Here is a 57,671-nt window from a genome sequence, read left to right as displayed (position 1 = left end):
AGTGATTCTTGCTCAGTGGCAAAAAGAAGGTGCTGACAAAAAAACACAAAAAGAGTTGGAAGAGACGAAAAAAGCTTTGGAACGGACGAAAAAAGAAAATGAACAATTGCAGAAAGAGTGGCGCGTAGCCCAGGATGCATTGGAAAAAGCAGATCCTGCCTTTTTCAAAAAAGTTGATAAAAAAGAAGCAAAAGGTCATTTCTTGGCAGCTCTGAAGGCTGGAGGCGCTCAGTGTGCGAGCGGGGCCTGGCGTTACACAAAAATTGCGGGAGCTGTTGCTACCGTTGCTTCAGCAGCATTGGTCATGTTAGAAATTGGTTACGGACTTACTTACGGGCATCATTCTTCGTTTGAAAAAGCACTTAAGTACGTAGCTGCACGTTCCGTTGAAATTTGCTCTGTAGGAGGGGCTTTTGGGATTATTGGTGCTGCTAGTCAAGCAGCCAAAGATGCCTGCATGGCCCTGTACCAATATTTCTGTCCTGAACCCACAACGTGGAAGAAAGAGGAGAATGAAGAAGGTGGCCACTACATAAAAATGGCCGTAGGTACACCATTACTTACCTATCTTGCCAAGGAGCTTATAAACGTTTGGAGCAAGACACAAGGACGCAGAGGTATCACAATACACTCAACTATGAAAGAAGGGATTGTAGCATGTTCCTTTTTGGCTTTTGTAGGTGCAGTTGGAGAGGCGGTTGACGTATATTTAAAATATCGTGAACGACCTGCTCGAGGATAAAACGTTAACAAAACCCCCGGCTTTTGCTGGGGGGGTTGTTTTAGAAAATACCGACGTAATGCAAAAAAATAGCTGATTTTTCGATACAATTGGACATTTACTTGGTGCTGATTTAAACTAAAAATAGTTTGAAGTAATTTTTTGTTTTTTCCGAAAGGGTATGATTATGTCTTTTTCTACAGGATATGAACCAGTCATTCCTGCATCCATTCACTTTGGCCACTCAGACGCCAAAACATTCCCACGCGTGGAATTTTACAAGAAATCTTCTAAACGAAAATCTAAAGCAGCAGTTAAGTAGAAAACTGTTGCATCTCCCCATTTCCTACACTTTTTAATTTTTTGCGCTTAGGCGCACCGTGCAGCTTTTGTGCTGCAAACATGTTTAATTCGTTCAAGAGGTATTGTGCATTTTAACTAATGCATAGTTCTGCTTTAACGTAATTTTTTTTAAGGATAGCTATGTTTACTAATCATAGAAGGCCGGCATTTTGCCTGCTTATCAATGTTATGTTTGTATTTTGTTTAGTATTTTTTTCTTCGTGTAATCGTACTCAAAACGATAATCAAAAAACTAAAAACGAGCTTGTAGTTGGCATGCTGCCAGCCGATGCGCCGTTTATGTCAGTCAATGAGCTGGGTGCTTATGAAGGCTTTGATGTGGACGTTGCTGCCGGTATTGCTCAGCATTTGGGTCGTACGCTTGTAATCAAAGAAATGGCAGTGCCTGAATTGTGCATGGCTTTAGACCGTGGCAGAATTGATATGCTCATGTGTGGGTTTAGTATTACTCAAGAGCGGTTACAGCGCTTTGCCATGGTGCATTATCAAGGCGTTGGTGTAAACACGTTCCCGCTTGTTTTTTGGCAATCGGTGCCGACTGGTGTTGCTAGCATGCAAGATTTGCGTGGCAAAAATGCAACCGTTGGTGTGCTCGCCGGTACGTTGCAAGAAAACTTTGCGCGTCAGTTCGGTTTTATCAACGTTAAGTTGCTGAATGGCTATGCCGATATTGTTTTAGAATTGCAGTACGGCAAAATTACCGCAGCTTTTTTTGATGAAGCGTTTGAAGGCTTTGCAAGAAAGTTTAGTGATCTGCAGGCGGTGCATGTACCGCTTGGTAGCTTTGAATCAAAAGGCCATGGCATTGCTTTGCAAAAAAATAATACTGAACTGGTAGGTCTTGTTGAGCAAGCGGTGCAGCAGTTAAAAAATAATGGTGCAATTGCTCAGTTTGAACAAAAATGGTATTTAGTTGGGGAGGCATCATGAATAGTCACAGCATAGATATTTTGTTGCGCTATGCGCCGCAGCTGATAGATGGCTTTTTGGCAACTATTGAACTCTCGTGCTACGCAATTACCTGTGCGTTTGTGTTGGGCAGCTTGTGTGGTATCGCGCTGAGTAGGCATTTGCGGGTGCCATTTTTGGCACCGGTTCTTTCGGCCTACATTTTTGTAGTGCGTGGCGTGCCATTTTTTGTACAGTTGCTCATGGCATATTTTGTGATTCCCGATTTGTTTGGCATAGACATCTCGCCGTTTTGTGCGGCCGCACTGGCGCTGATTTTATGCTTGGCAGGTTACATTGCAGAAATTGTGCGTGCGGGCATTAACTCAATTCCGCGTGGGCAGTGGGAAGCGTGCTACGTGCTTGGTTATACCAGGCTGCAAGCGCTGCGCTTTGTAATTATGCCACAAATGCTTGCTAATGTTTGGCCAGCATTGTCTAACGAGATTACGTCAGGAATTCTTACGTCGTCAGTTGTGTCGCACATTGGCGTTCTTGAGTTGACAAAAGTTGGCAGCAATATTATTGCACGCGAAATGAATCCGATGTTGATTTATTCAGCTGTTGCCGGTTTGTACTTAATTTTGACAACTATTATTATTTTTGCTTCGCGCATGATTGAAAGGAGACTGCGTTATGATCACGGGGAATAATGTTTCTTTATCATTCTCAGCGGGACGCAAGTTGATTCTTGATAATGTTTCGTTTACCATTCGGCCACAAGCAATTACTGCTTTTTTTGGCAGAAGCGGTGCCGGCAAAACATCGCTATTGCGTTGTATGGCTGGCTTGGTAAAAAAATATGAGGGTACCATTTTAGTTGATGGGACTGATATTAACAAAATACCTGCATCTGTGCGTGTGCGGCATGTTGGTTTTGTGTTTCAACATTTTAACTTGTTTCCGCATATGACCGTTTTGCAAAATTGTATGCAGCCATTAAGGCTGGTTGCAACGGTATTTGAAGACGAAGCGTACACGCGTGCTCATGCTGCTCTTGAGCAGGTGGGCATGCTGGCATATGCCGACCGTTACCCAGCGCAACTTTCTGGTGGGCAGCAGCAGCGCGTGGCAATTGCGCGTGCGCTGTGTTTAAATCCGAGTGTCTTGTTGCTTGATGAACCAACGGCATCGCTTGACCCACAAACAACGACTGAGTTGCGCGAGCTTTTGATTTCGCTGCGTAATGTGGGCAAAGCAATTGTGGTGGTAAGTCATGATACTAATTTTTTGCATAACTTGTTTGATGTGGGTTATTTGCTTGATCATGGCAAAATTGTTGAATCGTATGATACAATAGCTAAAAATCCGAGCGAGACTACATCATTGATTAATAATTTTTTACAAGGATAGAGAAGGGGCTTTATGCCCCTTTTTTTAACGGAGTTGTTTTTATGAAACCGTACAAAAAAATAGCAGTTATTGGCTGCAGCGGGTCGGGCAAGACAACGCTGGCAACGGCACTTGGTGCCAGGTGGAATCTGCCAGTGCATCATCTTGATTTGTATTTTTGGTTGCCAAATTGGGTCGAGCGTGACTATCAAGATTTTAGAGCATTGCATCACGAGCTTTGCGCCAAGAGCGAATGGATCATTGATGGCAGCCAAGTGCGTACCATTGCTGATCGTGCATTGATTGCCGATTTAGTTATTTTTTTGGATGTGCCGCGTCGAATTTGTTTGTGGCGTATTATTAAGCGACGGTGGCAAAATCGGTGTGAGAGTCGTTTTGATTTACCTGAAGGGTGTCCAGAGCGATTAACACTCAAATTCCTTTTGTATGTTTGGCGTTACCCAAAAAGGTATAAGCCTGGTGTTATTGCAATTTTGGATGAAGTGAAAAAAACAAAGCCCGTGATTATTTTACACTCACATCAGGAGATAGCTGATTTTCTGGGGCGAGTATAGTCGTTAATTTTTTTAATAAGACCGAAACTTCGTGAGGGCGGTGCAAGACAATAACAGTCTTGTCGGCTCTTTTTTGTTCTGCAAGATTCTTTAGTACCATGGGCCGCCAGATACTTTTAAAATTGAAAATGTAGGCAAGAAAGTGGCGATTGAGTGAATCGCGGCAACCTGGTGCAAGATCTGGTCGTTGTTCGTTGCGAAAGTTGAGCCAGCGTACAAAAACGCGCCACCAGTAAATGTGGCGTGCAAAATCTAAAAAGATAATAATGTCAGCATGTTTGCAGCGCTCTGGCTGTGTTAGCGTTTGATTACCGTCAATGATCCAGCGCGGTTCTGAACACAGTTTTTGATGGACATTTTTGAATGTTTGATTATCAGAAGCCTGCCAGCCTGCTTGCCAGTAGTAGCGGTCCAAATGATGCACCGGCAGGTTGAGTAACACGCCAAGGTTGCGCGCAAGCGTGGTCTTGCCGGTTCCGCTGCATCCCAAAATTGCAATGCGCTGTGCATGCACAATACTTTGAATATTTTCGATTATCAAGAGCGTTACGCCACAAATATTTTAAGGTGATGGTAGTTTGAAACGCCGTAGGTCTCATCAGGGTGGCGGTGCACTGGTGCGCTGATGCGCAGCAATGAGCGTGTGTTTGCCAGATGTTTAATTTTATTTTTTATTGGATCGGTGGTTGCTGTTTCTTTAGTTTCTGTGTTGCTTTTCCAAAACATCAAGCGCTGCCACCATTTCTTTTTGGCGGGTGCTATTGTTTCTTGTTCGGTGGTTAATGGTTCGAGCAGGTAAATTTTGTCGTTGCTGCCATCAACATTAAAGTAGTAGCCAAAGTCGCCGTGCTTGATTGAGCCAACGGCTTCAAGGTGCGTAATGCCGCCAAATTTATAGTTAGCATTGTCGATGGTTGATTCATACAATGTTTCTATGTCGGCTAGTTTTAACGCATTGCCGCCGTGAAGATTGATGGTGAGTTGCTTTTGTTCAACATCAACATTTCTGCTTTCTATGCTTTTTAAATCTTTATGTTTTAATTGCGCAAATGCTTTTTGTAGTGATGTTACGCAGTAGGAACAGGTAACTTTATCAACTTTTATTGTTGTTTTAATAATTTCTGCGTTTAATAAATTTGCTGGTGTGCTAACAAAAAAGAGAGCTAAATACATTTTTTTGAACATAGTAAACCTAGTATCTCCATAAAACAATCTAATTCTTTTCACTGAAAAGTTATAACACGTTAGTGCCTTTTTGCAAGGTGGTTGTAGAGCAGTTTTCATTTGACATATCAATACATCTACGGTATTGCTTTTCAAGCATTTATTGTTTGCATTTGTTAAAGGAGATTTCTATGCACATTCAAGGTGCTTATGTTTATGAAGGTATAACCGTTGAACTTTACGATTTGTGGTTTGGTTCAGAGCCGCACGAAGACCAATCATTTTACGAACACTTTATTCGTCACGGTAACGGGCTTGCTTTAGAAGTAGGCTCAGGGACTGGGCGGTTGTTGTTGCCATACCTACGCAACAACCTTGAAGTGCATGGTGTTGAACCTTCAGCGCAGATGATGGGTGTGTGCCAAGAAAAAGCCGAGCAGTTTGGCTTGAAGCCAATTATTTATCAGCAATACATGCAATCGCTTAAAATTCCATATTCATATAAAACAATTTTTATTCCCTTGTGTACTTTTCAGTTGTTAGTGAGCAGACAAGAGGTGTTGGAAGCATTGCGTCGTTTTTATGTTCATTTGGAACAAGGTGGGCGCTTGCTGATCTCATTATTTATGCCAACATTGCAAATGCTAACGGCAGAGCAGGGTGTTTGGTCGGTACGCCGCGCAACAACACGTGTTGAAGATAATGCGCATGTGGTGCTTTCTGAAGCGATTCAGCGTAATCACTTTGAGCAGATAGAAACAAAATGGCTCAAGTACGAAGTGTATAAAAACAGTCAGTTGGCAGCAAGCTACGTAAAAACGATGCAGCTACGCTGGTACAGTTGGCATGAATTTAAGATGATAATAGAAAAGGTGGGCTTTCGTAACGTATTTATGTACGGTAACTACACCCACCATGAAGCTTGTGAAAAAAACGAAGTTATCGTTTTTTCAATGCAAAAATAGCTTAAATATTTTCGATTCGAACAACCGTAATTGGTTGACGATGGCCTTTTCTTACGCGGCCTTTAGTACGTCTTTTGAATTTGAAAATAACAATTTTCGGACCTTGGGTTTGTTTAACGATGCTTGCCTTGATGGTTGCACCTTCAACAAATGGTTGACCGAATTCAAATTTGTCGGCACCTTGTTTTCTGAACAAAACTTCAGAAAAACTTAATGCTGTTCCAGCTTCGCCTTCAATTTTTTCAATAGCGACGGTTTGTCCTGGAATTGCTTGGTATTGTTTGCCGCCTGTTTGAAAAATTGCGTATTTTTCGAAAACTGGCTTTGCTAATGCTTCACTCATGGTTTTTATGCCTTTCAGACTCGCAGCATATAAAAATAGCGCTTACTTATCGTACGATCAAAAATTTGCTTGTTTATGACTACTAATTCTAGCAAAGATGCTTGTTTTGTCCAGTCTAAGCTCACAAATTACCTCTTTAACTAAGAAAGGCTCTCTGAGCGAGAGCCCAAAGAGCCTTTCTTCCTAGGTCTAATTTCAGGTTTTATGCGCCAGCAAGCATCTTGAGTGGTGCAAGCTCAGGCATTTCCTTAATCAACATGTCGATAGCAATTCCTCTATTTTTGATGATGAGGTTGAATGTTTCATGTTGAAAGAACTCTATTAATTCGTTGATTTCGTGTGCTGTTAGGCTTGTTGCCAAAACTTCAATGGTAGTTTCATGAACGATATCTGCAGCTTTTTCTGGGTCAAGTGTTACGCCGTACGCTTCCAAAAGGTTCTGATATTGCAGTGATGCAAAGAAAAGACCTGTTTTAATCAAGGATTTTACGGTTTCATAGTTGGCTACAATGAGAAGCTTTTCAACAAGTTCTCTTTGAGCAACGCTGACATTTTCATGAGCTGGTTTAACCGTTGGGATCAAGTGGCTGTATTCTTGTTTCAATTGGTTTAAGTCTTGAGATACTGCTTCTGGCATTGTTTTGGACAATTTTTCAAATGTTTGTGTTCCAATTTTGCTTGCAACTGCTGGTAGCTTGGCAAGCAATGCTTGGTTTCTATTTCTGAAAGCCAAGCAGTAGCCAAGACTTGCTGGTTTATATTCTATCAAGCCTGCAAGTTGACATGCAGCTTGTATATTAACGCCAGTAAACTTACTACGCACTTTAGTGCTTGCTTCTTTTACAAAGTTTTTAATCTTTGAAGTAAGACTTTCATTAATTGCGTCTGATGCATGTGCCATGTTGCCACCAAGGACCAATGACATACATACGCCTAAGAAAACTAGTTTTAATTTTTTCATAATATTCACCATGATAAATACCTCCACTTATCATTTACACTGTTCTATTTCCACATTTCACGAGTATTACGAGAGCCAGGTGCTAAAAATCTTCCCTATTTCGTTCTCTAATTTGCAGCTTTTAAGTACAAATTCCTTACCATGTTCTGAATTCAAAAATTCTTGAAGCTTGTTGGCATCAAGTTTAAGATCGTTAACCAGCGTATGAACGTCTGGTGTTAAGCGCTTAACAAGGCCACTGGTGTTGATCCATTTAAGGATTGTGTGTAAGTCAGCCATAATTTCAAAGGCTGTTTTCAATAGATTTTGCGTAACGGCATGTTCAGGCAAAAGCTCTGGCTCCGGGCTTAATAAGTTAGCCATGGCTCCCATAGCCTTAGTTTGCATTTCTTGCTTAAATTTTATTACTTTTGTGGCTTCGCAGTTTTCTTGACTGAAGAAATTGCTTGCGTGCGCCAAAGATTCTTGTGAGTAGTTTTTCAAAAACTCTGCATAGCAATTTTTAAGTGATGCAAGTTTCTCTTGATCAATTGATGGTAGATCTTGAGACTTTTGTTTTGTCTGTAAAGCTTTTTGCGCAAGTTCTTCAAATTTGATTGCCTGAAAAAATTGGTTGTCGGCGACAACTGGTGACCACATGCTGGTCATAAAACTTACAAAAAACGCATATGCGTAGAGGTAAAAGCGTTTCATAAAGAATACCCCACCTACTATGAATAGTTACATTTACTTTAATAACAACACAGTTAACTATAAGTAGAAAAGCCCCCCACGACCCGAGCTCTAAAACTCTATAATCATAGAACTAGTATAGATTTTGGCGCTAGGACCGTCAAACGCCTAATCTCTATTCAAATATGCAAATATTGGGTCTAAAAAGTGACACAATTAACTGCTTTTTTAAAAAGGGGTTAAAATTCTTACCAAGCTGAAATATTTCTTAGGGTTATATTCATGATTTCAGGTTCGGGAAGGGGTACTTCAATGATTTTAGGGATATCGCTAAAAGCGGGGTTTTTGATGAGCGATTGCAGCACGGGCGCCCCAATAAGGCCCTCTCCGGGAATTGCATGGCGATCTTTTTGGCTGCCCATTGGTTCTAAAGAGTCATTAAAATGAATGAGCTTTAGATTGGTCAAACCAATGGTTTTTTCAAGAATATCGGTAAATTCGGCCTCTTTTTCAAGATTATAGCCAAATGAGAAGGCATGCGAAAAATCTAAACAAAAGGCCACTTTTTCAGGATAATCGAGAAATTCTTTAATTAAGACAAAGTCTTGGAAGTCACTGCCCAGGCATAGGTTGCCGTGAGCAGTATTTTCCAGCAAAATTTGAACGTTGGTTGTGTCCTTTAAAACAGCATTGAGTGTTGAGCAGAGCGTTTTTATACCTAAAAGCTTGTTTTCCTCTGGGCTTAACTCTGGTTGGTGCCAGGTTGCCGAGCCGGAATGTAAAACAATGTAAGGAATCTCAAGACGCTCTGCCAGGTTAATTTCCTGTTTTAAGAGCTTGCGTGAAACTTCTTGTGTTGATTTTTTGCCCGAAGCAGGGTTAATCCAGTATGAGCTGTGAACAAAAATGCCCGAAAAAAGCTCGCGTTTACGTTGAATAAACAGCTCCTGCTCTTCTTTGCTAAATTTTATATATTTTGAATCGCGGTGTGTTTGGGTAAGGAAAAATTGCGCATAAGCAACGTTGTACAGCAACGCATCGTCCAGTATCTGGTTGATGCTGTCTTTCAGGCGAATGTGTAAGCCCAGCTTGTTGTTATAAATCAATTCCTTCCTTCAACTTCTTCTTTTCAAAATAAGGCACAAGTGCTTCAAAAAAGTCCTGTTTAACCTTTTTAAGGCCATCTTTGGTTTCTGATTCAAAGCGTAAACAAATAACGTTTTGGGTATTGGATGCGCGAACTAAGCCCCACCCGTAAGCCATTTGGGCACGAATACCATCTATAGTTATTATAGCCGCATCAGCGCGTGCTGCAAAAATATTTTTTACATGCTCAACAATTATGCCTTTATCTTCTTCAGAAACACAGGGGATGCGAAACTCTGGCGAGCTAACTTTTACCGGAAACGAAGCAATGAGCGTTTCGAGTGTTTCTTTGCTTTCTTCCATAATTTCAAACAAACGCATGGCAGCATAAATCCCGTCATCATAGCCAAAATAGCGGTCGGCAAAGAAGAAGTGGCAGCTGAGTTCGCCCGCCAAAAGTGCCTTGTGCTTGATCATTTGTTCTTTAATAATTGAATGGCCAGACGGAGACATGACTGGGTTGGCGCCTAGCTTGGTCAAAACTTCGGTCAGGCTGCCTGAACTTTTGATATCAAAAACAACCGTTGCCTTGGGATTATTTTTTAATACTTTTTGTGCGTAGAGTGCCAAGAGCTGGTCGCCGGGCACCAAAAAGCCACTGCGCGTCATGGGCGCCATGCGGTCGCAGTCGCCATCAAGGCCGAGTCCAAACTTAAACCACGAGCTGCGGTCAAGCTCACCTTTTACCGAGAGCATATTTTTTTTAACGGTCGGGTCGGCTTCGTGGTGTGGGAAGGTGCCGTCAACTTCGGTAAATAGCAATTTTACATTGCCCCAGTTCATTTTTTCAACGAGTGTAGGGAATATAGTGCCAGCAGTTCCATTGCCGCAGTCAATAACCACATCAAGCTTGGCATTTTTTAAATGTGCAAATTTTTCGGTCAAATAATGTATGTACTCAGTGATAACGTTATAATCTTTGATAGAGCCTTTTTTATCGTTTGTATCTCTAAATGATTTTTCGTGATAAATCTTTTTTATTTCTTGAATTTCTTTGCCCCACACCGCCCACATTTTAACGCCGTTATATTCTTTTGGGTTGTGCGATGCGGTAACGCAAATGCCGCCTGGCGTGTTAAAAAAGTGGACAGCAAAATAAACAACGGGCGTTGGGACAATGCCAACGTCAATAACGTCAATGCCGTGGTCAATAAACGCTTTCATTAAATGTTTGGTGATGGGTAGTGAATGGGTGCGGCCGTCGCGCCCTACCACCATGGTGGTTAGGTGCGGATGCTTTTTTTTGAGAAAGGTTACTATCGCCTGGCCCAGGTCGTACGCTTGGTCAATGGGCAGTTCATCGCCAACAATGCCTCGAATGTCATATTCGCGAAAAATATTGTCGTTCATTACGTTCTCCTTTTTTCTTGCAAAGTGGGGCTTTGGCAGTACCTGGGGGCAATTGATGCAGGTACTATAGTACAATTTTGCAAGAAATAGAAGCAGGGGATCTTGTTGATTCTGGTTATTTTAGGCCTATTCAATCAAAAAAGTGGCACTTTTGTATGAAAAATAGGGGGTGATTGACAATTTTATTTTCTCTTTGTATATTAATTGTTAATAATAGGTGGCTTTTTTGCCACTTAAAACGGGAGGTTTTTATGATATTTAATCATATTTTAGCTAAATTGCGTACTTTTTTAGCGGTATTTTTGGCGGCAGTAACACTGCCTCTGGGTACCGTTTATTCGGCCGCCAGTTCTTCAAATGGCTATACCAGCACTGGTGTGATTGGTGATATGACCCAGCTGACAGTCTTGCAAGACTGGGATATAAAAGCTTTTTGCAAGGCTCGTGGCCTGGATATTGCAGAAATGTGGGATACTCACACTGATTTAGGGTCGGACGATTTTGAAGTACTTTTGAAAGCTTTACCAACAATTCAGGCTGCTATTAAAAAACTTTTTGCAGATTATGCAACATCAGACACGGTGCACGAGATACTTGAAATTTCAAAAATACGCGATTTTCTTCAAAAAATTTTGTTATTGAATTTTGGGACAAAAATTTACGACGAAGATGGTACAGAGCTTGATAAGCAGGTATGTTCGTTGCAAGGTAGGCACTTAGACCAAGAACTTATTGATAATGCCAAAGTTGTGATGGTTTTAAAAACATCAGCAACTGAGATAGTCAAAAAAATTGGTTTTATGCTGGCAACCTATTTTGAGCAAAGTTTTTTAAATCAGCGAAATCAAAACGAAGATGATTATATTTTTTCAGTGCCGCGCGTGCCGCTGGTGTTGGGCATGTGCCAAGATCATGTTGTTATAGCAAGTTTTCCTGTTATTAAACAAAGTTCGTTTAAGCCTTTTATTGCTGATTATTATCTTGAGCATGAGCTTTTAAAAGATGCAACATCGACGTTTGTTAGATTTATGTGTTTGTTGTTTGCAATTTGCTCAGTAGTTGTGCCGACAGTGGGAACAAAATTTCCTTCAATTGTTGATGAATTTTGTGCGAGCGAATATGCGCAACTTTTGGCTGATGAGCCATTTGCGGTTATCGGATTAGATTCAACAGCAACAGAACAGGAAGTAAGAAGTCAGTGTCGTAAACTGGCGCTTACTATGCATCCAGACAAGGGTGGCGATGCTGAGCAGTGGCTGCGCATTCAAGAGGCATGCGAAGAGATAAAGAGTAGTTTTGAGTTGAGTAAAGAAATTGATGAAGTAAAAACATTGACAGGCAAAGCACTGTTATAGTTAAGTATGAGAGGTTATGATCATGAACGGACGGAATAAAAAATTATTATTGTTGGTTTTAATAGAGCTGGTGCTAAGCAACACTATGTTTGCGGCAGCAAGTTCGTCAAGTTTAAGTTCAGTTACCGTGCCGGCACATTCGGCTTTTTATTCGCCAGGCAGCAGTTTTGTTGGTTGGCACAATAGCGCTGCTGTGTTCATGCCGAGCAGTTCATATGCATCTTCATCGTCAAGCTCGTCGACAATAAGTTTGCCTATCAATCATGTTAACCAGCGCCAACTGCGCAACCTGGCAGAAATACAGGGTTATGGTTATAAAACAGCTAACTTAATGATAATGCGAGACAATCTTGTAGAAAAAATTAATGAGATGCTTGCAAACCATCCAAAGTTTAGCGGCTTTGTGGTGCACATTCCTGAGTTCGTTGGTGTACCAACTACGAGTGTTCAAAGCTTTTTGAAAAAGAATGGCATTGATTTGCTCGAGCGCTGGGAAGAATTGGTTGATGACTTGAGTTTAAATGCTCGTACGCAAGCACTGGCAAACAAAACATTGCCGGAAGATTTTTTAGAAAATGCTGAAAAGCTGGCAAACGATATTGCATTGCTCAAGCCAACAACAATCGAATTATCAAAAGAAGTAAGAAAATTTTTAAAAGAAGCAAAAAGCAAAAACTGGAAGCTCATGTTTCGCAGCACGGGGAAAGAAGATAACCAAGAGTTTTCCAACGCTGGTGGTAACGAAAGTGAAGCAAACGTTGAGCCAACTGAAGAAGCGTTTGTTAAAGCGCTGTTGAGTGTTGTAGCATCGTACGTACGTCCAAAATCATTGCAACAACGTTGTGAGGCTGGCGATAAAACAATTTTTGACATGCCGTTTATTCCGTTGCTTGTGCAGCGCATGATTGGCGAGAAAGAAGTTATCCCAACCGGTTGCGTAGTGTACACGCAAGAGCCGGAAGCACGTTTGAATGGCGTAAGTGCCATGCAGTGTACCTTTGGCCACAACGCGGCGGTGGTAGACAATAAACTACCAACCGACGAATACCTTGTGCAAGGACAGAACGTTTTTGCAACAATAAAAATTAAACATGAGCGCTTGGTGCCAGCTCTTGAAGGGCTTGTTGAGCAAGCAAATCCTGAAGAAATACAAAAGGCACGCGCGCTAGAAAGTTTTGCTGCACAAGCAATTGGCTTTGTGTCGCAACAAATTCACGAAGCGTATGGCATGCCGATGGATTTGGAGTTGGCGTATGAACCAGATACAAAAACTATTGCGTTGGTTCAAGCGCGACCAATTGTGTATCCAGGAGTTAAACAAGTACCAAGTTATTTAAAAGATGCTTCTGCATTTTTGTCAGAAAAAAAATTATCAGGAACGACGGTTATTAACGCCGGTAATTACGTTCGCAGCATTCAAAACAAAGACCAAGTTTTAACAGCATCGCATTTGGACGGTGCGTTGGCAGCTTACAACAGCGGCGCAATCGACAAACAAAAAGTTAAGGTAGTTGTTGTTTCAGACCCCAAGGCGGGGCCGTACTCACATGCTGCAGCAATTTTTAGAGGAGCGGGCATTGCGGTTATGCACACGCCAGCGCTTGCAAAACTTGAATCGTTGCTGGGCGCTGAAGATGTTGCTTTGCTCGTTGACGTTCAGCGTGGTTTGATTGTTCAAGCAAAAGAAGCTGAGTTAAACGAAGGCTTCTTAAACTATCCGTTGCCATTACAAATGTCTGCGATTGATGCCGATGAAGCTTTTGTTGTGCTCGCGCAGGAATATTTTCCTGAAAAAACTAACCAAGATTTGATTGCGTTGTTGGCTGAAGGCCATCAAGAACACGCACAGCAAGCACTTGCAAGCATTGTGCAGCGCATACATGGAGCGCTGGCAGAAAAGCAAAGCCTGGCTGAGTGCCACAACAAACAATCAGCGTGCTCTGAGCAACGTGCGGCTCAACGAGCGTTAGAAAAGCTTGAAGTGTTGCAACAAAAAGTTCGCACTGCTGGTTCTATTTTAAATAAGCATCTGAGCCTGCCGGCGCGCGATATTCGCCGTCTCTTTCCGCTGCGCTTTCTTGAAGCACTGCTGTTTCAAGAACCAACGCCAGGCATTGTTGATGTTGATTCGTTTGAAAGCATTGCAAAAAACTTTGACCAAGAAATGAGCTTTGTGAATAACACGGTTGTGCCGCTGGTCAGTGCAGGCTCTGTTGATCAGGGCTTGTTGCAAGATGACAATATGTTTGCGTTGGCATTTTATGGTGCACGTGTGGCACTAACACCAGAGCTTGAAAACAAGTGGACGGTGTTTGTTGATCAAATAAGACAAAGTAAGAATGCTGAACAAATTAAAAATTTATCAATCATGGTCGAGCAGCTGCGCTCACTAAAAGCATTTTCAGCCTGGTTGCATCTTTTCTTTGAGCCAGCAGTTGCACAAGCTAGTACGCATGAAGTTTTTAACAATTTGTTTGAGATGTTTGAACAATCACGAGAGTTTGTTGAAACGTTACAAAGAAAACAAAATATGTTGTTTCAGATTAAAGATAGTGATTGGGAAGAGCCAAGCAACGTTGAAGGTCTTTTTGCTTATGTTCAAGAACATTTCTTTAATTACCTGATGGCAGACGATTTTGTAAATATCTTTGCATTGCAAGACGAAGCTGGCCGTTTTAAACAAGTGATGGCGCTCTCGTTTTTAGATACGTTTATAGATATTTTTGACAATCACTTTGTGAAGACTTTTAAAGGCAGTACCGGAAAGTATCACGATACAGCTGAACAAGTAAAAATGTTCAAAAAAATTGTTGCGCAGTACTTGGCTATGATGGAAAAATATCTTGGTTTGGCAGCTGGTAAAGGACATAATTTTTTGAAGGGTTTGTGGATTAAGGGGACTTATAGCTTTTATATGTTTTGTGTAAAGTATCGTTTTGGCCAATGTACTGATGGTGCTGATGAATTATTACCATCTAGTCGTTTCGATGTGGGGGCTTCATTATGGGGTACATTTGGTATGGCTGAAACAGTTATTGTTGTTCCAAGTAACTTAGAAGATTTTTTTACCCTATCACATCAAAATATTTTGTGGTCTTTTTATGTGCTGATGAACGGTGCAGGCGTTGATAGGGCTCAAAAACCATTATCGGTTGCAGTAATTGAAAATAGTTTGCATGAAATTGCAAGAAACTTTAATCCATTCAGAGCTCGTGAGTTTACGAATACTGGTGTTCATTTTAGTGACGCAGGTGTTCGTTATGCTTATCAAATAACATTGCGAGTTCACGGTGTAACTTTCACGATGGACTATGATAAAGCTCACAATAAAATTATTTTAGAAGGAAACTTTGTTGGTCACGATAGAGATTGGCTACGGATGGAAGATTTTACGGTGTTATTTGGGTTAGTGAACGGAATAAGTCATCAAATTGAATTTCAAAACAGGGGAGAACTTGGTGTTTCTTTTATTTTTGAAGTTGATCAAGATAATCAAAAGTATGTTGCTCAGTACGTTGAAAAAATGATACTAGGAACATTTCCTTACGGTAGGACGATTGTAAAAGATTATATCAAAGATCATTCAGATGAGGTAGCTGAAGTATTCATGCAGGCTTTTGCAGCAGGGCAGCAGGGTATAGAGAGTGGGGATCGGGATGTGCGAGATGTTTCATTGAGCTTATTTGAAAAGCTTGCTGGAAGACTTGATGCGGTATTAGAAACTGTGAGCATTAAAGATACTTTGGTCGCAACAATAAAAATTGGTCTCAAAAATCAAGACATTCGTTATGATGAAAGACAAAGGCTTATCGAACTTTTAGAAAGGCTTGAGCCGAGCATTTTGTAAGAGAGCAAACAAAAAAAGAGTGGCTGCAAAACAGCCACTCATAAATTTTCAATTAGAGTTGAGCGTCTTTAAGATTTTCTGTGTCAATTTTTCGTGTTTCCATCTCGGCTATCTTTTCTTGCACGTCTTGTGTGAAGCGGCGCACGGTGCCGGCAAGAAAATAGTTATATGCTTTGATAACCAAGTTTTTACCGATCTCAACCGTCATGGCTGTTAAATCTAAAAATTTCTCAAAAATGTGTTCTGCCATTCGGCGCCAGTACAGTTTTTCTTCAGGCTTTTTCTCATCTTCAGTTAACAACAAATACGCTTGAATAACCGGCACTGAGTCAAACCGTGCGCGCAGTTCTTTTATCAATTCTTTTAATTCTTTGTACATGGTGCTGTACGTAAGAATTTTTTTGTCTAATTCTTCAATCGATTTGTTAAGCCAGGCAATATCTTTGTTGACTTGGTCGCTTACCGGTCCTGATTGTTGGCCATTTTTGCTTTTTTCTTCGGCATTAGATTTTTTTTTTTGCTCCTCGATTGCGGAGGGCGAAAGCATCCAGTCTTTAACTTGTTTGAGCGAGCTGACCAGCCAGGCGGTAAACTTGGTTATGGTGGTGGCAATAGTGCCTGATTCTTTCGCTTTTTCCTTTGCTGGCTCTGCTGGCTGCTCTTTGGCAAGCTCGCCCAACGAAACATTGGGATATTGTGCTTGAAGCGTTTTAATAGTTTGGTCGATAAGCGCAATTTGAACCTTTATGGCTGTAATGTTGTCGTGAAATGTTTGCGCAAATGAGCTGTCAACAAATTCTCTGATAGTTTTAATATCGGCAATCAGTTGTTTAATTTTGGCCAAGTCTTCTTGAGCGCCTTTTTCTGAATCTTTTTGCAACACATTAAAACCAATATCTTTTGCTTCTGCCGCTTTTGCTTGTGCCTCGCCAAGTTTTGCATCAAGTTCGCGCAATTGCTTTTTGAGAGCGTCTTTGTTGGTTTGTATAGTTTTCATGCTGGTATCAATTTGGTTAAGCTCTTCTTTGTGGAATTTGAGCGCTTCTTTAACGGTGGTTGGTTTTGTTGGCCCAGTTGTTGCGGGTGCCATACCAGTTACTTCTGTTTTCTTTTCTTCTTCTTTTTTAGGCTCTTCTGCTGGTTTAGGTTCTTTTGTTGTTGTTTCTTTCATGCCAAGGTCTGCAGTGGCATCACTTGGTGTTTCCGCTGGTTGTTCTTCGCTGGCGTCTGCCGGCTGGGTTGTTTCTTCTGATGCGTCTGGCATTGTTTTTGTTTGGTCAGGTGCTTCTGTTGCGGGTGCTTCGGGCGTTTGAGCCGCTTCGGTTGATGCTTCTTGTGTTGCTGGAGTTTCTGTTGCTGGAGCTTCAGGAGTGGGAGTTTCCATTGTTGGTGGTGTTTCTTCCGGTGTTTCTTGAGCTGGCGGTGTTTCTGCAGGAGCTTCGGTTGTGTCTGGTGCTTGGTCAGAAGCCGGGGGCATGCTTGTAAGCCAAAGTGGTGTAATCATGATTACGAGGGCAAAGATTATATAACTTAGAAAACGTTTCATTTCTTTTCTCCTTTTTTTACTTCTTTGGTAGGTTGCTGAGCAATGACCGGCGCAAGTTTTTTTAAAGCGTTTTCCTCAACTTGCCCGGCAATAAAGCCATAACGCTGGAACAGGTCATCCAATTTATCAGTAAGTTCTTGAAACATTTTTTTATATTCTTCGGTTCGCTTATTCAGCGCTTGAGTATTTTCGTCAATTTGAGAGGTAAGTAATTCGGCCTCTTCCATAATTTTGTTTTTCGCACCCGACTCGTCGCTGGGAAGTTGCTTTGCTTGTTCAAGGTCAATAGTGTCGGGCCATGTTAATTGTGTTGTTTCAATTTCTGTTCCCTTTTCTTCAGTTTTTTCGCTCGATTCTTTCTCATCGCTTTTTTCTTTTTTATCTTCAGATTTTTCTTTGTCTGTAGTTTTTGATTCTTCTTTATCTTCGTCGTCTTCTTTTTTTTCTTTCTTTTTCTCTTCTTTTTTCTTTGAGGGCGCTGCCTTTTTTTGAGCGGGTTTAGGTTTGGGCGAGGTGCTTTTGGGTGGTTTTGGTGTGCTCTTAGTTGGTTTGGATACGCTTTTTGATGGCTTTGTTGTGCTGTGGCTTTTTGTTGTGGGGCTGTCTTTTTTTGTTTTCTTACTGTCTGTTTTTGAGTCTTCGCTGTCGTCGGTTGCTGGTGGCATACTTGCTAAAGGACCTTGAGTGTCTAAACACGCTATGACGAGAATGATGAGAATCGTTTTGATTATGTTCATTCTTTGCCCTTAATTCAGTTATGAAATTTTTTTAAATCAATAGTGTTGCTAAAATACTGTTTGGTTTTTAAGTTTTTTGTAGTACTTGAAGGTAAAAAGCCTATCCAAAAGACTATCAGGCTTGCAGGTACAAAATCAATTGTTTTATAGGATAATCGACCAGATCGTTGTTGTAGGGCTCTTTAGCAAATGCATGATTATGGTTTGTGTGGGCGGGAAGCAGGGCGTTTTTGGCTAGGCAGGTTGGGTTGAATGTGAAGGGGGTTGAAAAAAATATTTTTGATCAAAAAATGATTGCTTTTTTTCATGCTGTGATATAAAATTAACTCATAGCTTAGATAACCTCCATTTCCCCTGTCCATGACGTCCGTCTGGATGGGGGTTTTTTATTTAAAAGAAACAAATCAAATAACTTTCTAATTGTAAATTTATTCTGTTCCAATGAGTACAATTCATGCAAAAATTTAAAATTGTAGTAGCGTACGACGGCACTGACTTTCATGGTTGGCAAGTGCAGCCAAAAGATGTAACAGTTGTTTCATGTTTGCAAGATGTTTTTGCGCGTATTTTTAATAAAGAAATAAGTGTGTTGGGCACTTCGCGCACCGACGCTGGGGTGCATGCGCTTGGGCAGGTAGCAACTTTTTATACTGATCTTCCTATTTCTGAAGCGCAAATGTTGAAGGCGTGGAATGGGGGTTTGCCAAAAACTATTCATATTCGATCGCTTGTCAAAGTGAGTGACGACTTTAATCCCTTTGCCAACGTTAAGCAAAAAATCTATTATTATCACCTATTTTTAAAACGACCATTGCCGCACGTAGCCCGCTTTGGTTGGTTGTATGAATTTATGGACAGCGTTGATATTCAAAAGTTTGAGCAATGCCTCAAGATTTATCAGGGCACGCATGACTTTGCTTCATTTTGCAAACTTGAAGAAGAAAAATCGACGGTGCGCACGATTGACGAAATACGACTTGAAAAACTTGCTCATTGGTCCATGCTGCGTGTTGTAGTAAAGTCGCAAGGCTTTTTACGCTTTCAAATTAGACGAATGGTTGGATATGCCTTAGATGTTGCGCGACGGCCTCATTTGTCGGTAGACTATTTGCAAGAGGTGTTGGAGAGTAAAAACCCTCAACAAACGTTAGTCAAAGCGAGTGGGGCGGGTCTTTGTTTGCGAAAAGTGATATATCATGATGATAAGCACAGTCAGTGAATTTATTAAGCGATTGTTTACGTCGGTTCTTTTAGTTGGTTGTTTGGGAGGGGCTTACCTCCATTCGTTTTGGCTCTATGCCTTTGCGCTGCTAGCTGTTTTATTATTAGTTCTTTTTTTCGAATGGCCACGGCTTATTGATGCCGACAAATTCTGGTTTTGGCCGTTGACCGTTTTGTATCCCATTATGCCTTTTGTTTTGTTGATTATGCTTGCTTATGCCTACCGCGAGGCAGACCCGCTGTTGCCGCTTGTGCCAATTGCTCTTGCGTGGGCAGCCGATACCTTTGGTTATTTCGTGGGCAAATGTATGGGCAGGCACAAAGTATGTCCATCAATAAGTCCTGGGAAATCGTGGGAAGGCTTGCTGGGAAGTTTTGTTGGCGTCTGGGCCCTGTTGTTTGTAATGGTGCCACAGGTAAAAACGCTTGCTGGTTGGTTTGCAACGCTTCATTGGGCAGCTATGCCTGGTTTTGCGTTCACAACAACAGTAATAGCATTTTTGGGCGGTATATTTATTTCTTATTTCAAGCGTCGCAAAAATTTAAAAGATGCTGGTTCGTTACTGCCTGGGCATGGCGGTTTGCTGGATCGCTTTGATTCAGTTCTTTTTGTTACGCTCATGCTTTCAGCGTTGCTTATATTTTTGCGCTATTCTCAAGGGACGCTCGGCTCAATTTTTGATCACTTGCCTGAACATGTTTCTCAACAAGTGCAGCAGTTAAGTTCGTTGCCAAGTAGTCGTCCGGCTTCAGTTCCTGTTGAAGTTGATCCCGAAAAGAATCAGGTTGTGCGTCATGCGTTTGACGATGAATTTGATGATTGGCCTGGCTTGCGTGGTGCTGCTTTTGCGCAGCGTTATGAAAGTGAATCAGACGACGAGTGATCGCAAGCTTGCTTGGGTAAAAACGCCTGTGCGTACTCTTTGCGTGTTTTGCATGAAGGGTGAGTGCCGCCGTCGTCTGTCAGTGTCTGTTCGCGTCTCAATTGAGCGAGTGCAAAGTCGCTGAGTGCTCGCTGTCTATAAAGCCATGCGTGCCAGCTACTGTTTGGTTCTATTTTTTCAATTTCTTTGAGCACGAATTCAAATTCTTTTTCAAATTTGTTGAATTCTTCTTTAACATGGTTTTCAAGTTTGCTAATCATGTCAATAAAACCGTGAGGGTTATTAGTAATTCTTATAGCGTCGGTATCTGCTTCTTCTTCAAAAGTACGAGACAGTTTGAGCATGAGAAGTTGGACGGCAATAAAAGTAGCTATAAACGTTATTTTTGGTAGAAGGTTGCTTATTTTTTTTTCTGTTCCTTTGGGAGCACTAGTTTCAGATTCTTTTTTATTATTGATAAAAAGATAATACCATGCCAGTCCTGAACCAACTAAAATGCCCAGAGAGCAGCACAGTTGTTTGGGAATATGATTGTTTTTAACATGTGCTAGTTCGTGCGCCAGAACGCTTTGCAATTCCGTTTCAGACAAATCATTGAGTAATTTTTCACCGATGATCATTAAGGAAGCGTTTGGTGTTAGCGATGACGCACACGCATTAAAAAGTTTTTTATCGCGTGCAATAAAAATGGCAGGTTTGTTGATGCCCATTGCTTTGGCAAGGTTGCCAACAAGCTCATGAAGCTTTGGTGCTTGTGTAGCGCTTAAAAAAACAAGACCTTTGGGAAAAGCAGCGCTAATGAGTGGTCCTGGAAATAGTTTAAAGAATGCATAATTTGCTAGCTGATCTAGTGGATCTTGTATGGTATCAATAAATGACAGCGTGCGTACGTCAAGGAGTATTGATTGCAGAGAACTGTTTTTGAGGTTGTATTCTTTGTTAAAGTCTTCATTAAATTTTTTGAGGTCTGCAATTTCTTGTGCAATGGGATTGTTGGGACTATCCGTGCTTGCGCCAATAAACGATGATCCGAAAAAAGTTGTAAGAGAAAAAAGGCCGAGAATGAGCTGTTTTTTCATGATCGTTGGTTCCTTTATTGGGTTGTAAAAAGTTTGCGGTATCTTTGCACGGGGGCCATAAAATGTCAACACGACTGCAAAATTGCGGGAAGTAGCTATTATTTTTAAAAGTTATATTCTAAAAATGTTTCACTATTAAAGAAATTTATAATTAAAAAAGGGCAGCATAATGTATCCATGTTTAGCGCATTTGTACGGGCCGTTGTGGATTCGCAGTTATGGTTTAATGATAGCCATTGGCTTTTTAGTTTTTTTATTTCTTACCTATCGCCATCCATTACGCAAAAAAAACATTGATGGCGATACCTATCTTAACACTGTTTTTATAGGTCTGGTCAGTGGTGTTGCCGGTGGGCGGCTTCTTTTTGTATGGACTGCATGGGAGCAATTTTCTCATAACTGGATAGAAATTTTGTACCCCTGGGTTGGTGGCTTTGTGGTGTTGGGGAGTATTTTGGGCGTATTGCTGGTAGCTCCGTTGTATTTACTTGCTCATCGTGTCCGCATTTTGCCAGTACTTGATTTAGCCGGTTTGTATGCGGCGCTGATGCAGGCAATAGCGCGCTTTGGTTGTTTCTTTGCGGGCTGCTGTTACGGCATGCCAGTCAAAACCGCTTTGCCATGGGCTGTTACGTTTACCAATCCAGAAGGCTTTGCGCCGCTGTTGGTGCCGCTGCATCCAACACAGCTTTATATGAGCGCGGCTTCATTTGCTATTTTTATTTTTATACGGTTTGTTTTATATAATCCAAAGCTTAAAACAGGCGTTTTGTTTTTTAGTTATTTGAGCTTAGACAGTATAGCGCGCTTTGCCGTTGATTTTTGGCGAGGTGACCGTGACACGCTGGTTGATGTTATTGAAGTGCAGGGAAAATTACTGCAACTTTCTCAGGTGCAAATCTATGTTTTATATTTTTTTGTGATATCCTTGGTTGGCTTAATTTTGGTCAGTTTACAAAGAACCTCAAAAGAATAATTGTGAGTCTATGGCGCTTTTCAACTTCATCAAAAATTCATTGCCAATCATTGATGTTGTGGGCGACTATGTCCAGCTAAGACCGGCGGGAAGTTATTGGAAAGGCTCGTGTCCCTTTCACAGCGAGACTGATGCTTCGTTTACCGTGAGCCCGGCTAAACAAATTTTTTATTGTTTTGGCTGTCAGGCAACGGGAGATGTTATTGCGTTTATGGCGCGCCTGGAAAACATTTCTCAATTTGAAGCAGCAAAATATTTAGTTGACCGTCATAAGATAACCATTCCTGCCGAAGTGTTAGCTGCAAGTAGCACTACGCAAGAAACACAGGTTGTTGATTCCTACTTTCATTTGTGTGCCAGCATTGCCGAGTGGGCGCATCAACGGTTGGTAAACAATAAAACATCGCAAGAATATTTGCTCAACCGTGGTATAACCATAGAACAGATTAATTCTTTTACGTTGGGTTATTTTCCCAGTGGTGTTGCTGCTATTAATCAATTTACCAAAGATATGGCATCACAAAATATTTTGGTTAAAGATTTATTGGAATATGGTTTTTTGGGCGAGGGTAGAACCTGTTTGTATTCGCCTTTTGAAGAGCGCATTATTTTCCCCATCAAAGATCATATTGGCCGTTTTTGTGGTTTTGGTGGGCGCATTTTTAAGCCAAACGATGAACGACCAAAATATTACAACAGCCGCGAATCTGAAGGTTTTGCCAAAGGCAAGTTGCTCTTTGGTTTAGATCTGGCTAAAAAAGATATGCAAAAACAGGAGAGTGCCTTTCTTGTTGAAGGCTACATGGACTGTATTACCATGGTTGGGCATGGGTATGTCAATACCGTTGCCACGCTGGGTACTGCATGTACCTTGGATCACCTAAAACTTCTAGCGCGCTATGTAACGCGTATCTACTTTTTGTACGATGGCGATAAAGCTGGTAAAAAGGCCATGTTGCGTACTGCCCAGTTTTGTTGGGAAGCCAACCTAGACCTGCACGTTATTTTATTACCCGCCAACCAAGATCCCGCTTCATATTTAAGCGAGGGGGGTGATTTGGGAGTCCTGGTAAGCCAGGCTCAAGATATTTTTACCTTTTTTGTAAAAAGTGTGAGTGAAGACTTTGCCGCCCAGCCTCTGGCCACCAAGTTGAAGGTTGCTCACAGAATTACCGAGGTTATAGCGACTATTAACGACCCGTTTAAGCAAGATTTGCTCTTGCAGCAGGCCTCTCAGGCCATGTTCATGCCCTTTCAGTCTTTGCGTGATCTGATGAAGCAAAGGGGTGAAAAAGCGGCAATAAATGCAGAATTTAGGCATCATGAGGCAAAAAAGCAGGTAGTGGTAGTTGAGCAGCCCCAAGATTTGGACCAGCGGGAGATTTCTTTGCTGGAAGAAAAAATATTTAGTGGTATACTAAACAGTATTGGCAAAAACCCGCCATTGACGATAGATCCGCTCTTGTTGCCTTATTTTTCTCCTCGTATTAAACGTGTTTTAGAAAAATTTGAGCATTTTTCCAGTCAAAACGATGGAGCTGGCGACAAGGCATTTCTTGCATTTGTTGACACGCTTGATCCAAGTGATGTTGACTGGGTTACGCGCATCAGTATTTTATTTGATAAAGATATAGCGCGAGAGGTTTTTGACCAATTATTACTACGATTTTGTAAATACCATTGGAAGCAAATTGTACGAGATATTAAGCTGAATATTGTGATTGCAAAAGAACGTCAAGATTCTATAAAATTGAATGAGCTGCTCAATAAATTTCTTGTCTTAAAGCAGGGGATTAATGATAGGGGGTTGGTATAATGGCCAATAAAAATAAGCGTGGTACTGTGAAAAGCACAAAGAAAAAAGTTGTTTCTGGTAAAAAAGTTGTTGCAACAAAAAAGAAGCCTGAGAAAAAAAAGGTAGCCAAGGCGGTTGTTGGTAAATCTGCTGGCAAAAAAAAGTCAGTAAAAAAAATTGTTGTCAAGAAAACGGCACCTGCAAAAAAAGCTGTTTCGACAAAAAAAGCTCCTGCTATTATTAAGAAAACGGTTAAGGTTGTAGCATCAGCAAAAACCAAAGCTCCGGTAAAAAAAACCGTAGCAAAACCAGAGCCTAAACCTGTAACAAAAAAGCCTGTAGCGGTTAAATCAGTAGTAAAGCCGGAGCCAAAGCCGGTAGCTGCAAAAAAAACAAAAGCTGAACCAAAACCAGTGGCGCCTGTTGTTTCTAAAGTTCAGGCATTTAAAGAAGCGGCTAAAAATACGTTAAAAAAGATTTTTTCTACCCATAAAGCCAAACAAGATGTCAAGGCAAAGCAAGAGCTTGTTTCGCCTAAAAAAGCTCAGCCTGCTGTTGTATCAGCGGTTCCATCTGAACCAACGTTGGGTCTTAAAGGTGTAGAAAAGCAAGTTGAAGTGCTTATTGAAAAAGGCAGCAGCGAAGGTGTTTTGACCTATGAAGAGCTGATTGCATTCAGTAAAAAATATCATTTACAAGAAGAAGACGTTAACGAATTGTTGCGTGTTCTTGATAAAGAAAACATCGATTTAATTGCGCAAGAAGAGCTTGACGCTGATGGTGGTGACTTTGCTGGCCTGAATGGCGAAGAAGAGCGAGTTCCGTTTAAAGGCATGAAACCTGATATCGAATCGTCGCTTGATACTGTTGATGAAGACGAAGATATTGACGAAGATGAAGAAGATCTTGATATTCGCGAAATTGAAAAGCTCAAAGAACTTGTTGAGCCAAGTCAGCTTAATGATCCGGTCAAGCTGTATTTGAAAGAGATTGGTAAAATTCCTCTTTTGAATAAAAAAACTGAAAAAGTTATTGCTGAAAAAATTGCAAAAGGTAAGCGCGATTCTATTGATACCGTTTCACAATTTCCTTTTGTTTCCAAAGAAATTATTCATATGGAAGAGCGGATCACCAAAGATCCAATCTTTCTTAAAGACCTTATTCAGTTCTCAGATTTTGATGAAGACAATTCACCAAAATTTGAAGAAGAAAAGAATAAGCTTTTAAAAACTATTGCACAGTTACGCGCAATTGAAGACAACGAGCAAAAGATTTACCGTTCATATCGCGGCATGCTGGAAGATGAAGCAAAGAAGAAAGAGATGCTTGCAGCCGTTGAAGAGAACAAAAAGAAGATTATTGAAGTTGTCAAAAGCATTAAGCTTTCCAATAAACAAATTCGTAAGTTTGGTAAGCGCGTAGAAAAGATTGTTGCCAAAATTCAAGAACGTGTAACTGAGATTAAAGGTTGCGACGAGAAGCTTAAATTTTATAACAGCATCAAAGATAAAAACGAAGCTGACATTGCTCAAATTGTTGAATTTGAAAACAGAATTAGGGCTGCTAATAAAGTTATTAAAAAAACTGAAGCAGAAGCTGGTTTGCCTAAAGAAAAAGTTGAAAAGCTTTATAAGCAGTTTGTGGTTGCTCAGCGGAGCGACAAATATGCAAAAGACGACTTGGCGCGTGCTAACTTGCGTTTGGTTGTTAACATTGCTAAAAAATACATCAACCGTGGTCTGCATTTCCTTGATTTGATTCAGGAAGGGAACATTGGTTTGCTTAAGGCAGTAGAAAAGTTTGAGTTTGAGCGTGGTTTCAAATTCTCTACCTATGCAACGTGGTGGATCCGTCAGGCTATTACTCGTGCTATTGCCGACCAATCACGAACCATTCGTGTTCCTGTCCACATGGTTGAAACGTTGAGTAAGATTAACAAGATTACTCGCTCATATGTTCAAGAAGAAGGCCGTGAGCCGTCATATGCTGAGCTGGCAAAAGAGTTGAATCTTGATGAAAAAAAGATCAAGAATATCATCAAGATCTCCAAAGAACCTGTTTCGTTGGAAACGCCGGTTGGTGATAGTGATGATACGTACTTAAAAGATTTCATTGAAGATGAAAACGAATACACACCAGTTGATGCGGTAGTAAATGACGATCTTAAAGAACGCGTGCGTGAGATTCTTAAAACGCTGACCCCTCGTGAAGAGAAGGTCTTAAAAATGCGTTTTGGTATTGACGTTGCTTCTGAGCACACGCTTGAAGAAGTTGGTAAGGACTTTTCGGTTACGCGTGAGCGTATTCGTCAGATTGAGGTTAAGGCATTGCGTAAGCTTCGCCACCCGTCGCGCAGCAAGAAATTGCAAAGCTTTTTTGATAAAGAGTTTGATCTTGCCAATACCGATTCACTTGAATAAAAATCGTATCTAATCTTGAATAATTAATATCAGAGCCGTGAATGTCTTGACCTTCACGGCTCTTTTTTTGTAACCTCCGCCAGTGGTTGAATTTTATCACATGGTACCTGGGGAGGTTTTTTATGTTCAAAAAATTTCTGGGAGCTTTTATTGTTTGTGCTTTTACTTCTACAATTGGAGCCAATTTTAATGTGGTTACCGATAATCATGAATCTATTAATCAGCAACTACGAAGCGCGGCCATCAGGGGAAATCTTGAATATGTACAGGGATGTATTTATGCCGGAGCTAATGTTAACACAACTACGGTTGCTGGCTTTACTACTTCTGAGCGCGCTCTTTTTAAAGGTAAATGTCCCCATGGCTGGACGCCCTTGCACTATGCGGCTGCGTTTGGACACGCTGAAGTTATTGCTGCTTTGAGAGCTGCCGGTGCTAACATGAGTGCCCAAGCTGAAGAAGGAATAACGCCAGCTCATTTGGTTTCTTATTTAGGTGGTGAGAGTGCTATCAGATGTTTACAAGAGCTGAGTTTTAGCGGACATCACAGTGTTCTTAATGTACCAGATGGTGATGGGCTGGTGCCGCTTCATTTTGCTGCTTGTGAAGGCAACTACAAAGCTGCTGAATATTTTATTAATAGCGGCGTTTCTGTTGATGTTCAGGATAGGGAAGGCATGACGCCCCTTCATTGGGCGGTTATTTGTAGTAAATATTATTTGGTTGAGCTTCTTCTTGAGCGCGGCGCAGATAAAACTATTACAACGGTTATGAATAAAATTCCTTTTGACATGGCAAAGACATTAGAAATTCGTAAGCTTCTCGCGTTGGGTGCTGTTGGGTTGGCTGACGACTAATAACTTAAAAAATCAAAGAAGAGAGCCGGTGTTGTTTTGTGCAATATCGGCTCTCTTCTTTTTTTAACACTTTTTTTAATGATTTGTTAAGCTTGGCACGAGCGACCAAATGAAAAATTTTTATTAAGAAAGACTTTTGGCATGAACAAAAAATTTATAGGAATTTTCTTGATGGTGCTAGTAATGACAGTCAATGTTGCATTCGCTGCTTTACATAACGATGCGCCCATAAATCAAGAGCTACAGGCTGCGGCAATCGCCGGAGATCTTGCAGGGGTGCTTCACTGTGTTGAGACTGGTGCTGATCTAAAAACAACAACAGTACGGGGGTTGTATCGGCATATGGTGCGTAAACGACGAGGTTGGACTCCTTTGCACTGGGCAGCGGCAGGGGGGCATGCGCAGATTGTCAGGGAGTTGGTAATCAGAGGCGCCGATGTTTTGGCTCAAGATAGTGTTGGCAACATGCCAGTGCATATTGCCGTTTCAGCACCCTGCTTTGAGCACAACGAGAAGACATTTCTTGCCTGTTTACAGGAACTTAATTGCGTGACAAAAAATAAAAATAATCGGCATCGCGAAGCGTTTGTGCAGAATAAAATTAGTGGCCTTGTTGTCAATGCCCACGGCAGAGACAATGTTACGCCTTTGCATCTAGCAGCCGCCGATGGAAAGGTTGCAATGGTACGTTATCTTTTGCAAGAGGGGGCATCTGTTCATGCCTGCGACAATAACGGGTGGACGCCCTTGCATTCGGCCGCCATGGCCCTTAAAAAAGGTAAAGAAATTATTGAGTTGCTTGTGGCGCATGGTGCTGATAAAACAAAACAATCTTATACCGGTAGTACTGCCGCACAAATTGCTCTTAAAGCAGGAGCAAGAGACTTAGTTCCTTTGCTAGTACGGTCTTCAGTGCGGCTTGCCGAACAAGTCACAAAGCGACAGTGTTTACGTTAATGGTTGTTGGATAAGTATGAAAATTTTACACATAATCACCAGCTTAAAATTGGGTGGTGGGGAAACGATGCTCTATCGTTTTCTTGCACAATCAACTCAAGATACGCGTTATAAGCACGTGGTTGCCTACTTTTATCCAGGTCCGTTTGTGCAAGCGATTAAAGATCTTGGTGTGCCAGTGCACCACATTTCCGGATTATTTTTACGTTACGATTTTGTAGCGCTTTATCAAGTCATGCGTTTAATAAATTCTTTTAAACCCGATATTATTCATTCTTCGCTGTGGTCGGCAAACATTATTGCTCGGCTGCTGGCTTGGCACTACCAGCTGCCGCTTGTGTGCGACCTGCACGGTAATGCGGCGCACGAAGGTAGCTTGCGCAATGTGCTTGATCGTCTGACTGCCACCATTCCCAAAAAAATTGTTGCGGTGGCCGATGGTGTAAAAAAAGCGTATGAAAAAACTATTGTGGGTGCACTGCGCGCCCCACAAGCACAAGCGCGCGTTGCCGCGTCGCTGGCGGTTATAAAAAACGGGATAGATGTTTGTGCAATACGTGCCTATGCCCAGCAACAGTCGCTGGCACGAAGCGATTTTGGTTTGCATGAGCATGACTTTGTGGTTGGTTCAGTAGGCCGGCTTGATGCCATAAAGTCGTATGATGTTTTGGTAAAAGCGTTTGCGCTGTTGCTTAAAAATGTACAATCGGCAGGTCGGCCGGTAAAGTTATGCCTGGTGGGTGGTGGGCAGGACGAAGAAAAAATAAAAACGTTGGTACAGCAGCTTGGTATTGCCCAGCACATTGTGCTAGCAGGCCCGCGTAGCGACGGCGCTCGTTTTTACAAGCTCTTTGATTGCTTTGCGTTGTCTTCACAAAGTGAAGGGTTATCAATTGCCTTGCTTGAGGCAATGGCCTTTGGTTTGCCAGTAGTTTCAACCTGTGCGGGTACGCATGAAGTCTTGGTTGATGGCAGTAATGGCTTTTTAGTGCCGGTAAATGATGAGCAGGCTCTTGCAGCGGCGTTGTTGCGATTGTACTACAACCCAGCGCTGGCATATGCCATGGGCCTTGCAAACAGAACTTTGGTTGAGCAAGATTATACGTTAGAAAAAATGGTTACGAGTTATCATCAGCTGTACAACGAATTGGTGCAGGCGGCTAGCTAGCGCTTGGCATGCCCATGCCAGCAGGCTCTTCAGATGAATCTTCTGTTGCTGGTTCTGATGAATCTGGTTCTGTTTGAGCATCTTCGCTGGATGAGCCGGCTGTTGTTTCTGATTCTTCTGGAATATCTGTGGTTGTGGTTTCTAGGTCTGGGGCTTGTTCTTTCCGTTCAGATCCTTCGACAGGCTCAGGACGAACGGATGGACTTACTGGTTCTTTTTTAGAAGCCTGATCTGTAGGTTTTTGTTTACTCTGACCCGCCCTCCCTGAGCTCGTCGAAGGGCGAAGGGTCGATTCTTCAGTTTTCTTTTCATCAGATTTTTCTGATGTCCCAAACAGCGTTTCAATTGGATGCGTAATCATATAATAAAAGCGTGCAGACTTTGCAACAAACCAGTCATAGGCTCTGCCGTACCAGGTTGATTTTGGCTTGCGTTTGGTACGCTCTTTCTTGGTACTAGCTGCTTCTTTTTCTTGTGCCATTTTAACCGCCAACAGTTCATCAACTTTAATCTTTTCAATACGGCTGGTGCGGTCTTTAACAATAAAGCCTTCTTTTTCTAGCTCTTCAATGGCGTTTTTTGTTTTTTGCATTTGTGTTCTGATTGCGTTGGAAACTTTGTCAAAGTCTTGCAGTAGTTGAGTGTTTAGATAATTTTTGATTGTGTTAAGGCGCTCAAAGATATCATTTTTTATTTTATAATAATGTGCTTCGGCTTTTTTGTGATCAATGAACGTCCACAAATCTTCCATCATTTTGCGCGTTTGGGAGGCAATCTCTATTGAGTTTTTTATTTCGTCATCAACTTTTTTTAAGCGTTGCGTAATTGATTTGTCTAAATCTTCAATCGACTGCATATCAAGCTTTAGCTGCTTGAGCTGCTTTTTTTGTCGTGTAATATCTTCTTCAAGAAGTTGTATTTTTATTAACGAGTAGCGCTCTTTGACTCGTTCTTCGCCTTTGGTTTCTTCAAATTTGGCAAGTTCTTGTTTTTTCTTTTTCTTAAGATATTTTTCAAGGCTTGCAAAGAGCTCATTAAGCTTGCCTTGGTCGGTGCTGATTGAGCGATAAAAAGTATCAAGCTCATTATCTATGACATTATATTTTTCGTTGAATGATTTGCGTGCGCCTTGAATTTCAAGTAACAATTGGCGTACTTGTGTATTGACTTCGTGTGCTCGAATGAGCCAGTCTTTTTTCTTGAGCCAGTTGCCTTGTAGTCCTACGCTGTCGGCAGGTAATTCAACTGTTTCTGGGCCGCCACTTTCTTCGTCGTTGCCAGAACTTTCAGTAGAAGACTTTTCTTCACTCTCTTGATTTGATGGAGCTGTGGTATCAGTTGTCTCTGAATCTTCTGTTGACGAGGCTTCTGTTGCTTGTTCGGCAGAATCGTCTGTGCCACCTGCTGCATCAGCAGCCGGCGGCATTCCATAAACAACGTTGTTTTCTATTAACAAGAAAAAAAAGAGAAAAAATATTTTAGGAGAGTAAACCTTCATTACCTTCCCACGCAAACACCTTACAGTGTTCGAGATAAATCACGTAATTCTTTGAACAAGCTTTTTACCAATTCTTCAGCTTCACTAGAAGTATAGCTCCAAACAACGCCCTGGTCCACTTTCGTCAAAATTGAACGATCGCTCTTGATGTCTATAATATCAATGCGTACAACGTTCATGAGTGGGTGTATTATCGACGGAGCACGAACAACGCCAGCTCGGCCAAGAATACTGTAAGCTACATTTCCTTCGCCCATAAAACAGAGCATGACTTTCTTTTGCCATACCATGTTCATGTAACCAGTGTGCTCTTTATGAATACTAAGAAGCAAGCTTTCTTGTCCCTTGGGGTAAATGCATTGAATAGGCGTGGTATTTGGAACACCTTTTTCTGAAAAAGTGGCAAGTACCGCTACCGTATTTTCTTTTTTCAACATCTCTATGAGATCTTCAGGTAACTTAATACCCACGTGCTTAGCCATTTAGCCCCTCTAAACGTTACTTTTCATAAAACTGAATTTTAACTTGGTAAAGTCAATACAATAGGACGATTATTATAGCAAAAAAAAGAATAAATAGACAATTATTAAATCAGCTTCAAAATAATTTCATTTTCTAAGGCCATCCCCTTGAGTGTAAGTCTGATCTGGTCGTTGTTTTGTACTATTAAACCCTGCGATTTCAAGAGCTCAAGCGTGTCAAATATTCGTTGTTTTTTTTCTTTATCTAAACAGTATACCACACGATGCAAGCCCACCCCCTTGTTTTGGCGCAAGCCGAGCATCAGCATTTCTAATTTTTCCTGATCAGGCGTGAGTTTTTCGCAGGTAGATAAATTTTCAAAATTCTTATTGAAAACATTTGTCAAATAAGTTGTGAGATTTTTTTCATTCATAAAACGCTGAGTGCCGTCAAACGAACAGGCACCAATCCCAAAGCCTTGGTAGGGTAAACGCTCCCAGTAGGCCTGGTTGTGAATTGACGCATAGCCGGGCCGTGCAAAATTAGAAATCTCGTACTGTTCAAAACCTCCAGCGGTCAGCCGAGCAATAGTGTGCTCATGCTGTGCAATGATCTGCATGTCATCTTTTAGTTTCACATTCCCTTTTTTTACTTCAAAGTAGAGCGGGGTCTTTTCGTGAACCATCAAAAAATACACCGAGACGTGCTTTGCTTGGCTTTCCAGTGCGCAGGTAATACTTGCATCCCATGTTGAGTCAGAAACGCCTGGCAGGCCTAAAATGAAGTCCATTGAGAAGTTGTTAAAATATTTGGGAATCATGCGCAGGGCGTTGTGCACGTCGGCCGTGCGCTGGCGGCGGTTAAGTTTGAGCAAGACATTGTCGTCCAGCACCTGAACGCCCATGCTCAGGCGGTTAATGCCAAACGAGTCCCAGGCATCAAGCCGTTCTTCGCTGATATCGGCCGGATTGGCTTCCATGCTCAGTTCTTTAATGCCGCTAAAATTAAAATGCTTTTTAAGGGTGTCAAAGAGCTGGCTCATGTATTCCAGTGGGTACAAGCTGGGGGTGCCGCCACCAATAAAAATGGTAGTAATGTCTGGGTGGTACAGTGGGTTGGTGGCCACAAAGTGCTCAATCTCTTTGAGCAACGCATGATGGTAGGCTTCTTGAAAGTCCTGGTGTTGTTCAAATGCAACAAAGTCGCAGTAGTTGCACTTGGTGCTACAAAACGGCCAATGTATGTACAATGAAAAAAGTTTTTGCTCGTTGTTCATCATGCGTGCGTCCCTACCCCCGTAGTTTCGTCGGTAATTATTTTTTATTCGCGTTTTCTTGTGGCCTGGTTTCTTCAATCACGCGCAGCGCTGTTTTTAAATCTTTTTGTGCCTGCGTCTTGAGCATTTCTTGGTTGGCAAACTTTACCCACAACGAGCCTTCAAGCATTTTTTGCAGTTCGGTTAGCAACACATAATCAAATTTTTGTGTTGAAAGATATCCAATCAGTTCATCATCAGTTTTGTTAATGGTTTGCCAGCCATAACGCTTTTGAAAATACTGTTTCAAAATATCGGTCAATTGAAAGTAAACTTTTTTAAAGTCACTTTTCTTGATGCATTTATCAATTGAAATATTGGCAATTTCACGCAATGCCCACTCCCACGGTGAGATCTGTTTCTTTTTGCGCCGCAGGTAAATTATTAACAGAATGAGAGCTACCAGCAGCAGGCCGGCCACAATGCCTGATCCAATTTTGAACGGCGTTGTTTGCCAAACTGGCTGATAAACGTAATCGTAAATATCAAAAAAATCTGTTTTTGCTTCCATTAGATTTGTCTCCTAATTCTTTGGTGGAAAAACCTAATCAGTGGATTAATAAACGGTCTACCAATAATAAAATCTAAAAGGTCGATGTTATATTTGCTAAACATTTCTTTTTGTAGTCGCCATTCTTTGTTAATAAAAAGATTGAGCGGGCTTACTTCTTGGCGTTTTTTGCGTGTGTCGAGTGTGAAGATGGCACCCGTTTCAGGGTCGTGTACTTCCAAAAGCCCAATGTCAGGGAAGTTAGTTTCGCACGGGTCCTGAAAGCGCATGCCAATAAAATCATATTCAACGCTGGCAACTTTAAGCAGTTTTGAATAATCGTTGGCGTTGTTAATCCAGTCGGAAAGCATAAAAACAATAGCGTTGCGTTTTTTTGCATTAATTAAAAAGCGGAGCGCTTCGTTAAAATTGGTGCCGGTACCTTTTGGCTCAAGCGAAAAAATAGTTTCCAACAATGAGCCAACGTGCAGTGGCCCTCGACTGGGTGGTATCCATTTTTCAATGCGGTCTGAAAAAAAGAGAGCGCCAACCTTATCTTTGTTTTCTTCGGCAATAAAAGCGAGTGCTGTTGCAACTTGAGCAATGCTGTCTTTGCGCAGCTCTTCTTGCGAAGCGTAACGCGAAGAAGCTGACACATCAATGGCAATAATAACCGTGCGGTCGCGTTCTTCAATAAACTGCTTGACCATAATTTTGTTCATTTTGGCCGAGCTGTTCCAGTCGATAAACCTAATATCATCGCCCATTTGATAGTCGCGTAGCTGGTCAAACTCCAAGCCCGAGCCTTTAAAGGCCGACAAATAGTCGCCTGACAAGCTGCTTTGCATAACGCGCTTGGTATGTACTTTAATCTTACGAATTTTAGCTCTTATGGTACTGTTAATCATAAGTCAATCCTTATGGTTTTTACCACACGTTATCAATAAGTTTTTGCACATGCTCAGGGAGTTTAATGCTACCATCTTCTTGTTGATACGTTTCCATGAGCGCAACCATCAGTCGTGGCAATGCCAGTGACGATGCGTTCAATGTGTGTACCAGTGTTGGTTTTTCTTCAGCCTTGGCACGGTATCTAATGCCCGCGCGGCGTGCCTGAAAATCGTGGCAGTTGCTGCACGAAGAAACTTCATAAAAGCGGTCTTGTCCAGGTAGCCATACTTCAATATCAAATGTTTTTGAAGATTGGAATGAACAATCTTGTGCCGCCAGCAAGCTAATGCGGTAGTGCAGGCCCAGCTGTTGCAAAATATCTTCAGCAGCGGCAACCATGCGGTCAAGTTCAGGGTTAGAATCTTCCGGCTTGGTAATAGCAAACAGCTCAACTTTTTCAAATTGATGAATGCGGATTAGCCCGCGGTCGTTGGCGCCGTGCCCACCAGCTTCGCGCCGGAAGCAGCTGGTCCACGAAGTGTAGCGCAGTGGCAGTTGTTCGCCAGGAATAATTTGGTCGGCGTGCAGATTGGTCAAGCTGACTTCTGAGGTTGGAATAAGGCACAAATTTTCATCGTTAACGCGATAAAAATCGCCTTCAAATTTTGGCAGGTTGCCGGCGTTGTATAAACCCTTCTCTTGAATGAGTGCGGGTGGGAGTACCGGCTTAAAGCCATGCTTTACGTTGTTTCTGAGCATGAGCGATGTGAGTGCATAAATAATTTTAGTACCACATTCGTTATAAAAAACAAACTGTGCGCCGGCAATGTTGGCACCAACGTGTAAATCAAACCATTGCGCCTGTTCGTTGAGCTCCAGGTGGTTTTTTGGTTTGAAAGAAAAGTTTGGTTTTTGACCAACGGTTTTTACTACTTTGTTGTCTGCTTTGTCGCCAACCGGAATATCCTCTTGCGGGATGTTGGGGCAGCACAACCAGAGATTATTGAATTCTTTTTCGGTTGCTTCAAGCTCGAGTTCTTTGGCTTTCAGGTCTTTGCCAAGTTGAATTGCTCGTTCTCTAACCTCGGCCGAAACGCCCTGAGCGCCTTGCTTTGCCAGGTCATTTTTTTCTTTGCGAAGCTGCTCAACGTCTGATCGAATAGATCTGACTTGTTGGTCCAACTGAATCAGGGTATCTACAGCAAAGCCTGGTTCTTTGCGCAAAATGAGTATTTTTACGTTTTGGGTGTCTTGCCGTAGTTTGCTTAAATCGATCATTGTCACGCTCCGCGTTAAAGAGACAAAAACTTTATATAAGAAATATCAGTTAGTATAGCCGTTTTATTGGACTTGATCAAAAAATAAGGAGCCCGGTAAAACCGAGCTCCCTGGCGGGATTTTTTACTCTCATTTTCGCTGAAGAGCTTTTCGAGCCCGTTATCCCTGAGCCTGTCGAATGGGTAGGGCTTGTAGAGCATCTCGAAGCGTTACGGAACCAGCTCGCGGCTTGCAATATAAACAAACTGTTGACGGCAGAGCGGGCAGCTTGGGTTGTTATAAAGCCAAGCTTCTATGCAGTCGGCGTGGTAGACATGCCCGCAATTTAACGTGCCAACGCTTTCAGATCTTTGGTAGTTGTCTTGGCAAACGACGCATATTTCACCAACAAACTTAATTTTATTAATAACCGTTACCAACGCCTGTCCTGCAACGCTGGCAATTGTTTGAGTGGTTGTAGTTCCCTGGTAACTCATTTGGCTTTTTACCGTACGAATAATGGCTTGAATTGCATCGCTGTAGTCTGAAACAGCGCGGGCGGGGATATTGTTGGGGTCTATGTCATTGTTACGCAAAATGTTCCCGGCAATTTCGAGCACTTTGTTATCAAGTTGCAGGTTGTTAACAACGTTTGCGGGTGCTGGTGGTGGGGGTGTTGGTTGGTCGTTGCCACCAAAAAGGAAGCTGAGCCAGTCAAAAATACCGTTACCGGAGTTAGAAGTGCTTGTGCTTTCCCAGCTGGTGTTTGGGCGGCCGTTAATGCGGGTAAAAAAGACCTTCATTTCGCGACGTGCTTCATCTTCAATTTCTTTTTCTCGCACATAATCTCTGCCATCTTGGGCCATAATTGAACGCATGCGGTTGACTATTGCCTCGCCGCGGCGGTGGTATTCGGCAACATGCGTAGCTGCCATGGTGTCTGGATTTATGCCGGCTTCGCGGGTAACGCGCTTGATAATTTCGTCGGCCCTGCGTGCAAGATCTGCCGATCTAACCAGCGTGCGTAGTGTGCCTACAAACTCGCGCAGGTTGCTGCGCACTGCCTCTTGAATTTCTTCCAGATCAACGTAGCTACGACCTTGTGCGCTCATGCGGTTATTTAAAAATTGTACCGTGTCGTCAATTTTGGAGTAATATTCTGGCGCAATGCGGGTGGGGATTGTGTTGACGGGAAAGCCTTGAACTTGCAAATACTGGCGTGCAATTTCGGTAATGCGGTCGCGGACATTAAAACTAGAGACCATAATGCCGTGCACCTGTGCGGTGCAGGTAGCAAAAGCAACTGCTGGCATAAGCCATTTTTTGTGAAGAATCATCGGCTACTACTCCTTTTTTTAGATTCTGTTTTGTGAAGAAAAAAACTCCTAAAATACTATAATCCAGAATTTGAAAACAAAAAAGGGCGGAACATTAAGTTCCGCCCTTTAAATAAATCAGAAAATCAAAAAATATCTTTCTTTTGCTTAGTCAAGATCTTCAGTTTCGCTATCGCTGTCTTGAGCGAATTGGCTTGTTTGTTCGAATTGATTTTTCAAATCTTTTAATGGAGTTTCTTCCAGATTTGTTTTACCGAATGCGATTATCTTTTCAACGAATGCTTTTTCGCTAAGTGCAGCAAAGCCATCTTGCATATCTCTAGGTAGCATTTCAAGGTTTGAAAGTTTTGCAAAAATGTCTTCGCGTGATACTTTTCCGTTGCGCAGTTCGCCCAGCACTTCATGAATATGCTTTACGCCTTCGCGGAATCTTTCGCGTGTATCCTTGAGATTTTCAGGCAGATCTTTTTCTCCTGATCCGATCGATTCCATTTCATGTACAAAAGTTTCCATGACTGCAGCAACAATATTCAGAATAACTTCTGGATCTTTTATTTCTGAAATATTGATTAAAAGGTCTGCAGCACTATCTATAATTTTATCTTCCAGGTTTTTAGCTGCTTTTTCTGCAGCTTTTTTAGACTTCCACCACCAAATACCGCCGCCAATTGCAGCAACAACAATAACGCCACCAACAACGAGTAGAATCATCTTTTTGTTATCTTGTTTTTTGATTTCTAAATCAAAATTGTCATTATATGCAGCTTGTTCAAGAGCTTGGTGTACAAGGTTCAAAACTTCTTCGTTAGACATGCCTTGTTGAGCCAAAGCAACACATTGTGCAATGTTTGCCTGTACTGTTTTGTCTATTGTTTGGGCTGATATGTGGCTTGTCATCAGGCTGAGAACTACTGCGCTTACTATCTTTTTCATAATGTTCCTTGTTTGTGATAAAAAATTGCAGACCAACGCAGTCTGTTGCTTGTTGCAGGCCCAACCAATAAAGATTGAGCCTGCTTTTTCTTAGCGTCCTGATTTATTTTTTGTTTGCAATACGCTCGCTTTGTGCTTGCGTTTTGTTGTTCATAACGTCAAATGCATCTTGCAAGATATCGTCGTCAAAGCCTTCGCTTTGCAACAGATCAAGTGCAATTGCCTGGTCGGTGATACCTTTTTCAAGCTTGTAAGGGAAGGTGATGTTGTTGTATTCATCACGTTCAATGTACACTTTGAAGTTTTCAAACTTACCGTTTGGTGTTTTGTCTTCTTTGGTATCTGCTGCCAGATCCGTCATTACCATAAAGTGGGTAGCAAGAATTGCCAAGCTATTGTTGTACGTTGCCAATTTCTTTGCAATACCGTACGCAGCTGCTTGACCTTCCTTTGGATTGGTACCGGTAAAGATTTCGTCCATAATTACAAAGCTGAACTGATCGTTACGCAAGCTTCTTACTTGACGCAAGAGCTCTTGTGCACGGTGCATTTCTGCTTGAAAGAGCGATTCTTTACCTTCGGTGTCGGCAATGTTCATGTAGGTATTTACCAACGCAAATGGTGTCATGCTCATAGCGCGGGCTGGTGCAATACCAAAACTTTGTGCGAGCATTACGCAAACGGTGATAGATTTAAGCGCGGTAGATTTACCACCAGCGTTTGGACCTGTTACCACAGCGTTTTTAGGTTCGTTACCTCTGCCAAGCGTAATGCTGTTTGGAACTGCTTTATTTGGGTTCAAGACAGGGTGCCAAAAAGCTTCAATATTCAAGTACGGCGTCTTTTGGGTAAGATAATCAACAAAGCAGAAACTTACGTTGTCGTGATTTACAAACTTCTTGTAAAGTTTTGCAACCGACATAAACGCATCAATTTCACCAATTGATCGGATTGAGCCAACCAAGTTGTCTTTAACATCAAAGATTTCTTTGAATGCTGCCATTGCGCGGCCTTTGAATGCAATTAAGCTTGGTTCGTTCTTGAATGTGTCTGAACGCAAGGTTGCCAACAACTCTGCTGTTCTTGCGTTGCTGCCAGAAAACACATAAGCATTTTTAACTGCTTGCAAGTTTGCGCTCAGGTCTTGAGCCAAGGTGCTATTGCGGTGTACCAATTGTGCAATGTCGCTAACGGCTGTGGTAATTACTGCAGCACTGTTCATGCGACGATGAATGTCATTACTTACGTTGTTGAACGTAGTAGCATCGTTGATGGCTGTATTTGTTTGGCGATAGTACAGGTACAAGAAACCAGCGAGCATAGATCCGAACACTATGCGATCGCCGACCAGTACTTTTTGGGATCTTTTTTCACCAAAGAATTCTACTTCAATTTCTGATTTATAAATAGTTTCAATAAAGAATTTCTTTACTACTTTGAGAAATTCTTTGTATGAGTTGAAACCATTTTCTTTGCCGAATTCTCTATCAATATGGCGTCTTGTTTCGGCATCAAATCCTTTAATATAAAGCGTATTAAAGGCATTAAAAACGCTGTATGAAAGCCAGACAGGCATTAATCCTTGAATAACTGGGTTTGCTAATGTCCATGTGCCGACCATTTGTAACAAAACTTCATTTTTATTAAAGCTTGAAAAATCAATAAAGAATTTCTTGCCGCAGTAAGCTTGGTCGAAATATTTTGTTATTTCGTCGTCCATTTCTTTCCACAACCACAAGAAGTCTTTTTCAGCTGCTTTGTAAGCTTCAAGCTTTGCATCAACCTGGTTAAACAGCGCTTCGTCTTCAATAAATGCTTTAACAATGTTTTGACGACGTTTAAGCTCGTTAATATCGCTGGTTGCTTCGTAAAGCATGCGTTGCAGTTCAACAGAACCAACTGCTGTTCTGGTATGATTTAATGCTTTAAGCAAATTGTGGTCAGGTGCTGTTCTGCTGCCGCAATAGGTTTCAAGGTCATTGTGTACGTTGTCTGCAATGACTGTTTCAGGTTTTTGGCCAGCACGAGAGCCCAAAATTTGGTAGATGTATTTCATCTTTTCAACATCGCCCATTTCTTGAACTTTAACTTGTTTGAGTTGTTTTTTGTCTTTCAAATCAAGTTTTTTGTTGTGTTCTGCTATTTCTTTTGCCGCATTCTTTTCAGCCATTTCTTGCTTGGCCATTGATGGCAAGTGTAACTGAGCAAGGTCTTCGTAGCTGGTATGAACTTTTGTTCTTGCTGCTTGCGCTGGTTGTGTAGCTTGAGCTGCTGTTGCCAGTACTATGTTGAAGCCTAGGCAAACAATCAACAAGCGTGCGGTTTTAGCACTGCGCTTTTTGAAGGTGTGTAACAGATGTTGCATAAAATCCCCTTTGGATTAGTGCGTGTAACAAACAAAAATAAACAACGTTCGAAGACCATAACTTTTTTGTCAGAACTTGTCAAAAAATGTTGGATTCATAAGGATAGTTATGAGAAAAGTTGAGCGTAATGGCAAGGGTTGTAGCGTTCAACCAGCCATTGATAATTTTGCCATATTTTAATGAGCAATTTTTTGGCAGGGCGGCGGCGTGTTATGTAGCCGTGCTTTAAAAATGAGAATTGTTTTAATGCTGCTTTTTTGCTGCGCTTTTGCTGTTCCAAAACCCAGAGTGCTGCCGCTTCGCCGGTGCGGTCGGTGCCGCTTTTGCAATGAATTAAGATTGGCTTTGGGGCGTTTTGGTAGAGTGAGAGGAGTTTAACTAGGTTATTTTTGCTCGACATGCCGCTCGCGTTCATGCTGATATTAAAAAATTTTACGTCAAGGGCGTCAACCGCGGCAAGCTCTTGGCGCCACCAGTGTTTGTGTGTGTTGGTGCCGCGCAAGTTAATAACCGTTTTTATGTTATGTTTTTTGAGATAATGCTGTAAGCGGCGGGGTGATAGTTGGCGAGAGCGGTAAAGCGCTCCCTTTTCAACAGCAAAAAAATTGTCGAGTCGCTGTCTAAAAAAAGCAAGCCCGTGGCAGTTTGATGTGCATAAAAGCATGCCAATAAAAACTAAGAACCAATTTTTTTGCATGAAAAAGCCCCCTCTTTGCGCTTTCATTATAACGTGATGCACAAAGAAGGGGCAATAGTTTAGCCTAAAAAGCGTTTGAAAAATGATTTGAAGCCGCCGGAATCTTTATGATGTTTTTGTAATTCTGCATCATAATCCAGCAGTGCTTGCTTAACTTCTTCGTTAATTTTAGTTGGAATATCACATTGTGTTATGATAACCAAATTGCCGCGCTTGTGGCCGCGCAAGTCTGGAAAACCTTTGCCGGGGATAATAATTTCTTTTCCAACTGGGCAGCCTTTAGGAATTTTAATACTTTCCGTGCTGCCATCAATCAGCTCCATCTCAATTTGACAACCCAGTACCAGTTGTGGGTAGGTCAGGGTGAGCGTAGTAACCAAATCGGCATCCCGGCGCGTAAAATTTTTGTCTGGTGTTATGCTCATGATCAAGAAAAGATCGCCGGAAGGTCCGCCAAAAACACCCGCATCGCCTTTGCTTTGCAAGCGAAGTTCTGCGTTGTCGTAAATGCCGGCAGGAATGTTAATTGAAAAGCGGTCGTGCTTTTGCACCCGCGACTGTCCGCGGCACTGTGTGCATGGCGAAGCAATGGTAAACCCTTGACCGTGGCACGTGGTGCAGGGCTGGGAGTAGGCAAAAAAGCCTTGGCGGTAATGTAACGAGCCGGTGCCGCCGCATGGCTTACAACCTTGTGGCTTGGTGCCCGTCGCACAGCCTGAAGCGTTGCAGGTGGTGCAAGGAACGTAATGGAAAACTTTAATTTCTTTTTTACAGCCTTCGTATGATTCTTTTAGGCTAATTTCAGCGCGTTGAGAAAGATCGTGTCCTTTTTGTGGGACAGGGCCAGAAGCGCGTTGCTTTTTGCTGCGGCCTTGGTTGCCAAAAAGATCACCAAAAATGTCGCCAAAGTTTTCAAAAATATCGCCAAGGTCTGAGTAGTTGGCATGGTCGCCACCGCCACCCACGCCCGCATGCCCAAATTGGTCATACTTTTGGCGTTTTTCAGCACTTGAAAGAACTTCGTAAGCTTCAGCAGCTTCTTTGAATTTGTCTTCGGCTGCTTTGTTGTCGGGGTTTTTGTCGGGATGGTATTTGATGGCTAACTTGCGGTAGGCCTTCTTAATCTCATCTTGCGAGGCGTTTTTTGGTACGCCTAAAATTTCGTAATAATCTCGTTTGCTCATAGCCTTACCAGGTTTTAGAGGTCGGAATAATCTTAGTCAGTTAGACTTAGATTATAGCATGATAAAGCGCTGCAGACAAGGGCTTTTTTGGTGCCGCCCTTCGAGACGCCCTACGGGCTCCTCAGGGTGATCGGGGGGCAGAATGAGCGGGCTCGTAGGATTTTTTTTTGATTTAATATTTCATTTAAGAAGGCTGCCTGTCCGTCGTAGCTACAAGCGCTTTAGCGCGCAGAGCGTAGACGGAGTGCCGAAGAGGGGACTCGAATCCTCCTGCGCCCTACGTGGCTTCGGAGGACAGGCCCTGTAAAAAATGCTTCTTTAAAAAGACTTTACCAGAGCCAGATTTCAAATATTTTTCAAAAAGGATAGCATGTGATTCTTCTTGAAAAGCGGTATAGCCAACCAAAGCCCAAGGCTTATACTTTGCGGTATAACTTGATTTTCCGTCATTGTGGAGGCGTAATCGATGATCAATTGAATTGGTGAAGCCCACATATGTTTTTTCAGGGTTTTTAATCGATTTAAGGATATAAACATAAAGCATAACAAGTTCTTGAAGCAAGAAATAATTTATTGATCATTTAAAAAAGGGGCCTGCCAGCCAGAGCTACAAGTGCGTAGCACGAAGAGCGCAGGCTGCCTGTCCGTCGTAGCTACGAAGCGCTTTAGCGCGTAGAGCGTAGACGGAGTGCCGAAGAGGGGACTCGAACCCCTACCCCAGTTACGGGACTAGACCCTGAACCTAGCGTGTCTGCCAATTTCACCACTTCGGCGTGAGAAAAGGTACCTTTTGTACGTTGCTAAGAATACCAGTATTTATGCTTTTGCCAAGCTTTTCCAGCGGCTACAAGCTGGTAACTACTTTTTGGTACTTTTCGCAATTGGCTTGTGAGTGCATAATTTCGTTTTCGCGCGAAGGTTTAAAGTCGATATTGGTTTTTTGAATTTTGAGTTCTTGTTCAAGATTAGCGATTAATTCAAACAAGTTCATGCTCTTGCCCGAGCCGATATTAAAAACTTCGCCAACGCTTTTGTTTAAAAGTGCCAGGCGCAAGTTTGCTTGTACAACATCGGCAACATTAATGAAGTCGCGCGTTTGTTTACCGTCGCCATAAATAGTGAGTGGTTTTTGTGCAAGTAAATTATTTTTGAATTGAGCTACAACTGCTGCATACATACCTTGCGGGCTTTGGCGGTTACCATAAACGTTAAAGTAGCGCAGACAGGTGGTGTTAAAACCATATTTTTCAGCATACTCTTTGCACAGCTTTTCGCTTTCGTATTTGCTTTTAGCGTACGGGCTCAAAGGTTTTGGCGTATCGGTTTCATTGCAATTAGTAGTTTGGTTGCCATAAACGGCAGAACTTGAAGAGAAAACAAGCGTTTTAACATTGTTTTGGTGGCAGGCTTCAAGAACGTTTCTGGTCCCGTCAACGTTTATTTTCCAGCATAAGTCTGCGTAGTTGAGTGACTGTGTGACTGAAGCAAAGGCAGCCAAGTGAAAAACAAAGTCTTTGTGAGCGGTTGCTTTGAGTACGCTGTGCAAGTGGACAACGTCGGCGTATATTAAGCTTATGTGGGCAAGTACCGAGCGAAGATTGTTCAGGTTGCCGGTAGAAAAATTGTCCAAAACGCTGACGCGTGCGCCAAGTTCGACGAGCTTTTCAACCAAGTGAGAGCCTATAAAACCTGCGCCTCCCGTAACTAAGACCTGTTTGTTTTTATAAAACGATTCAAGTTGCTTCATTGCTTCCCTTACTCCTTTTTTTCTTAGCTTTTCACGCACACGTTATGCTTTTGAAAATGTTATATGACAAGTCCTTTTGTTTGTTGCGGCGCTCGTGGTCTTTTTATTGGTGTATGGCCTAATTGTGTCAAAATTTGTTCAGCTACCTTTTTGCCATCAAGCACCGCCTCTTGCATGCTTGAATATTTCCATTCGCCAAAACGGCCAATTGAATGGATGTTATGCTCGTGCAAATGTGCAAGAAGTTTTAACAAATTCTTTTCGCGCCATTGGTCGTAAATGACGTAGGCATGCTTAAGATTTAGAATCTTTTGTGTGACGATGTTGTCTTTAGTGAGCTTCAACGTTTCAAGTGCTTTGCCAAGAGCGTTGTGCTCTAACTGTTCAAGTTGCTTCATTGTTTTTGAACCTTGTAGGTATGAGCATTCGCCGTAAATTGCGCTACAACCTTGTTTTACGGATGTTGGGTTGATGTTATGCCAAAAGCCAAGTCGATAAAAAGGATATTGTTTTTCTGGGTAATAAAGCCATTGTTTCTCGGCAATATCCTCTTTATCAAACCCGATATTAAAGTTTAAAACACCTGCACATAAAAGCTTGGAGCTTGCTTGATGCCAGGTGGTGTGTGAAGCGTTGGTTGTTTGTTGTAGGAGCGTGTTGAGGGGCATGGTGGTAACTAAATGCTCAAACGTTGCATGGTTGCCGTTGTCAAAATGTACTCGTTTGCTTACCACATCAATGGTTGAAGTTTGATGGTTTAAGTAAAGTGGGTTGCGTAATTGAGGGATAATTTTTTTGATAATAAATTCAATGCCACCCTGTTTTGGATAATAAAATGAGCTGTTGTAGCCAACGCCGGTTTTGGATTTAATGGCACCATACACAATATCTTTGAGCGTTGTTTGTGGTACAAAGCGGCCGGTCCATGAAGGCATTAGTTTTTTTACATCAAAAGAAAGAATTTTTTCTTGGTAGGGGAAAAAGAAGTACTTGCCAAAGCCTTTGCCAAAATATTTTAAAACCCATTCGTAAAAGTTTTGTGGCTTTTTAAGAGACTGGCTCCGGTTAATAAAGCCTTCCAGGCATTCATAAATAATGCTGGCATCTCGCCCGTGCAGATTCATTTGAAATGGGTAGTCGGTGATTTGATTATGTAGGTAAATGCCCGATTTGCGCTCAATAAAATTGAAGTTATCAAGATTCGCGGTTGTCTGTAAAAAAGTTCTGAAGTAGTCGTCGCTGATGTGCAACAGGTGGCCGGTGAAATCGAAGGTAAAGCCATCTTGCTGGAACGACCGTAAAAGGCCGCCCGCTCGATCTTGTTTTTCAAATAATTGATAATCAAAAAAACCTGCCTGTTCCAAGTGGTAAGCTGCGGAAAGACCGGTCAGCCCAGCACCCAGTATGACAACTTTTGGCACGAGTTCTCCTTTTTGTAGAAGTGCTATCAGTTCATGATAACAAGTTAGTCAGTTTACGCAACATGCTTGTGCGGTGCTTTATTAAAACCCAAACATATGCGCATGAACAGAGATTATGCGAGCTGTTGGATAGATTGTTTTATTAAAATGTTTTGGCAAGGGAGGAAAGGGTGCTGCTTTGCGTACGCTTGCCAAAATGATATCGTCAAGTTCACGCATGCCGCTGGACTGAATAATGTTTGCGTGTGTGAGTGCGCCACTTTCGTTAATACTAAATTCAACAGCAACTTTGCCTTGAAGTGGGCGATTGCTAAAATGACGTGCAAAGTGTTGCTTCCATGATGCTTGTAACTGCCAGTTAATGCGTTGTTCGTACGAAAGATATTTGAGCTCTTCAAACGATGGCATTTTGTTTTCATCGCCCTTGCGCTCCAGCCAGTCATCGCCCTTATCTTTCAGGTTTTCTAAAAAGCCGCGTGTCATGGCAACAATATTTTGTTTTGGTGCGGGGAGAGCTTTGGCTGCCTCGCGCTTGACGAGTGGGGAAAATTCTTCTTTCTGTTTTTCTAGTGCCGCAACTTTTTGCTGTGTTTCTTCAATGTTTTTTATGCGATCTGCAAGTTTTTGTTGAGCTTTTTTGAACTCTTTTTTGCTTTCAGTTTTTTCAGCAACTTCATTTTTTGCCGTTTGTTTTACTTCTTTTGGTAGGCCGGGTGCTTTGATAACGCTTTCTTCGATTTTTTTAGGTGCTGTCGGCTTTGCTAGTTCTTTTTGGACAAGCTTCTTTTCTGGTTCTTGTGGTTTTGCAATTATCTCTTTTTTGAGTTCGGTCATTGCCTGTTTTTTCTCAGGAGCTTTTTCTTTTATTGTTGGTGCTTCGACCTGTACTTCAGCTTTGCCGTTACTCACGGGTTCAGGCATCTGTTGTGGAATGGTGTCGGTTGGATTGTCAAAAAATACAAAAGAACCAAAGTCTGATTTTTTTGGTTTGAGTGCCGCTGGCATTTCGTTTTTTTCAAATACCGGTTGAATCTGTTGGATCTTTTGTTCAAATGCTTTGACCAGCTCGGGTAAACTTATGTTAAAGCCAACGTGCAACACAAAAAAAAGAAGAAAAACATGAAACAACAGCGAGGCAATTATAAACAGTGTAAGGCGCTTTTTTTTGTGGTGCGATAGCTCAAGATCAAAAAAATGGTGTTTGAAATTCATTACTTCTCCAACGCCCTATGTTTTTAACGATCGGTTCTTATAATTTTATTGTAGCGTTTTTCTCAGTAAAAAGTCAGCAGTTTTGTCATAGAAAATAGATATTGTTTACCTTGTCACATGCGTCTTGCTAAAGTTGTTAAAGGGTTTTGGCAATTTTTTGAGGAGGGAAGAATATGAATAAAGTTATTTTGCCTGCGTTATTAGTAAGTCTTTTGGCTTGTGTCCATTGTTATGGTGTGCGCCGCTCGCTTGAACAACAACGTAAAAATTTAAGTAACGAGTTGCACATTGTGCCGGAGGCTCAAGTAAAGATAGAAAAATCTGAACAAAAGGATCAGCTTTTTTTGGCAGAAGCGCGCAAGCTCAAGGTTTCTGAGCGTGTACTTGAAGAATTAAAGTCTGGAGATGCCTCGTTGCGGTTGCAGCGTAAGCGTTGGATTTTGTACAAACAAAAAGAAAAGGCACAGCAAGAACTTCTCCATGCCCAACAGGCCGTTGTTACTGCGCAAGAGCATTTAAAAAAGCTGCAGGCAGAGTGGCAAGAAAAACAACAAAAAACAGGCACACCGCATGCTACCAACGCCGTGCAACAGGCCGCTGTGTTTGTAGACCCGTACGAAGAATGTATTTTTTCGTGGCAAGAACAGCTTGCTTATGCTCACAAGCGGGTTGAGCGGGCGGCTGAGCGCTTTCATAAAAGTGAGCTTGCTTATCGTGCTCAGTTTTTAACAGTGCCATCGCAAAAAGAGCTTTTGCAACGTCAGTACGAGCAGCATCGTGACAAAGGGCGTGTTCGCTGGTGGCATCGGTTGCCAATTCTTGGGAAACGGGCGCGCGAAGAAGCAGTTTTTCATCGCCAACTTGCGCAGCAAATGGTTCGGGATAGGGCGCAGGAAAAGACAACAAAAATAATGCCTTAAAGAGTTGGTTGATCTACGCTGTGTTTGAGCCAAAAGCTATTTTGTTTTTTGACGAGTGCCCAGTGCTCACCAAGTTGGTGGGTGCCGCCGCGTGAGCTTAAGAGAAATTTGAGCACTTCAGTGATAAAATTTTCGCTTGGTTTAAACGATGCTTTTTGTTCCACAAGCCAGTGAATAACTAGGCGCTTTTGAATAACCGGTTCGCAGGTGCGTAGTGCGGTAAGCGAGCCATGCATTTTAGTATCGAAAATGCTGCCAAAAGCTTGCAGGGTAAGTTTTTTTAAAAAATCATCTTCGGCTTGCAAATGCTGAATAGTACTTTCGCATTTTTGCTCAAAGCGCTCGTCGCAGTCGCGCAGGGCTGGTATCACATATTTTCTAATTCTGTTGCGTAAAAAGTCATCTGCCTGGTTGGTGGGGTCGGTCAGATACGCAATGTTGTGAGCATCAAGAAATGCCACAATATCTCGCTTGTCAGTTGTTAGCAACGGACGGATGTACGGCAGTGTAATGCTGTCCATGCAGCGCAGGCCGGCCAAAGAGCTGCCGCGCAACAAGCGCAGCAAAAATGTTTCCTGTTGGTCTTGGCGGTGGTGTGCCAGCGCAATCAAATTTGCCTGCTGTTCGCGCATAACGTTTTCAAGAAATGAACGACGCAGCTTGCGGCCAAGTTCTTCTAGCGAGCCATTTTGTTTTGCGTTCAGGGCATTGTTGTTTGCGTGTCCGCTGATCAGTTGCACACCAAATCTATTGCACAGCTTTTGGCAAAAAGTAACATCGTCTGCTGAGTTGGAGCGCCAGCCGTGGTCAAGATGGGCGGCAATAAGCTTGATAAACCCTTCGTCCTGGAGTTGGGCAAGCAGGTACAGCAAAAAGACTGAGTCTGGGCCGCCTGAAAGGCCGAGGATGATGGTGGGTCTTGTTAGTCCGATTTCGCCCGACCCATTCGACAAGCTCAGGGCGTACGGGCTACATCGGAGAGTGTGCTTTGCTACTGGATCTTTAAGATCTGAGCAAGCTTTAAAAATAATTTCTTTAGTGTCTCGGAGCAATTGTGCAAAGTTCAACATTTTTTTCGTTAGAGTAAGAGTGTTAAGGCCCGTACGTCCTGACTCTTCGATAAACTCAGAGCTAAAGGCCTTGCTTGCCTGCCCGTCGAAGCCTTGGCGAAGTCGGGTCGAAGGATAAGGGTCGGTATCTATTTGGTTGGCGTAGCGGCAGCATCAAGCAACAAAGCAGCTTCAATAAACAACATAATATCGCCATCAAGCACCAGGTCAGGTTGTGGTGATTCTACATCGGTTCGGTGGTCCTTGACCATTTTGTACGGATGCAAAACATACGACCTAATTTGTGAGCCCCACTCAATTTTTTGTTTCTTGACCGCGCCTTCTTTGGCTCTGCGTTCATCTTCTTGTCGCTCGTACAAGCGCGATTTAAGCAATTTCATGGCTGTCTGTTTGTTGCGTGCTTGCGAACGTTCGTTTTGGCATTGGACCACAATGCCAGTTGGTAAGTGGGTAATGCGTACAGCCGAGTCGGTTTTGTTGACGTGCTGGCCGCCTGCGCCACCGGCGCGGTAGGTGTCTATGCGTAGGTCGTCTTCGTTTATTTCGATTTTTACGTCTTCAGCTTCTGGCGTTACGGCAACAGCAGCAAATGAAGTGTGGCGACGTTTGTTTGAGTCAAAAGGAGAAATGCGCACAAGGCGGTGAATGCCGCTTTCGGTTCTTAAAAAACCGGTAGCATTTTTCTTTTGAATGTAGAGTGTGGCAGATTTTATGCCTGCTTCTTCGCCCGTTTGATAGTCGATGATGTCAACTTTAAAGCCCTCGCGTTCGCAAAAGCGCAGGTACATGCGCAGCAGCATTGAAGCCCAGTCTTGCGACTCGGTGCCGCCGGCGCCGGCGTTAATGCTCATGTAACAGTACTTGTCGTCGCCGTCTTGGTTGAGAAAAAGCTCAAGTTTGAATTTCTTAATTTTGCGGCAGAGCTGATTAATTTCAGGTTCTATCCCTGCAAGCTCTTGATCATTTTCAGCAAAAAGCTCAATCATTTCAAGATTGTCGTTATAGGCTTTGGTAATTTCGTCGTAACTTTCGCCCAAATGTTTTAAGCGATTGTACTCGCTGGAAATTGCATCGCGGTCTTTGTGCTGCCAAAAATTGGCGCCATTGACTTCGTCAGTGAGTGTGGTGAGCTTGGGTCCAGAGTTCGATTGTTCCCAAAATTGTTTAATTGCTTGAACATCTGGTTCTACTGATTTTAGTTTTTCGCGTAAATCATCAATAAGCATTGCTGTAAACCTAAGGGTCTTATGACGTGGTTAAAAAACATAAGATTTTTTACTTAGTAAACACCAAATTGATGATCTACGCAAGAAAAACAAGGTTTTAACGGCGAGGGTTTTAAACCTTCTGACCTTTTTTATTTTCATTACCGGTTGGCCAGATACGTTGAATATGAAAGTCTTTTTTGAAGTACTTCTTGCTCTTCTGACTCTTTTTAGACTTTTTACCTTCGTAAAACTCACTATGTTCGTGTTCTGGGCCGTGATTTTTGTTCTCTTTGGTAAGCTGGTTTGGATATTTTGCATCTAATCGTAGGGTTTTTCCCATGATATCTCCCTTTTGGTTTCCCTTTGTACTTCCTGCACAACGCAGAAAAGCTACCTTCATATGCTTATTATGATAAAATTTAAGCTTAATAGTCAATAATATTGCTCTTAAAAATTGGATCTATTGATTGAGTCGGTTGTTGCTGTTAAAGGCGGCATAAAGGGGCTGTAGGGCTGTTTTTGATTAAATATGAAATTAAATGCTAAAAAAAGCTTGAAAAGTGCTCTGGAACCAAGTACAATAGGTCCATCATTTTAAAGTGCCTCTTGGCACTGTTTTCTTTGAATAAAGTAGTAAATAGGCTCGTGCGCTGCACAAAATTGCTTATTATAGTACAAACTTGGTGTTAAATTTAGGGCCTATAGCTCAGTTGGTTAGAGCACCCCGCTGATAACGGGGAGGTCAGTCGTTCGAGTCGACTTAGGCCCACCAGTCTTCGCTCTTACGAGCTTCGTCTGGCAGGCCAGCCTTTTAAATGAAATTTAAAAAAGCTGTGCTGAGTAAACAACACAAAAGACTTTGCAAATCGTTTTTTTGTGCTAGACTAGTCTCAATTCAAAAATCACCAGGCCTATTGAAATGTTCGGGGGTATAGCTCAGTTGGTAGAGCGTCCGTTTTGCACGCGGAAGGCCAGCGGTTCGAATCCGCTTACCTCCACCACCCTGCGCTCTGCGCGCTAAAGCGCTTGTAGCTTCGGGTGGCAGGCTCCTCCTACGCCCTACGTGGCTCTGGAGGACGGGCACCCTCTTAATGAATTTTCAAACTATTTTTATTCTCTTTCAGTATGGGTTCTCCATGCGTACTATATGCCATTTTTTGATTTTTTTTGTAGCTATGCAATGCTCTAGCATCACAAAGAAATAATAAAAAAGGAGAAAGTATGAAGAATAGGATTATTCTCTTTGCTGGTGTATTGTTAAGCGCGTCTGTGCTGCAAGCATCACAAAAACCTTTGAAAATTGTTATGTCGCAAGAACACTTTCCCGTTAGTACTAACACTTTTGTCATTAACCAATTTGTTGGTTTGTTAGAGCGAGGACATGAAGTGTACATGCATGCCCAGCCTTGGCAGGGCCGAACGTTGGATATTGTTCTCCGTTATGGCCTTCTTGATAAAATTTTCCCTTCTTTTTCTTCTGAAATTGCAAATGCCGATATTGTACTTGCGCAGTTTGGTCCGCGTGGTGTTCAGATGCTCGAGCTTAAGAAAAAAGATAACTTGCCAGGAAAGTTGGTAACTTGTTTTCGTGGGCATGATATTAGTGCTTATGAAAAAAGGAATCCTGGTGTTTATCGAGAGCTTTTGCAAGAAGGTGACTTGTTTTTGCCCGTTTGTGAGTATTTTGCTAAGCGACTGGTTGAGCTGGGTGCGGATCCAAAAAAAGTGGTAGTACATCATTCGGCAATTGATTGTAAAAAATTTGCTTTTAAAAAGCATGAGCTTCCAGTTGCTGGTCCTATAAAAATTGTTAGTACGAGCAGGTTAGCGTGCAAGAAGGGTATTGATTATGCCATTAAAGCGGTTGTCCAGTTGCATGAGCTTTATCCGAATATTCACTATACTATTATTGGAGGAGGTGGTCAGAGGGATCGCTTAGAAAATATGGTGAATGCTCTTGGCGCAAAGAGTTATATTTTCTTTACTGGTTGGCTAGAGCCTGAGCACGTAATTAAAATTTTGAATCAATCTGATATTTTTATATTGCCTTCCATGACGGCACTTTCTGGCGATCAAGAGGGTATTCCTAATGCTCTTAAAGAAGCTATGGCGTTGGGTTTGCCGGTGGTGAGTACTTACCATAGCGGTATTCCTGAGCTGGTGACACACGGTGTTTCTGGCTTACTTGCTCCTGAAAAAGATCATGCTACGTTGGCACAAAATCTTAAGTTTTTAATTGAGAATCCTGATGTGTGGGAGCCTATGACGCGTGCGGCCCGTACCGTTATTGAGCAGGAATTTAACTTAGAAACAGAAAGTGAACGGCTCGAACAAATTTTATGTGCATTGGTGCAAGAGGGAGAGAGATGAAGAAATTAATCTTGCTGGTGTTGTTTTTCATGGCGATAGCTGAGTGTTTTTCTTCAAATCAGCATGTTGCAAAGCCGGCTATGAAGATTTTGTTTTTTTTGCAAAAGTTTCCTTATAACAATCAAGTTTTTATCAATAATCAGATTAGTGGTCTTATCGACCGTGGTCATGATGTCAAAATTTATGCAGAAAAAGTTGGTGATTCTACCATGCCGCGTGTGATTAACAAGTACAATTTTGACCAACGTGTTTTTTATGGTGATATACCTGCCAATGAAAGTGATTTTGACATTGTTCTTTGTCAGTTTGGCACGTCAGCATCGTCATGCTTATCATATTTTAACCGCGGGTTGTCGGGTAAACTGTGTATTTTTTTTCGTGGGTATGATTTGACGGGTTTGCCAAGTCGTTATCCTAATTTCTATGATAAGGCCTTTGCAAAGGCCTCGCTCTTGCTGCCGGTGTGTGAAAGCTTTGCTGATCGATTGAGGATATTAGAGGCGCCGGCAGAAAAGATTGTGATCTTGCATTCAGCAATTGATTGTAATATGTTTGCCTTTCGTGAGCGCACATTTCCTAAAGAAGGGCCAGTTAATATTGTTAGTACGAGTAGGTTAGTTGAAAAAAAGGGTATAGATTATGCCATTCGTGCCGTTGCTGCGCTGCACAAGACCCATCCAAATATTCATTACAGCATTATCGGTGATGGTTATTTGCGAATAAGACTGGAAAAGTTGGTCAAGGAGCTTGGAGCTGAAGAGTACATTTCCTTCAAGGGTTGGCAACCTTCTGAACAAGTTGCGCGTATTTTGGATCAGTCGCATATTTTCATTTTGCCGTCAATTGTTGCATTCAACAATGAAGAGGGTATCCCCAATGCACTCAAAGAGGCAATGGCCATGGGGTTGCCGGTTGTGAGTACTTATCACAGTGGTATTCCTGAGTTGGTTGAGCATGGGATTTCTGGTTTTCTTGCACCAGAAAAAGATGTTGCGGCTCTTTCAGAGCATATTTCCTACCTTGTTAAAAATCCTGATTTGTGGCCGGCCATTGGCCGTGCTGGCCGCGCTAAGATTGAGCAAGAATACGAAATGAACAAAGAAAATGATAAGCTTGAAAAAATTTTGTATTCGCTTGTTCAAGGAGAAGAATGAATCTGATTGTTGTTTTTTTAATTTTTTTGTTCTCTGGTTCGGCATATGCTGCTGTTCCAGTTTGTGAGCAAGAAAAAATCAAAGTTCTTTTTGTTGTGACAAAGTTTCCCTATGGTTTGCAGACGTTTGTTGTGAGTCAAATTCGTGGTCTGATTGATCGTGGCTATGATGTAAAAATTTTTGCCAAAATTGCTCCTGACCCAACACTTCCTGAAGTTCTTAAAGATTATGATTTTTTAGACCGAGTTTTTTATGAGGGCATACCACTCGAACACGGTAATTTTGATATTATTTTGTGCCAGATTGGCACCTTAGCGCGCGATTGTTTAGCGCTTCTAAATGACAAAAAAATATTTGGAAAATTGTTGGTTTTTTTTCGTGGACATGATTTAAGTGCCTATCTACAAAAAGATCCCCATGCTTATGACGATGTTATTAAAAAGGCAGATCTTTTGTTGCCGGTGTGCGATTATTTTGCAGATCGTTTGCGTTCTCTGGGTGCATCTTCTGAAAAAATTGTCACGCTTCATTCATCAACTGACGTAGAAAAATTTTTTTTTAGAGAGCGTGCTCCTGCTCCAGATGGCATCATTCGTTTGATTACCGTTTGTCGCTTAACTGGCTTGAAAGGAATTGAATATGCCGTGCAAGCGGTGGCTCGTATTTTGCAAAACCATAAAAATATCGAATATACCATTGTTGGAGATGGGAACATACGGAATCAACTGTCTCGGTTGATAGATAAGCTAGGTATTAGAAGCAATGTTAGACTTGTTGGTCGGCAAACTCATGAAGAAGTAGTTCGCTTGCTTGATCAGTCGCATATTTTTATACATCCTTCGGTTACTGCTGCTAGTGGCGAACAAGAAGGTATTCCTAATGCAATACAAGAAGCAATGGCAATGGGACTGCAGATAATTAGTACCTACCATAGTGGTATTCCAGAACTAGTTGAGCATGGTATTTCTGGTTTTTTGGCACCTGAAAAAGATATTAAGGCATTGACTGAATATCTTGATTATTTGATTAAAAATCCTGCTACGTGGCCCGCTATGGGCCGTGCAGGTCGTGCCAAAGTTGTTCAAGACTTTGAAACCAAAAAAGAACATGATCAACTTGAGCAGATTTTTTCGCGTCTTCTTTTTCTTCCCGCTTGAATTTTTTTGAGTGCCTGGGCTAGAGTGGTGGAGGCAGGCATAGAAAAATGAAAAAAGAGGGGACAGAATGAATTCTTTTGTATTAAAAAAACGAATGCCGTGGTTTGTTCTGTTGGTGCTGTGTGTTTTAGGCCTGACTATTTGGATGGTGTGCGGGGTTGAAACTAAGCAGCTTGCCCGAAAAAAAATTATGATTACCGGTGGGGCGGGTTTTATTGGTAGCCATCTTGTTCAAGCATTGCTTGAGCGAGGCAATCGTGTGGTGATTGTTGACAACTTTTGCCCAACATACGATCCGGCTTGGAAGCGGCGTAATATTGCTGCAATTCAAGCGCATGACCTAGAAAAATTATGCATACTTTACGAGGCCGATATTTTGGATATGGACAGAATGTCGGCCATTTTTGCCCAAGAGCAGCCCGACGTTATTTGTCATTTAGCTGGTTACGCCGACCTGCGGGCTAGTATTGAAAAGCCTGAGGACCACTTGGCAGTTAATACCATGGGTACGCTTAACATGCTGGAGCTGACAAGAAAATTTGGTATAGAGAATTTTGTTTTTGCTTCAAGTAGCAGTGTTTATGGCAACAATGTTCAGGTTCCTTTCAAAGAGATCGACGATACCGATCGGCCAACAAGTCCTTATGCGGCCAGCAAAAAAGCAGGCGAGTTGTTAACGTACACCTATCACCATTTGTTTGGTTTGCGCTGTGCCTGTTTACGTTTTTTTACTGTTTATGGACCGCGTGGAACGCCCAACATGGCCGCGTTTAAATTTATTGATGCTATTCATAATGAGAAATCGTTGACACGTTACGATGGGCAAGGTAGCCTGCATCGTGATTTTGCTTATGTTGGCGATATTGTTGATGGCATTGTGCGTTCAATTGACAGTCTTATGCAAAAAAATATTGGATTTGAAGTGATCAATCTTGCTTATGGTTCAACTGTTTCGTTGGATGATTTTGTTGCAACAATTGAGCAGGTAGTAGGCAAAGAGGCTCAGCAGGTGCGCCTGCCAGCACCGCGAACAGAGATGGCTGTTACGTATGCGGATATTGCAAAAGCGCAAACATTGTTGGGGTATCAGCCAAAGACAACGCTTGTTCAGGGTATCAGGTCAATGTATGCGTGGTATGTGAATGAATACTGCCCAACGCGTAAAACAGAAGATTTATAATGTTACACCAAAGGATTTTACATGAAAAATTTGCTTATACTTGTTGCCCTTTTTTACGGGATAGTTGGGAGCTTTCAGGTGCATGCTGCAGCAAAAAGCCCAAGGTCTCCAAGGCAGAGTTTACTCAGGGCTCGAAGTTCTTCACACGGTGCTTCTTCTATATCTAAAATTTCACCCCCAGCTTGTCCGCGTTTGCAATCGGTGGTGCAACAAGCTCGTGAAGAAACAATTGCAATGAATGGTTTTATTCTTAAAAGAATGATTGACGCTATTGATGACACCAAGGTTGCCATTATTTCACTAGAACTTCTAAAAAATTTTCATACCAAAATTTTAAGTGATGAGTTAAAACTTGCTAGCAAAAAAGGCACTATTCGCATCGAGCAGGACTATATACAGCTATTGAAAGATATTAGTAGTTTTTTTTGCTTGGTTCGGCTTGATGTTGACGATGTAATCTGTATGGACGATATGTGGTTTTGTATCAACACCTTACTGGATGACTTTGTTCGTATTTACGAAAGTTACCTTGCTGAAGTGGTTAGTAATAATCGTTCAATTAATCTTTTTTTTGTGAGAAAAACTTTTTGGGAAAGTATGACCAAGCATGTGCGAGTTATTTTAGATAAAAAAGATATGGCGTTGGATGGTTGGAGAGACTTGGTGGTTCAGCGTACAAGAGAAGTGATGAAAAAAACTGGACATGAAGAAGATCTTCTTGAGCTAGAAAGTATTATTTAGCGTAAAAGGTAGGTACCATGAAAAAAAAGCTGTGTGCTTTTAGTTTTTGTGCGGTTGTAGTACTGAGTGCTAATGTTTGTTGGGCTGCAGCAAGTAGTAGTAATTCGCCAACAGGTGGCCGCAAGCGTAGCAATTCGCTCTTGGGAAAATTGGGGATAATTGTTCCAAAATCGCCGTCATCCTCGCCAAAAGGTTCGCCGCGAGGTTTAGGCAGCAACCCACTACAAAAAGCTATTGACGATCTCAGAGCTCTCGAACAAGAAATTACGCTTAAGTTTTCGTTTGCTCATTTGTATGTACAGCCAGAGACTATGATTAATGGCCATGTTTTTGCCCAAATCCACGATTTGTTAGTTTCCTTGACTACTGCCGATTCTCTTGATGAGTTGGCAAGAAAACCCTTGAGCCTACGTATTATGAATCTTTATGAAAAGGCGTACAAAGGTTATCTCAAACATCTTGGCTATTTAAAGTATTCTCTGGCTTCTTCTGAACAGCCTGTAGGTACACTTGCGCAAGAAACGTTTCAAGTTTTATTTAATGGCTGGCTTGGGGAAGGGGTACTTGATGTTGGGCCTTTTTTTCAGGGCATGCGTGAGTCTCTAGAACAAGCAAAGGCTGCCAGAATAGCTGATGCATAAAGGACTTGTTCTCTATCTGCTATTTAATTTAGACCAAAAAGAACAAACTGTTTTTTGCTTATAACTGACTATGCTACGCTAAAAACACGCCTAACGTGTTTGGCGCTGTTTTTAGAAAGCATTATTGGTATCATAATCACCTTTGGGGAGGGGCTTATGGAGATTTGGGGCAGAGTAGTGGTTAGTTGTGTATTGGTAGCCTGTTTGAATACTATTTGTTTTTCTGCATCATCGTCGTCGTCTGAAAAAAAAGGGGGTTCTTTTCATCGCAGGGGTGGTTCTGATGGCAGTGGCAGCTTTCGTGATCTCATGGGGCGTATGGCATCGCGTTTATCTCCGCGCAGGGATAAATCTGTTGAGCAAATTTTCACTGAATTAATGCAAGAACGAGAAGAGCTTCGAGAACAAGTTGGGTTAGAAGGAGCTGTTGCCAATCATCAACAAGTTATTGATAACTTGATTAACTGTTTCTCTTCTTTGGCAAAAACTGAAGAAGTGCGTGGATATGCTTATCGACATCAGTTTGACTTATGCATAGAGATGTTATCTTTGATTCAAGCAGTACATATGAACTATGAGAGGCAGGGTGGTCGAGGTACTGATTTGATCAATTATGAAAAGATGCTAGGTCTTCAAACCATCGTTGATGATCTTTTAGGAAAGGCCATGGTTAATGTTTTCCCGTATTTTGAAGAATGGCCAACAACCCTTGAAGAATTGCCCGAAAAGCCAGACAATTTTTAAATGGGCATATTCGACGTAGGGAGATTTTTTTAGTTAAGCCTGATTGAGCCTGAGGGGGGCATATGAGAAGTTGGCATAAAATGGTTTGTAGTTCCATGCTCATGTTGAGTTTTTATAACTTTTGTTTTTCTGCTGCATCTTCTAACAAAGAAAGTCGTGGCAGAAGCGGCTCAGACGCTAGTGATCGTCCAAAAACGGTATTGCAAAGATTTGCATCAAGGCTTTCTTTGTCCAGTTCGCCCAGCAGAAAAAAAGAATCAGCTATTATTGCTGAAGAAATAGAGGGAATTATTC

General features: G+C 42.0%; 53 protein-coding genes and 3 tRNA genes (2 of these 56 cut by a window edge). 27 read left to right on the top strand and 29 right to left on the bottom strand.

The features are described 5' to 3' along the window. The 5 genes from K2W90_06040 to K2W90_06020 all read left to right on the top strand — a co-directional run. On the top strand, positions 1–742 hold the end of the coding sequence (locus tag K2W90_06040; protein MBY0353895.1) for a hypothetical protein. The gene continues 869 nt to the left of window position 1, outside the view; the window shows 742 of its 1,611 coding nt (coding positions 870–1,611); the start codon falls outside the window, past its left edge; its stop codon occupies positions 740–742. A 462-nt stretch (positions 743–1,204) separates the two neighbouring features. Continuing rightward, positions 1,205–2,014, top strand: a complete 810-nt coding sequence (locus K2W90_06035) for a transporter substrate-binding domain-containing protein (GenBank protein ID MBY0353894.1) — start codon at positions 1,205–1,207, stop codon at positions 2,012–2,014. Continuing rightward, positions 2,011–2,685, top strand: coding sequence for an amino acid ABC transporter permease (locus K2W90_06030; GenBank protein MBY0353893.1), 675 nt, complete (start codon positions 2,011–2,013; stop codon positions 2,683–2,685). The genes K2W90_06035 and K2W90_06030 overlap by 4 nt, the downstream gene beginning before the upstream one ends. Next, a complete protein-coding gene (locus K2W90_06025; protein MBY0353892.1) occupies positions 2,669–3,385 on the top strand; it encodes an ATP-binding cassette domain-containing protein in 717 nt (238 codons plus the stop codon). The genes K2W90_06030 and K2W90_06025 overlap by 17 nt, the downstream gene beginning before the upstream one ends. Positions 3,386–3,426: 41 nt before the next feature. Beyond that, complete coding sequence (locus K2W90_06020) at positions 3,427–3,939, top strand: hypothetical protein (protein MBY0353891.1); 513 nt, start codon at positions 3,427–3,429, stop codon at positions 3,937–3,939. Here the strand turns inward: K2W90_06020 and K2W90_06015 are convergent. Both K2W90_06015 and K2W90_06010 read right to left on the bottom strand, forming a co-directional pair. Then, entirely contained in the window at positions 3,890–4,480 is a 591-nt protein-coding gene (locus tag K2W90_06015; GenBank protein ID MBY0353890.1) for a hypothetical protein, read from the bottom strand. The two genes, K2W90_06020 and K2W90_06015, sit on opposite strands and share 50 nt — an antisense overlap. Positions 4,481–4,485: 5 nt before the next feature. After that, positions 4,486–5,124 (bottom strand): hypothetical protein, encoded by a 639-nt coding sequence (locus K2W90_06010; protein ID MBY0353889.1) that lies wholly within the window; start codon positions 5,122–5,124, stop codon positions 4,486–4,488. Positions 5,125–5,294: 170 nt separating this feature from the next. Between K2W90_06010 and K2W90_06005 the strand changes: the two genes are divergently transcribed. Then, positions 5,295–6,068: a class I SAM-dependent methyltransferase gene (locus K2W90_06005; protein ID MBY0353888.1), complete on the top strand. Its 774-nt coding sequence runs from the start codon at positions 5,295–5,297 to the stop codon at positions 6,066–6,068. Position 6,069: 1 nt separating this feature from the next. On the opposite strand, the gene rplU is transcribed toward K2W90_06005, so the two are convergent. The 5 genes from rplU to K2W90_05980 all read right to left on the bottom strand — a co-directional run bounded on the left by rplU (position 6,070) and on the right by K2W90_05980 (position 10,540). Then, positions 6,070–6,411, bottom strand: coding sequence for a 50S ribosomal protein L21 (rplU, locus tag K2W90_06000; protein ID MBY0353887.1), 342 nt, complete (start codon positions 6,409–6,411; stop codon positions 6,070–6,072). Positions 6,412–6,613: 202 nt separating this feature from the next. Next, complete coding sequence (locus K2W90_05995) at positions 6,614–7,372, bottom strand: hypothetical protein (GenBank protein ID MBY0353886.1); 759 nt, start codon at positions 7,370–7,372, stop codon at positions 6,614–6,616. Positions 7,373–7,438: 66 nt separating this feature from the next. Further along, a complete protein-coding gene (locus tag K2W90_05990) occupies positions 7,439–8,065 on the bottom strand; it encodes a hypothetical protein (GenBank protein MBY0353885.1) in 627 nt (208 codons plus the stop codon). 227 nt (positions 8,066–8,292) lie between these two features. Beyond that, positions 8,293–9,150: a deoxyribonuclease IV gene (locus tag K2W90_05985; protein ID MBY0353884.1), complete on the bottom strand. Its 858-nt coding sequence runs from the start codon at positions 9,148–9,150 to the stop codon at positions 8,293–8,295. After that, positions 9,140–10,540 (bottom strand): phosphomannomutase/phosphoglucomutase, encoded by a 1,401-nt coding sequence (locus K2W90_05980; protein ID MBY0353883.1) that lies wholly within the window; start codon positions 10,538–10,540, stop codon positions 9,140–9,142. Before K2W90_05980 ends, K2W90_05985 begins: the two co-directional genes overlap by 11 nt. Positions 10,541–10,791: 251 nt before the next feature. On the opposite strand from K2W90_05980, the gene K2W90_05975 reads away from it, so the two are divergent. Together K2W90_05975 and K2W90_05970 are read left to right on the top strand one after the other, a co-directional pair. Continuing rightward, positions 10,792–11,895, top strand: coding sequence for a J domain-containing protein (locus K2W90_05975; GenBank protein MBY0353882.1), 1,104 nt, complete (start codon positions 10,792–10,794; stop codon positions 11,893–11,895). 22 nt (positions 11,896–11,917) lie between these two features. Continuing rightward, positions 11,918–15,742: a PEP/pyruvate-binding domain-containing protein gene (locus K2W90_05970; GenBank protein ID MBY0353881.1), complete on the top strand. Its 3,825-nt coding sequence runs from the start codon at positions 11,918–11,920 to the stop codon at positions 15,740–15,742. A 52-nt stretch (positions 15,743–15,794) separates the two neighbouring features. On the opposite strand, the gene K2W90_05965 is transcribed toward K2W90_05970, so the two are convergent. Then, positions 15,795–17,288: a hypothetical protein gene (locus K2W90_05965; GenBank protein MBY0353880.1), complete on the bottom strand. Its 1,494-nt coding sequence runs from the start codon at positions 17,286–17,288 to the stop codon at positions 15,795–15,797. Further along, positions 17,285–18,025 (bottom strand): hypothetical protein, encoded by a 741-nt coding sequence (locus tag K2W90_05960; protein ID MBY0353879.1) that lies wholly within the window; start codon positions 18,023–18,025, stop codon positions 17,285–17,287. Before K2W90_05960 ends, K2W90_05965 begins: the two co-directional genes overlap by 4 nt. A 454-nt stretch (positions 18,026–18,479) precedes the next feature. On the opposite strand from K2W90_05960, the gene truA reads away from it, so the two are divergent. Together truA and K2W90_05950 are read left to right on the top strand one after the other, a co-directional pair. Then, the gene (gene truA / locus K2W90_05955; GenBank protein ID MBY0353878.1) at positions 18,480–19,244 is read left to right on the top strand and encodes a tRNA pseudouridine(38-40) synthase TruA; all 765 of its coding nucleotides are present in this window, start codon (positions 18,480–18,482) and stop codon (positions 19,242–19,244) included. Further along, positions 19,222–20,130 (top strand): phosphatidate cytidylyltransferase, encoded by a 909-nt coding sequence (locus K2W90_05950; GenBank protein ID MBY0353877.1) that lies wholly within the window; start codon positions 19,222–19,224, stop codon positions 20,128–20,130. Before truA ends, K2W90_05950 begins: the two co-directional genes overlap by 23 nt. On the opposite strand, the gene K2W90_05945 is transcribed toward K2W90_05950, so the two are convergent. Then, on the bottom strand, positions 20,103–21,209 hold the full coding sequence (locus K2W90_05945) for a M48 family metalloprotease (protein MBY0353876.1): 1,107 nt from the start codon (positions 21,207–21,209) through the stop codon (positions 20,103–20,105). The two genes, K2W90_05950 and K2W90_05945, sit on opposite strands and share 28 nt — an antisense overlap. 169 nt (positions 21,210–21,378) lie before the next feature. On the opposite strand from K2W90_05945, the gene K2W90_05940 reads away from it, so the two are divergent. From K2W90_05940 to K2W90_05915, 6 genes are all read left to right on the top strand, one after another. Beyond that, on the top strand, positions 21,379–22,185 hold the full coding sequence (locus K2W90_05940; GenBank protein MBY0353875.1) for a prolipoprotein diacylglyceryl transferase: 807 nt from the start codon (positions 21,379–21,381) through the stop codon (positions 22,183–22,185). Positions 22,186–22,195: 10 nt separating this feature from the next. Beyond that, the gene (gene dnaG, locus K2W90_05935) at positions 22,196–24,001 is read left to right on the top strand and encodes a DNA primase (GenBank protein ID MBY0353874.1); all 1,806 of its coding nucleotides are present in this window, start codon (positions 22,196–22,198) and stop codon (positions 23,999–24,001) included. Next, positions 24,001–26,400 (top strand): RNA polymerase sigma factor RpoD, encoded by a 2,400-nt coding sequence (rpoD, locus tag K2W90_05930; protein MBY0353873.1) that lies wholly within the window; start codon positions 24,001–24,003, stop codon positions 26,398–26,400. Before dnaG ends, rpoD begins: the two co-directional genes overlap by 1 nt. Before the next feature lie 122 nt (positions 26,401–26,522). Next, positions 26,523–27,257 (top strand): ankyrin repeat domain-containing protein, encoded by a 735-nt coding sequence (locus tag K2W90_05925; GenBank protein MBY0353872.1) that lies wholly within the window; start codon positions 26,523–26,525, stop codon positions 27,255–27,257. A gap of 141 nt (positions 27,258–27,398) precedes the next feature. Further along, positions 27,399–28,214 carry an ankyrin repeat domain-containing protein gene (locus K2W90_05920; GenBank protein ID MBY0353871.1) on the top strand — a complete coding sequence of 272 codons (816 nt, stop codon included), beginning with the start codon at positions 27,399–27,401 and terminating at the stop codon, positions 28,212–28,214. A gap of 16 nt (positions 28,215–28,230) precedes the next feature. Then, entirely contained in the window at positions 28,231–29,382 is a 1,152-nt protein-coding gene (locus tag K2W90_05915; GenBank protein MBY0353870.1) for a glycosyltransferase, read from the top strand. On the opposite strand, the gene K2W90_05910 is transcribed toward K2W90_05915, so the two are convergent. The 16 genes from K2W90_05910 to K2W90_05835 all read right to left on the bottom strand — a co-directional run bounded on the left by K2W90_05910 (position 29,375) and on the right by K2W90_05835 (position 46,192). Further along, positions 29,375–30,880 (bottom strand): hypothetical protein, encoded by a 1,506-nt coding sequence (locus K2W90_05910; protein MBY0353869.1) that lies wholly within the window; start codon positions 30,878–30,880, stop codon positions 29,375–29,377. The genes K2W90_05915 and K2W90_05910 overlap by 8 nt on opposite strands. Positions 30,881–30,900: 20 nt before the next feature. Next, a complete protein-coding gene (locus tag K2W90_05905; protein ID MBY0353868.1) occupies positions 30,901–31,362 on the bottom strand; it encodes a pyridoxamine 5'-phosphate oxidase family protein in 462 nt (153 codons plus the stop codon). A gap of 104 nt (positions 31,363–31,466) precedes the next feature. Continuing rightward, a complete protein-coding gene (hemW, locus tag K2W90_05900; GenBank protein MBY0353867.1) occupies positions 31,467–32,621 on the bottom strand; it encodes a radical SAM family heme chaperone HemW in 1,155 nt (384 codons plus the stop codon). Between the two features lie 34 nt (positions 32,622–32,655). Beyond that, positions 32,656–33,168 carry a hypothetical protein gene (locus K2W90_05895; GenBank protein MBY0353866.1) on the bottom strand — a complete coding sequence of 171 codons (513 nt, stop codon included), beginning with the start codon at positions 33,166–33,168 and terminating at the stop codon, positions 32,656–32,658. Beyond that, positions 33,168–34,055, bottom strand: coding sequence for a DUF58 domain-containing protein (locus tag K2W90_05890; protein ID MBY0353865.1), 888 nt, complete (start codon positions 34,053–34,055; stop codon positions 33,168–33,170). Before K2W90_05890 ends, K2W90_05895 begins: the two co-directional genes overlap by 1 nt. Positions 34,056–34,074: 19 nt before the next feature. After that, a complete protein-coding gene (gene serS / locus K2W90_05885; protein MBY0353864.1) occupies positions 34,075–35,316 on the bottom strand; it encodes a serine--tRNA ligase in 1,242 nt (413 codons plus the stop codon). A gap of 209 nt (positions 35,317–35,525) precedes the next feature. Further along, positions 35,526–36,632: a hypothetical protein gene (locus tag K2W90_05880; GenBank protein MBY0353863.1), complete on the bottom strand. Its 1,107-nt coding sequence runs from the start codon at positions 36,630–36,632 to the stop codon at positions 35,526–35,528. A gap of 147 nt (positions 36,633–36,779) precedes the next feature. Continuing rightward, positions 36,780–37,565, bottom strand: coding sequence for a hypothetical protein (locus K2W90_05875; GenBank protein MBY0353862.1), 786 nt, complete (start codon positions 37,563–37,565; stop codon positions 36,780–36,782). Between the two features lie 103 nt (positions 37,566–37,668). Further along, positions 37,669–39,930 carry a hypothetical protein gene (locus K2W90_05870; protein ID MBY0353861.1) on the bottom strand — a complete coding sequence of 754 codons (2,262 nt, stop codon included), beginning with the start codon at positions 39,928–39,930 and terminating at the stop codon, positions 37,669–37,671. A gap of 107 nt (positions 39,931–40,037) precedes the next feature. Beyond that, positions 40,038–40,628, bottom strand: coding sequence for a tyrosine-protein phosphatase (locus tag K2W90_05865; GenBank protein ID MBY0353860.1), 591 nt, complete (start codon positions 40,626–40,628; stop codon positions 40,038–40,040). Between the two features lie 59 nt (positions 40,629–40,687). Further along, complete coding sequence (dnaJ, locus tag K2W90_05860) at positions 40,688–41,812, bottom strand: molecular chaperone DnaJ (protein ID MBY0353859.1); 1,125 nt, start codon at positions 41,810–41,812, stop codon at positions 40,688–40,690. 277 nt (positions 41,813–42,089) lie between these two features. Continuing rightward, positions 42,090–42,356, bottom strand: a complete 267-nt coding sequence (locus K2W90_05855) for a GIY-YIG nuclease family protein (protein MBY0353858.1) — start codon at positions 42,354–42,356, stop codon at positions 42,090–42,092. A 145-nt stretch (positions 42,357–42,501) separates the two neighbouring features. Continuing rightward, positions 42,502–42,585: transfer RNA gene (locus tag K2W90_05850), tRNA-Leu, on the bottom strand. Positions 42,586–42,656: 71 nt separating this feature from the next. Beyond that, positions 42,657–43,559: an NAD-dependent epimerase/dehydratase family protein gene (locus K2W90_05845; GenBank protein MBY0353857.1), complete on the bottom strand. Its 903-nt coding sequence runs from the start codon at positions 43,557–43,559 to the stop codon at positions 42,657–42,659. A gap of 59 nt (positions 43,560–43,618) precedes the next feature. After that, positions 43,619–44,980: an FAD-dependent oxidoreductase gene (locus tag K2W90_05840; protein MBY0353856.1), complete on the bottom strand. Its 1,362-nt coding sequence runs from the start codon at positions 44,978–44,980 to the stop codon at positions 43,619–43,621. A gap of 81 nt (positions 44,981–45,061) precedes the next feature. Further along, on the bottom strand, positions 45,062–46,192 hold the full coding sequence (locus tag K2W90_05835) for a TonB family protein (protein MBY0353855.1): 1,131 nt from the start codon (positions 46,190–46,192) through the stop codon (positions 45,062–45,064). A 173-nt stretch (positions 46,193–46,365) separates the two neighbouring features. Between K2W90_05835 and K2W90_05830 the strand changes: the two genes are divergently transcribed. After that, positions 46,366–47,112, top strand: a complete 747-nt coding sequence (locus K2W90_05830; protein ID MBY0353854.1) for a hypothetical protein — start codon at positions 46,366–46,368, stop codon at positions 47,110–47,112. Here K2W90_05830 and tilS read toward each other — a convergent pair. The 3 genes from tilS to K2W90_05815 form a co-directional block, all read right to left on the bottom strand. Beyond that, entirely contained in the window at positions 47,109–48,182 is a 1,074-nt protein-coding gene (tilS, locus tag K2W90_05825) for a tRNA lysidine(34) synthetase TilS (protein ID MBY0353853.1), read from the bottom strand. The genes K2W90_05830 and tilS overlap by 4 nt on opposite strands. Positions 48,183–48,310: 128 nt before the next feature. Beyond that, a complete protein-coding gene (gene prfB, locus K2W90_05820) occupies positions 48,311–49,408 on the bottom strand; it encodes a peptide chain release factor 2 (protein ID MBY0353852.1) in 1,098 nt (365 codons plus the stop codon). A 112-nt stretch (positions 49,409–49,520) separates the two neighbouring features. Then, positions 49,521–49,730, bottom strand: a complete 210-nt coding sequence (locus K2W90_05815; protein MBY0353851.1) for a hypothetical protein — start codon at positions 49,728–49,730, stop codon at positions 49,521–49,523. Positions 49,731–50,085: 355 nt separating this feature from the next. Here K2W90_05815 and K2W90_05810 point away from each other — a divergent pair. From K2W90_05810 to K2W90_05765, 10 genes are all read left to right on the top strand, one after another. Beyond that, positions 50,086–50,162, top strand: a tRNA-Ile gene (locus tag K2W90_05810). Between the two features lie 153 nt (positions 50,163–50,315). Continuing rightward, positions 50,316–50,391, top strand: a tRNA-Ala gene (locus K2W90_05805). Between the two features lie 220 nt (positions 50,392–50,611). Continuing rightward, positions 50,612–51,760 carry a glycosyltransferase gene (locus K2W90_05800; protein MBY0353850.1) on the top strand — a complete coding sequence of 383 codons (1,149 nt, stop codon included), beginning with the start codon at positions 50,612–50,614 and terminating at the stop codon, positions 51,758–51,760. Further along, positions 51,757–52,914 carry a glycosyltransferase gene (locus K2W90_05795; GenBank protein ID MBY0353849.1) on the top strand — a complete coding sequence of 386 codons (1,158 nt, stop codon included), beginning with the start codon at positions 51,757–51,759 and terminating at the stop codon, positions 52,912–52,914. The genes K2W90_05800 and K2W90_05795 overlap by 4 nt, the downstream gene beginning before the upstream one ends. Beyond that, the gene (locus K2W90_05790; GenBank protein ID MBY0353848.1) at positions 52,911–54,071 is read left to right on the top strand and encodes a glycosyltransferase; all 1,161 of its coding nucleotides are present in this window, start codon (positions 52,911–52,913) and stop codon (positions 54,069–54,071) included. Before K2W90_05795 ends, K2W90_05790 begins: the two co-directional genes overlap by 4 nt. Positions 54,072–54,138: 67 nt before the next feature. After that, positions 54,139–55,251, top strand: coding sequence for a GDP-mannose 4,6-dehydratase (locus K2W90_05785; protein MBY0353847.1), 1,113 nt, complete (start codon positions 54,139–54,141; stop codon positions 55,249–55,251). Positions 55,252–55,272: 21 nt separating this feature from the next. Then, on the top strand, positions 55,273–55,992 hold the full coding sequence (locus tag K2W90_05780; protein MBY0353846.1) for a hypothetical protein: 720 nt from the start codon (positions 55,273–55,275) through the stop codon (positions 55,990–55,992). 17 nt (positions 55,993–56,009) lie between these two features. Beyond that, complete coding sequence (locus K2W90_05775) at positions 56,010–56,633, top strand: hypothetical protein (protein MBY0353845.1); 624 nt, start codon at positions 56,010–56,012, stop codon at positions 56,631–56,633. Between the two features lie 156 nt (positions 56,634–56,789). Continuing rightward, on the top strand, positions 56,790–57,377 hold the full coding sequence (locus tag K2W90_05770) for a hypothetical protein (GenBank protein ID MBY0353844.1): 588 nt from the start codon (positions 56,790–56,792) through the stop codon (positions 57,375–57,377). Positions 57,378–57,439: 62 nt separating this feature from the next. Beyond that, positions 57,440–57,671, top strand: partial view of a hypothetical protein gene (locus tag K2W90_05765; GenBank protein ID MBY0353843.1) — the 5' end (the start) only. 425 nt of this gene lie beyond the right edge of the window; only the first 232 of its 657 coding nucleotides appear in the window; its start codon is at positions 57,440–57,442; its stop codon lies off the right edge, out of view.

Source organism: Candidatus Babeliales bacterium, assembly GCA_019749895.1.
In the GTDB taxonomy this organism is placed as follows: Bacteria; Babelota; Babeliae; order Babelales; family RVW-14; genus AaIE-18.
This window is presented reverse-complemented; position numbering and strand designations above follow the sequence as displayed.

Coding starts and splice junctions, on each gene's coding strand:
- K2W90_06035 (MBY0353894.1), top strand. CDS start 1,205: ATGTTTACTAATCATAGAAGGCCGGCATTTTGCCTGCTTATCAATGTT.
- K2W90_06030 (MBY0353893.1), top strand. CDS start 2,011: ATGAATAGTCACAGCATAGATATTTTGTTGCGCTATGCGCCGCAGCTG.
- K2W90_06025 (MBY0353892.1), top strand. CDS start 2,669: ATGATCACGGGGAATAATGTTTCTTTATCATTCTCAGCGGGACGCAAG.
- K2W90_06020 (MBY0353891.1), top strand. CDS start 3,427: ATGAAACCGTACAAAAAAATAGCAGTTATTGGCTGCAGCGGGTCGGGC.
- K2W90_06010 (MBY0353889.1), bottom strand. CDS start 5,124: ATGTTCAAAAAAATGTATTTAGCTCTCTTTTTTGTTAGCACACCAGCA.
- K2W90_06005 (MBY0353888.1), top strand. CDS start 5,295: ATGCACATTCAAGGTGCTTATGTTTATGAAGGTATAACCGTTGAACTT.
- rplU (MBY0353887.1), bottom strand. CDS start 6,411: ATGAGTGAAGCATTAGCAAAGCCAGTTTTCGAAAAATACGCAATTTTT.
- K2W90_05995 (MBY0353886.1), bottom strand. CDS start 7,372: ATGAAAAAATTAAAACTAGTTTTCTTAGGCGTATGTATGTCATTGGTC.
- K2W90_05990 (MBY0353885.1), bottom strand. CDS start 8,065: ATGAAACGCTTTTACCTCTACGCATATGCGTTTTTTGTAAGTTTTATG.
- K2W90_05980 (MBY0353883.1), bottom strand. CDS start 10,540: ATGAACGACAATATTTTTCGCGAATATGACATTCGAGGCATTGTTGGC.
- K2W90_05975 (MBY0353882.1), top strand. CDS start 10,792: ATGATATTTAATCATATTTTAGCTAAATTGCGTACTTTTTTAGCGGTA.
- K2W90_05970 (MBY0353881.1), top strand. CDS start 11,918: ATGAACGGACGGAATAAAAAATTATTATTGTTGGTTTTAATAGAGCTG.
- K2W90_05965 (MBY0353880.1), bottom strand. CDS start 17,288: ATGAAACGTTTTCTAAGTTATATAATCTTTGCCCTCGTAATCATGATT.
- K2W90_05960 (MBY0353879.1), bottom strand. CDS start 18,025: ATGAACATAATCAAAACGATTCTCATCATTCTCGTCATAGCGTGTTTA.
- truA (MBY0353878.1), top strand. CDS start 18,480: ATGCAAAAATTTAAAATTGTAGTAGCGTACGACGGCACTGACTTTCAT.
- K2W90_05950 (MBY0353877.1), top strand. CDS start 19,222: ATGATGATAAGCACAGTCAGTGAATTTATTAAGCGATTGTTTACGTCG.
- K2W90_05945 (MBY0353876.1), bottom strand. CDS start 21,209: ATGAAAAAACAGCTCATTCTCGGCCTTTTTTCTCTTACAACTTTTTTC.
- K2W90_05940 (MBY0353875.1), top strand. CDS start 21,379: ATGTATCCATGTTTAGCGCATTTGTACGGGCCGTTGTGGATTCGCAGT.
- dnaG (MBY0353874.1), top strand. CDS start 22,196: ATGGCGCTTTTCAACTTCATCAAAAATTCATTGCCAATCATTGATGTT.
- rpoD (MBY0353873.1), top strand. CDS start 24,001: ATGGCCAATAAAAATAAGCGTGGTACTGTGAAAAGCACAAAGAAAAAA.
- K2W90_05925 (MBY0353872.1), top strand. CDS start 26,523: ATGTTCAAAAAATTTCTGGGAGCTTTTATTGTTTGTGCTTTTACTTCT.
- K2W90_05920 (MBY0353871.1), top strand. CDS start 27,399: ATGAACAAAAAATTTATAGGAATTTTCTTGATGGTGCTAGTAATGACA.
- K2W90_05915 (MBY0353870.1), top strand. CDS start 28,231: ATGAAAATTTTACACATAATCACCAGCTTAAAATTGGGTGGTGGGGAA.
- K2W90_05910 (MBY0353869.1), bottom strand. CDS start 30,880: ATGAAGGTTTACTCTCCTAAAATATTTTTTCTCTTTTTTTTCTTGTTA.
- K2W90_05905 (MBY0353868.1), bottom strand. CDS start 31,362: ATGGCTAAGCACGTGGGTATTAAGTTACCTGAAGATCTCATAGAGATG.
- hemW (MBY0353867.1), bottom strand. CDS start 32,621: ATGATGAACAACGAGCAAAAACTTTTTTCATTGTACATACATTGGCCG.
- K2W90_05895 (MBY0353866.1), bottom strand. CDS start 33,168: ATGGAAGCAAAAACAGATTTTTTTGATATTTACGATTACGTTTATCAG.
- K2W90_05890 (MBY0353865.1), bottom strand. CDS start 34,055: ATGATTAACAGTACCATAAGAGCTAAAATTCGTAAGATTAAAGTACAT.
- serS (MBY0353864.1), bottom strand. CDS start 35,316: ATGATCGATTTAAGCAAACTACGGCAAGACACCCAAAACGTAAAAATA.
- K2W90_05880 (MBY0353863.1), bottom strand. CDS start 36,632: ATGATTCTTCACAAAAAATGGCTTATGCCAGCAGTTGCTTTTGCTACC.
- K2W90_05875 (MBY0353862.1), bottom strand. CDS start 37,565: ATGAAAAAGATAGTAAGCGCAGTAGTTCTCAGCCTGATGACAAGCCAC.
- K2W90_05870 (MBY0353861.1), bottom strand. CDS start 39,930: ATGCAACATCTGTTACACACCTTCAAAAAGCGCAGTGCTAAAACCGCA.
- K2W90_05865 (MBY0353860.1), bottom strand. CDS start 40,628: ATGCAAAAAAATTGGTTCTTAGTTTTTATTGGCATGCTTTTATGCACA.
- dnaJ (MBY0353859.1), bottom strand. CDS start 41,812: ATGAGCAAACGAGATTATTACGAAATTTTAGGCGTACCAAAAAACGCC.
- K2W90_05855 (MBY0353858.1), bottom strand. CDS start 42,356: ATGCTTTATGTTTATATCCTTAAATCGATTAAAAACCCTGAAAAAACA.
- K2W90_05845 (MBY0353857.1), bottom strand. CDS start 43,559: ATGAAGCAACTTGAATCGTTTTATAAAAACAAACAGGTCTTAGTTACG.
- K2W90_05835 (MBY0353855.1), bottom strand. CDS start 46,192: ATGAATTTCAAACACCATTTTTTTGATCTTGAGCTATCGCACCACAAA.
- K2W90_05830 (MBY0353854.1), top strand. CDS start 46,366: ATGAATAAAGTTATTTTGCCTGCGTTATTAGTAAGTCTTTTGGCTTGT.
- tilS (MBY0353853.1), bottom strand. CDS start 48,182: ATGTTGAACTTTGCACAATTGCTCCGAGACACTAAAGAAATTATTTTT.
- prfB (MBY0353852.1), bottom strand. CDS start 49,408: ATGCTTATTGATGATTTACGCGAAAAACTAAAATCAGTAGAACCAGAT.
- K2W90_05815 (MBY0353851.1), bottom strand. CDS start 49,730: ATGGGAAAAACCCTACGATTAGATGCAAAATATCCAAACCAGCTTACC.
- K2W90_05800 (MBY0353850.1), top strand. CDS start 50,612: ATGAAGAATAGGATTATTCTCTTTGCTGGTGTATTGTTAAGCGCGTCT.
- K2W90_05795 (MBY0353849.1), top strand. CDS start 51,757: ATGAAGAAATTAATCTTGCTGGTGTTGTTTTTCATGGCGATAGCTGAG.
- K2W90_05790 (MBY0353848.1), top strand. CDS start 52,911: ATGAATCTGATTGTTGTTTTTTTAATTTTTTTGTTCTCTGGTTCGGCA.
- K2W90_05785 (MBY0353847.1), top strand. CDS start 54,139: ATGAATTCTTTTGTATTAAAAAAACGAATGCCGTGGTTTGTTCTGTTG.
- K2W90_05780 (MBY0353846.1), top strand. CDS start 55,273: ATGAAAAATTTGCTTATACTTGTTGCCCTTTTTTACGGGATAGTTGGG.
- K2W90_05775 (MBY0353845.1), top strand. CDS start 56,010: ATGAAAAAAAAGCTGTGTGCTTTTAGTTTTTGTGCGGTTGTAGTACTG.
- K2W90_05770 (MBY0353844.1), top strand. CDS start 56,790: ATGGAGATTTGGGGCAGAGTAGTGGTTAGTTGTGTATTGGTAGCCTGT.